The sequence below is a fragment of the Chlorobaculum sp. 24CR genome, assembly GCF_004118635.1.
In the GTDB taxonomy this organism is placed as follows: Bacteria; Bacteroidota; Chlorobiia; order Chlorobiales; family Chlorobiaceae; genus Chlorobaculum.
In genome coordinates this window covers 1-56,015 of sequence record NZ_SDGU01000006.1, presented here as the reverse complement: position 1 = coordinate 56,015, position 56,015 = coordinate 1, and the positions used below count along the sequence as shown (strand labels likewise).

At 56.6% G+C, this 56,015-nt stretch carries 51 protein-coding genes and 6 tRNA genes (1 of these 57 running past the window's edge); 37 read left to right on the top strand and 20 right to left on the bottom strand.

All coding sequences use genetic code 11. The features are described 5' to 3' along the window. The 3 genes from EST62_RS01405 to EST62_RS01395 form a co-directional block, all read left to right on the top strand. Window positions 1-317: the 3' portion of a DUF6088 family protein gene (locus EST62_RS01405; RefSeq protein ID WP_129050318.1), read on the top strand. It extends 97 nt beyond the left edge of the window; the window shows 317 of its 414 coding nt (coding positions 98-414); the start codon falls outside the window, past its left edge; its stop codon occupies window positions 315-317. Then, window positions 301-1,227, top strand: coding sequence for a nucleotidyl transferase AbiEii/AbiGii toxin family protein (locus EST62_RS01400; RefSeq protein WP_129050317.1), 927 nt, complete (start codon window positions 301-303; stop codon window positions 1,225-1,227). The genes EST62_RS01405 and EST62_RS01400 overlap by 17 nt, the downstream gene beginning before the upstream one ends. 329 nt (window positions 1,228-1,556) lie before the next feature. Then, window positions 1,557-2,177 (top strand): hypothetical protein, encoded by a 621-nt coding sequence (locus tag EST62_RS01395; protein ID WP_129050316.1) that lies wholly within the window; start codon window positions 1,557-1,559, stop codon window positions 2,175-2,177. A 405-nt stretch (window positions 2,178-2,582) separates the two neighbouring features. On the opposite strand, the gene EST62_RS01390 is transcribed toward EST62_RS01395, so the two are convergent. Further along, a complete protein-coding gene (locus tag EST62_RS01390) occupies window positions 2,583-3,041 on the bottom strand; it encodes a DUF4395 domain-containing protein (RefSeq protein WP_245153387.1) in 459 nt (152 codons plus the stop codon). 175 nt (window positions 3,042-3,216) lie between these two features. On the opposite strand from EST62_RS01390, the gene EST62_RS01385 reads away from it, so the two are divergent. Together EST62_RS01385 and EST62_RS01380 are read left to right on the top strand one after the other, a co-directional pair. Beyond that, window positions 3,217-4,353, top strand: a complete 1,137-nt coding sequence (locus EST62_RS01385; protein WP_129050315.1) for a PLP-dependent aspartate aminotransferase family protein — start codon at window positions 3,217-3,219, stop codon at window positions 4,351-4,353. Between the two features lie 183 nt (window positions 4,354-4,536). Further along, window positions 4,537-5,286 (top strand): M48 family metallopeptidase, encoded by a 750-nt coding sequence (locus EST62_RS01380; RefSeq protein ID WP_129050314.1) that lies wholly within the window; start codon window positions 4,537-4,539, stop codon window positions 5,284-5,286. A 15-nt stretch (window positions 5,287-5,301) separates the two neighbouring features. Here EST62_RS01380 and EST62_RS01375 read toward each other — a convergent pair whose 3' ends face one another. Next, window positions 5,302-5,583, bottom strand: coding sequence for a hypothetical protein (locus EST62_RS01375; protein WP_129050313.1), 282 nt, complete (start codon window positions 5,581-5,583; stop codon window positions 5,302-5,304). A gap of 140 nt (window positions 5,584-5,723) precedes the next feature. Here EST62_RS01375 and ald point away from each other — a divergent pair, with 140 nt between their 5' ends. Continuing rightward, window positions 5,724-6,827, top strand: a complete 1,104-nt coding sequence (gene ald, locus EST62_RS01370) for an alanine dehydrogenase (protein ID WP_129050312.1) — start codon at window positions 5,724-5,726, stop codon at window positions 6,825-6,827. A gap of 119 nt (window positions 6,828-6,946) precedes the next feature. Here the strand turns inward: ald and EST62_RS01365 are convergent, their stop codons facing one another. From EST62_RS01365 to EST62_RS01355, 3 genes are all read right to left on the bottom strand, one after another. Beyond that, window positions 6,947-7,390: a PPC domain-containing DNA-binding protein gene (locus tag EST62_RS01365; RefSeq protein ID WP_129050311.1), complete on the bottom strand. Its 444-nt coding sequence runs from the start codon at window positions 7,388-7,390 to the stop codon at window positions 6,947-6,949. 90 nt (window positions 7,391-7,480) lie between these two features. Then, window positions 7,481-7,876, bottom strand: a complete 396-nt coding sequence (locus EST62_RS01360) for a TspO/MBR family protein (RefSeq protein ID WP_129050310.1) — start codon at window positions 7,874-7,876, stop codon at window positions 7,481-7,483. 68 nt (window positions 7,877-7,944) lie between these two features. Continuing rightward, a complete protein-coding gene (locus EST62_RS01355) occupies window positions 7,945-8,253 on the bottom strand; it encodes a hypothetical protein (protein ID WP_167599103.1) in 309 nt (102 codons plus the stop codon). Window positions 8,254-8,438: 185 nt separating this feature from the next. Between EST62_RS01355 and EST62_RS01350 the strand changes: the two genes are divergently transcribed. Next, window positions 8,439-8,693, top strand: a complete 255-nt coding sequence (locus EST62_RS01350) for a hypothetical protein (protein ID WP_129050308.1) — start codon at window positions 8,439-8,441, stop codon at window positions 8,691-8,693. 190 nt (window positions 8,694-8,883) lie between these two features. Here the strand turns inward: EST62_RS01350 and EST62_RS01345 are convergent, their stop codons facing one another. The 3 genes from EST62_RS01345 to EST62_RS01330 all read right to left on the bottom strand — a co-directional run bounded on the left by EST62_RS01345 (window position 8,884) and on the right by EST62_RS01330 (window position 13,130). Beyond that, window positions 8,884-10,236 carry an EpsD family peptidyl-prolyl cis-trans isomerase gene (locus tag EST62_RS01345; protein ID WP_129050307.1) on the bottom strand — a complete coding sequence of 451 codons (1,353 nt, stop codon included), beginning with the start codon at window positions 10,234-10,236 and terminating at the stop codon, window positions 8,884-8,886. Window positions 10,237-10,424: 188 nt separating this feature from the next. After that, complete coding sequence (locus EST62_RS13340; RefSeq protein WP_167599102.1) at window positions 10,425-10,907, bottom strand: PEP-CTERM sorting domain-containing protein; 483 nt, start codon at window positions 10,905-10,907, stop codon at window positions 10,425-10,427. A 480-nt stretch (window positions 10,908-11,387) separates the two neighbouring features. After that, window positions 11,388-13,130, bottom strand: coding sequence for a SulP family inorganic anion transporter (locus EST62_RS01330; RefSeq protein ID WP_129050306.1), 1,743 nt, complete (start codon window positions 13,128-13,130; stop codon window positions 11,388-11,390). A gap of 429 nt (window positions 13,131-13,559) precedes the next feature. Here EST62_RS01330 and EST62_RS01320 point away from each other — a divergent pair, with 429 nt between their 5' ends. Both EST62_RS01320 and EST62_RS01315 read left to right on the top strand, forming a co-directional pair. Beyond that, window positions 13,560-15,377: a cation:proton antiporter gene (locus tag EST62_RS01320; RefSeq protein WP_129050305.1), complete on the top strand. Its 1,818-nt coding sequence runs from the start codon at window positions 13,560-13,562 to the stop codon at window positions 15,375-15,377. A 275-nt stretch (window positions 15,378-15,652) separates the two neighbouring features. Further along, entirely contained in the window at window positions 15,653-16,609 is a 957-nt protein-coding gene (locus tag EST62_RS01315; protein WP_129050304.1) for an alpha/beta fold hydrolase, read from the top strand. Here the strand turns inward: EST62_RS01315 and EST62_RS01310 are convergent. Beyond that, window positions 16,593-17,258 carry a phosphoribosylanthranilate isomerase gene (locus EST62_RS01310; RefSeq protein WP_129050303.1) on the bottom strand — a complete coding sequence of 222 codons (666 nt, stop codon included), beginning with the start codon at window positions 17,256-17,258 and terminating at the stop codon, window positions 16,593-16,595. The genes EST62_RS01315 and EST62_RS01310 overlap by 17 nt on opposite strands. Window positions 17,259-17,414: 156 nt before the next feature. Between EST62_RS01310 and EST62_RS01305 the strand changes: the two genes are divergently transcribed. The 5 genes from EST62_RS01305 (at window position 17,415) to EST62_RS01285 (ending at window position 23,290) form a co-directional block, all read left to right on the top strand. After that, window positions 17,415-17,486, top strand: a tRNA-Gln gene (locus tag EST62_RS01305). A gap of 124 nt (window positions 17,487-17,610) precedes the next feature. Beyond that, on the top strand, window positions 17,611-18,501 hold the full coding sequence (locus EST62_RS01300; RefSeq protein ID WP_129050302.1) for a bifunctional methylenetetrahydrofolate dehydrogenase/methenyltetrahydrofolate cyclohydrolase: 891 nt from the start codon (window positions 17,611-17,613) through the stop codon (window positions 18,499-18,501). After that, entirely contained in the window at window positions 18,491-19,114 is a 624-nt protein-coding gene (locus tag EST62_RS01295; protein WP_129050301.1) for a cyclodeaminase/cyclohydrolase family protein, read from the top strand. The genes EST62_RS01300 and EST62_RS01295 overlap by 11 nt, the downstream gene beginning before the upstream one ends. A gap of 151 nt (window positions 19,115-19,265) precedes the next feature. After that, window positions 19,266-22,040 carry a TrlF family AAA-like ATPase gene (locus EST62_RS01290; RefSeq protein ID WP_167599101.1) on the top strand — a complete coding sequence of 925 codons (2,775 nt, stop codon included), beginning with the start codon at window positions 19,266-19,268 and terminating at the stop codon, window positions 22,038-22,040. Window positions 22,041-22,042: 2 nt separating this feature from the next. After that, window positions 22,043-23,290, top strand: coding sequence for an ATP-binding protein (locus EST62_RS01285; RefSeq protein WP_129050299.1), 1,248 nt, complete (start codon window positions 22,043-22,045; stop codon window positions 23,288-23,290). Window positions 23,291-23,379: 89 nt separating this feature from the next. Here the strand turns inward: EST62_RS01285 and ahcY are convergent, their stop codons facing one another. Both ahcY and metK read right to left on the bottom strand, forming a co-directional pair. After that, the gene (gene ahcY, locus EST62_RS01280; RefSeq protein WP_129050298.1) at window positions 23,380-24,795 is read right to left on the bottom strand and encodes an adenosylhomocysteinase; all 1,416 of its coding nucleotides are present in this window, start codon (window positions 24,793-24,795) and stop codon (window positions 23,380-23,382) included. An 85-nt stretch (window positions 24,796-24,880) separates the two neighbouring features. Then, on the bottom strand, window positions 24,881-26,095 hold the full coding sequence (gene metK, locus EST62_RS01275) for a methionine adenosyltransferase (RefSeq protein WP_129050297.1): 1,215 nt from the start codon (window positions 26,093-26,095) through the stop codon (window positions 24,881-24,883). A gap of 394 nt (window positions 26,096-26,489) precedes the next feature. Between metK and EST62_RS01265 the strand changes: the two genes are divergently transcribed. After that, entirely contained in the window at window positions 26,490-28,205 is a 1,716-nt protein-coding gene (locus EST62_RS01265) for a metallophosphoesterase (protein ID WP_129050296.1), read from the top strand. Between the two features lie 97 nt (window positions 28,206-28,302). After that, window positions 28,303-28,815: an HNH endonuclease gene (locus EST62_RS01260; RefSeq protein WP_129050295.1), complete on the top strand. Its 513-nt coding sequence runs from the start codon at window positions 28,303-28,305 to the stop codon at window positions 28,813-28,815. Between the two features lie 37 nt (window positions 28,816-28,852). Here the strand turns inward: EST62_RS01260 and EST62_RS01255 are convergent, their stop codons facing one another. Continuing rightward, entirely contained in the window at window positions 28,853-29,830 is a 978-nt protein-coding gene (locus EST62_RS01255; RefSeq protein ID WP_129050294.1) for a sugar phosphate nucleotidyltransferase, read from the bottom strand. A gap of 298 nt (window positions 29,831-30,128) precedes the next feature. On the opposite strand from EST62_RS01255, the gene EST62_RS01250 reads away from it, so the two are divergent. The 9 genes from EST62_RS01250 (at window position 30,129) to rny (ending at window position 36,149) form a co-directional block, all read left to right on the top strand. Beyond that, window positions 30,129-30,539 (top strand): NUDIX hydrolase, encoded by a 411-nt coding sequence (locus EST62_RS01250; protein WP_129050293.1) that lies wholly within the window; start codon window positions 30,129-30,131, stop codon window positions 30,537-30,539. A 108-nt stretch (window positions 30,540-30,647) separates the two neighbouring features. Continuing rightward, window positions 30,648-30,723 (top strand) — tRNA-Pro (locus tag EST62_RS01245). 22 nt (window positions 30,724-30,745) lie between these two features. Beyond that, a tRNA-Arg gene (locus tag EST62_RS01240) sits at window positions 30,746-30,818 on the top strand. 26 nt (window positions 30,819-30,844) lie between these two features. Further along, window positions 30,845-30,920 (top strand) — tRNA-His (locus EST62_RS01235). 50 nt (window positions 30,921-30,970) lie between these two features. After that, window positions 30,971-31,042 (top strand) — tRNA-Glu (locus EST62_RS01230). Between the two features lie 213 nt (window positions 31,043-31,255). Next, window positions 31,256-33,679 carry a phenylalanine--tRNA ligase subunit beta gene (pheT, locus tag EST62_RS01225; RefSeq protein WP_129050292.1) on the top strand — a complete coding sequence of 808 codons (2,424 nt, stop codon included), beginning with the start codon at window positions 31,256-31,258 and terminating at the stop codon, window positions 33,677-33,679. Window positions 33,680-33,693: 14 nt separating this feature from the next. After that, entirely contained in the window at window positions 33,694-33,999 is a 306-nt protein-coding gene (locus tag EST62_RS01220) for a hypothetical protein (RefSeq protein WP_129050291.1), read from the top strand. Between the two features lie 5 nt (window positions 34,000-34,004). Continuing rightward, window positions 34,005-34,268, top strand: coding sequence for a cell division protein ZapA (locus tag EST62_RS01215; protein WP_167599100.1), 264 nt, complete (start codon window positions 34,005-34,007; stop codon window positions 34,266-34,268). 306 nt (window positions 34,269-34,574) lie between these two features. Continuing rightward, window positions 34,575-36,149: a ribonuclease Y gene (gene rny, locus EST62_RS01210; protein WP_129050289.1), complete on the top strand. Its 1,575-nt coding sequence runs from the start codon at window positions 34,575-34,577 to the stop codon at window positions 36,147-36,149. A gap of 108 nt (window positions 36,150-36,257) precedes the next feature. Here the strand turns inward: rny and hisB are convergent, their stop codons facing one another. Together hisB and EST62_RS01200 are read right to left on the bottom strand one after the other, a co-directional pair. Beyond that, complete coding sequence (gene hisB, locus EST62_RS01205; protein WP_129050332.1) at window positions 36,258-36,842, bottom strand: imidazoleglycerol-phosphate dehydratase HisB; 585 nt, start codon at window positions 36,840-36,842, stop codon at window positions 36,258-36,260. Window positions 36,843-36,869: 27 nt separating this feature from the next. Further along, window positions 36,870-37,091: a DUF2905 domain-containing protein gene (locus EST62_RS01200; protein WP_129050331.1), complete on the bottom strand. Its 222-nt coding sequence runs from the start codon at window positions 37,089-37,091 to the stop codon at window positions 36,870-36,872. A gap of 112 nt (window positions 37,092-37,203) precedes the next feature. On the opposite strand from EST62_RS01200, the gene secG reads away from it, so the two are divergent. Beyond that, window positions 37,204-37,572 (top strand): preprotein translocase subunit SecG, encoded by a 369-nt coding sequence (secG, locus tag EST62_RS01195; RefSeq protein ID WP_129050288.1) that lies wholly within the window; start codon window positions 37,204-37,206, stop codon window positions 37,570-37,572. 6 nt (window positions 37,573-37,578) lie between these two features. Continuing rightward, window positions 37,579-37,654 (top strand) — tRNA-Lys (locus EST62_RS01190). 47 nt (window positions 37,655-37,701) lie between these two features. Here EST62_RS01190 and EST62_RS01185 read toward each other — a convergent pair. The 3 genes from EST62_RS01185 to EST62_RS01180 form a co-directional block, all read right to left on the bottom strand. Beyond that, window positions 37,702-40,011 carry a tetratricopeptide repeat protein gene (locus EST62_RS01185; RefSeq protein WP_167599098.1) on the bottom strand — a complete coding sequence of 770 codons (2,310 nt, stop codon included), beginning with the start codon at window positions 40,009-40,011 and terminating at the stop codon, window positions 37,702-37,704. 303 nt (window positions 40,012-40,314) lie between these two features. Beyond that, a complete protein-coding gene (locus EST62_RS13855; RefSeq protein ID WP_256372342.1) occupies window positions 40,315-40,443 on the bottom strand; it encodes a hypothetical protein in 129 nt (42 codons plus the stop codon). A 19-nt stretch (window positions 40,444-40,462) separates the two neighbouring features. Next, on the bottom strand, window positions 40,463-41,119 hold the full coding sequence (locus tag EST62_RS01180; RefSeq protein WP_167599097.1) for a hypothetical protein: 657 nt from the start codon (window positions 41,117-41,119) through the stop codon (window positions 40,463-40,465). 239 nt (window positions 41,120-41,358) lie between these two features. On the opposite strand from EST62_RS01180, the gene EST62_RS01170 reads away from it, so the two are divergent. Then, window positions 41,359-42,687 carry an LptF/LptG family permease gene (locus EST62_RS01170; protein ID WP_129050286.1) on the top strand — a complete coding sequence of 443 codons (1,329 nt, stop codon included), beginning with the start codon at window positions 41,359-41,361 and terminating at the stop codon, window positions 42,685-42,687. A 368-nt stretch (window positions 42,688-43,055) separates the two neighbouring features. Next, complete coding sequence (locus EST62_RS01165) at window positions 43,056-43,391, top strand: DUF202 domain-containing protein (RefSeq protein WP_129050285.1); 336 nt, start codon at window positions 43,056-43,058, stop codon at window positions 43,389-43,391. A 55-nt stretch (window positions 43,392-43,446) separates the two neighbouring features. On the opposite strand, the gene EST62_RS01160 is transcribed toward EST62_RS01165, so the two are convergent. Together EST62_RS01160 and EST62_RS01155 are read right to left on the bottom strand one after the other, a co-directional pair. Next, window positions 43,447-43,803 carry an acyl-CoA thioesterase gene (locus EST62_RS01160; RefSeq protein WP_129050284.1) on the bottom strand — a complete coding sequence of 119 codons (357 nt, stop codon included), beginning with the start codon at window positions 43,801-43,803 and terminating at the stop codon, window positions 43,447-43,449. Between the two features lie 103 nt (window positions 43,804-43,906). Further along, complete coding sequence (locus EST62_RS01155) at window positions 43,907-45,535, bottom strand: NFACT RNA binding domain-containing protein (RefSeq protein ID WP_129050283.1); 1,629 nt, start codon at window positions 45,533-45,535, stop codon at window positions 43,907-43,909. A 79-nt stretch (window positions 45,536-45,614) separates the two neighbouring features. On the opposite strand from EST62_RS01155, the gene EST62_RS01150 reads away from it, so the two are divergent. The 3 genes from EST62_RS01150 (at window position 45,615) to EST62_RS01140 (ending at window position 47,755) form a co-directional block, all read left to right on the top strand. Then, on the top strand, window positions 45,615-46,133 hold the full coding sequence (locus EST62_RS01150) for a dCMP deaminase family protein (RefSeq protein ID WP_129050282.1): 519 nt from the start codon (window positions 45,615-45,617) through the stop codon (window positions 46,131-46,133). An 18-nt stretch (window positions 46,134-46,151) separates the two neighbouring features. Next, window positions 46,152-47,267: a bifunctional diaminohydroxyphosphoribosylaminopyrimidine deaminase/5-amino-6-(5-phosphoribosylamino)uracil reductase RibD gene (ribD, locus tag EST62_RS01145; protein ID WP_371414666.1), complete on the top strand. Its 1,116-nt coding sequence runs from the start codon at window positions 46,152-46,154 to the stop codon at window positions 47,265-47,267. Between the two features lie 86 nt (window positions 47,268-47,353). Further along, window positions 47,354-47,755 (top strand): DoxX family protein, encoded by a 402-nt coding sequence (locus EST62_RS01140; protein ID WP_129050329.1) that lies wholly within the window; start codon window positions 47,354-47,356, stop codon window positions 47,753-47,755. Window positions 47,756-48,374: 619 nt separating this feature from the next. Here EST62_RS01140 and EST62_RS01135 read toward each other — a convergent pair. Further along, complete coding sequence (locus EST62_RS01135) at window positions 48,375-48,623, bottom strand: hypothetical protein (protein WP_129050280.1); 249 nt, start codon at window positions 48,621-48,623, stop codon at window positions 48,375-48,377. A 1,038-nt stretch (window positions 48,624-49,661) separates the two neighbouring features. On the opposite strand from EST62_RS01135, the gene EST62_RS01130 reads away from it, so the two are divergent. The 5 genes from EST62_RS01130 to EST62_RS01110 all read left to right on the top strand — a co-directional run bounded on the left by EST62_RS01130 (window position 49,662) and on the right by EST62_RS01110 (window position 55,737). Then, a complete protein-coding gene (locus EST62_RS01130; RefSeq protein WP_167599096.1) occupies window positions 49,662-50,456 on the top strand; it encodes an ABC transporter ATP-binding protein in 795 nt (264 codons plus the stop codon). A 117-nt stretch (window positions 50,457-50,573) separates the two neighbouring features. Then, window positions 50,574-51,074 carry a thiol peroxidase gene (tpx, locus tag EST62_RS01125; RefSeq protein WP_129050279.1) on the top strand — a complete coding sequence of 167 codons (501 nt, stop codon included), beginning with the start codon at window positions 50,574-50,576 and terminating at the stop codon, window positions 51,072-51,074. Between the two features lie 310 nt (window positions 51,075-51,384). Continuing rightward, the gene (locus tag EST62_RS01120) at window positions 51,385-53,343 is read left to right on the top strand and encodes an alpha-amylase family glycosyl hydrolase (protein WP_129050278.1); all 1,959 of its coding nucleotides are present in this window, start codon (window positions 51,385-51,387) and stop codon (window positions 53,341-53,343) included. 394 nt (window positions 53,344-53,737) lie between these two features. Then, the gene (locus EST62_RS01115; protein WP_129050277.1) at window positions 53,738-54,388 is read left to right on the top strand and encodes a riboflavin synthase; all 651 of its coding nucleotides are present in this window, start codon (window positions 53,738-53,740) and stop codon (window positions 54,386-54,388) included. Beyond that, the gene (locus EST62_RS01110; protein ID WP_129050327.1) at window positions 54,385-55,737 is read left to right on the top strand and encodes a replication-associated recombination protein A; all 1,353 of its coding nucleotides are present in this window, start codon (window positions 54,385-54,387) and stop codon (window positions 55,735-55,737) included. The genes EST62_RS01115 and EST62_RS01110 overlap by 4 nt, the downstream gene beginning before the upstream one ends. The last annotated feature ends 278 nt before the right edge of the window (window positions 55,738-56,015 follow it).

Below are 56,015 nucleotides of genomic sequence, written 5' to 3'. Positions count from 1 at the left end.
ATTACGATCAGGTGGGCCGGGTACTCAGAATTCTGACAAAAAAAGGGAGCCTTATCCGTTTGGGGTACGGCGTGTATGCCAGGGCGAAAAAATCTCCGATAAACGGCGAGACGGTTCCGGTCGCCCCATTGCCTGTCCTTGCAAAAGAGGCTCTGCAACGTCTCGGCATAGAAACCGCGCCGTCCCGTCTGGAAGAGGCTTACAATGCCGGAAAGACGACCCAGGTTCCCACAGGCCGCCTGATTGGCGTGAAAGGCCGCATAAACCGAAAACTTGGATACCGCGGAGCATTGATCAGCTATGAACGCACGACCTGAGCAAACCGAACTCGAAGAGATTTCGCTTCTCATGGGAATCGATCCTTCGTTTATTGAAAAGGATTGGTTTGTAACGCAGGTTGTGGCGGCTCTGGCCGCGTTCAGATATGAAGGTTTTGAATTGATCTTCACTGGTGGTACAGCTCTGTCTAAGGCTCACAAGCTCATCGAGCGTTTTTCAGAGGATGTGGATTTCAGGGTGATTGCACCGCAAGACCAGCAAAGCCGAAAGGCGCTTTCTGATTTCAAAAAAGTGGTGCTTGCTCATTTGCGCGAGTCCGGATTTGCCATTTCAGACGCGCAAGTGAGAGCAAGAAACGACAATCGTCTTCTTGCTTTCGAGTTCGACTACCCAAGCCATTTCAATCAGCCTGCTGCACTGCGACCCTATGTGCAGATTGAAATTGCCGTTCGAGCACCTCAGTATCCGGGGATTCTTTTGTCTGTTTTTTCTTTTGTGAATGCAGCTTACAACAGGCAGCCCGAGGTTGAGCGTATAGCCTGTATCGATCCCGTTGAAAGTGCTGCTGATAAACTGAGCGCTCTGGCGTGGCGAATTCCGGCCAGAGTAAGGGGAGATGAAAAAGATGATCCATCGCTTGTTCGGCATCTTCATGATCTGGCGTTACTGAAACATCGAGCTTTGGCAGACGAACAATTTCCCGTCCTTGTTGCAAATGCTATGCGGGCGGATGACCGGAGGGCATCGTCACTCTCTGGTTTGTCGATTGGAGAAAAATTCAGGAAGATGATGGAATGTCTGGAAGCCGACCGAGAATATCAAACAGAATACGATACGTTTGTCAGGGGCGTTTCTTACGCCAGAGAAAGAGAATTTCCCGATTTCGTTATGGCCATGCAAGCGATTCGTGATCTTGTGCTGAGAACAGGAATCGGTTTCGAGCGATGAATCATCGCTTGCGCTCTTTGCCGAACGCGCACAGTTTCGGTATCTTCTCCGTAAAGTTGGATGAAGCAGTTATGGGCAACGTCACCGGCATATCGGTGACTCTTCATCCGGTGAAAGGATCGTGATTTGAACTAAGGTGGCGTTTGATAGACTGTTGAGGGATTTGAAGGCGGGTTGATTTTGTCTGATGCTTGTAAAATGTCAGGAATATTTTGTACAATTTAGACAGTAATATTTTGAGTGTTTCCCTTTGCTGTTCGTGGGTGTGTTTCTGTGCTACAGGATGCATACGCACAAATCGATGATTATTATGATAAGGAGGCTTGATAGTGAGTGATGATAAATTGCAGGATATTAATGAACAAAAAGAAATCGAATTTTATTCTGCATGCGTTAATGCATGGTTTAATGCAAAATTAGAGTATGACAAGAGTATTCTTGTTTTGTCATCCAGCGGAATAGGTCTTCTTCTTAGTTTGTTTACAGCTTTTGGTATCCCTGGTTTTTACTCATTGGCGTTTTATATACTTGCTATTATTTTTCTTGGGGTTGCGTCAGTTTCTGTTCTGGCTGTGTTTGTTGTTAATGCTTCTCATATAGAGAAAGTTATTTCTGGAAAAGAAAAAGAAAATTTTATTCTTTCAATGCTTGATAAAGTTATTGTTTGTTCTTTTGCGCTTGGTGTTTTTTTTGTTTCATCGGTTGGTGTGTCAATTGCGATAAATTCATTCAATAAACAGGAGGCTAAAATGAGTCAACAAAAGTCAAATAGGGTGATTGTCGGTGATAGTTTTAATGGCATCAGTAAACTCGATACTTCAGCTACAGCAAAGAAAAGCTTTAATGGCGTGGCTGCTCTTCAGCCAAAGCCAGCCGATACGTCATCGAGTTCTGGCCAGACGAATCAACAGGATACATCTTCTCAATCAGCATCTAATGATAAACAATGATTTAATCTCTAAGGATCTAATTCCCCGAAGCTTGTTTTGTGAAAGTTTCGATAAAAGATGAATGCATACTCTGCAGCTTGCTGTGGGATAGTTGATTATCGGTTCGTTGCTTATCTTGCCTTACAGCCCTCCATCTCGAATAAAAGAAAACCGGCTTTTTCTGCCGGTTTTCTCTCGATGATCCGCTGCCAGATCAGACTACTGATATTTCAATAGAAAAATGACCGAGATTCGTCATCGCGAGTCACGACTTGTCGGGACGTGGCGATCCATGCCTTTTCGCTATCGCGCTGAATCCGTATAGATTGCCGCGCCGCTTCGCGGCTCGCAATGACGCGGAATGTACAAGACTGTTTGGTATTGACTTGACACTACATTTCTTTTCATCGCTCAATGCTCGACCTGCTACGCCTCCGCGCTGGCGGCTTTTTTCCCAAACATTTTGTACCGCTGCATGTTGAACTGGAAGTAGAGGTAGCAGCCGAAGCAGAAGCCGCAGAGCGCTACCAGCGCGGCGAGGGCTACCATGCCGGAGATGATCCAGCCGGCGAGCGTTGCGTCGAGGAGAAACGCGAGCTGCGCCGCGCCGAGCATGATGACGGCTATCGAGTTGTTGAAGCGCATCAGGAGCGGGCTTTCGGTCTCCGCGTTCCGGTTCAGCTTTGCGAACAGGCGCGATCCGGCCAGGTAAATGAGGCTCGCTTTCTGGCCCCAGAGCACCGCCGGGAGCACGACGAGAAACAGCACGGTGGTGACGAGCGGCTGCTGGAAGATGTAACCGAGCGTAATGCCGGTGAGGAGCACGCTCCGGTTGAGCGTGACGATGGGCATCGGAATGCCGTTGCTCGCCGGATGTGGTGACATGGGTATCGAAAGTATGGGTTTCACGGAGCAGCCTCTGAACGATGAGCGTCAAATGCCGTGTTTTCTGTTTTGAAATTAACAATCGTTAATTAGATTTCCAAATGCTCGCCGTTGTCGTCAGAATTGCACGGCGGCGGGACGCGATCGATAATCATCAGGAAAAAAATCCCCTTTTATGAGTTTTCAGACCGACACCATCCACGCCGGAGTGGCTCCGGACAAGGCTTACGGCGCGATCATGACGCCGATCTATCAGAGTTCGACCTTTGTTTTCAAGGACATCGGCAAGACTCGCGGATTCGATTACACCCGCAGCGGCAACCCGACCCGCAAGGCGCTCGAAGACAGCCTCGCCGCGCTCGAAGGGTGCTCGTGCGCGGTCGCCGTGACCACCGGCATGGCGGCGATTGCCACCGTGATGCATCTGTTCGCCGCCGGCGACGAGATCGTCTGCACTGACGACTGCTACGGCGGCACGGCGAGATTGCTCCGCACCTTCGCCGAACATTTCAGTCTCCGCGTCCATTTTGTCAATCTTCGCGACATCGGCGTCGTCGAGGCGCATCTCAACGAAAAGATCCGCGCGATCTGGATCGAAACGCCCTCCAATCCGCTCCTGAACCTCGTCGATATTGCCGCCGTCACCGCCTTCGCAAAAGAGCGGGGATTGCTGTCGATCGTGGACAACACCTTTCTGTCGCCCTATTTGCAGCAGCCGTTCAAACTCGGCGCGGACATCGTCGTGCACTCGACCACCAAATATCTCAATGGCCATTCCGACGTGGTGGGCGGCGCGATTCTCTCCAACCATCCCGATCTCGACGAGAAGCTCAAGTTTCTGGTCAACACGCTCGGCACTTGCGCCCAGCCCTTCGATTGCTGGCTGGTGCTGCGCGGCATCAAGACGCTGGTGCCGCGCATGAAGGAGCACGAGCGCAACGCGCGGATCGTCGCGGAGTTTCTCGACGGCCATCCTCGCGTCAGGCGCGTCTTCTATCCCGGCCTCGAAAGCCATCCGCAGCATGAGCTGGCCAAGCGCCAGCAGCGCGGCTTTGGCGGCATGGTGTCGTTCGAGCTGGCGGGCGGGCAGGCGGAGGTCGAGCGGGTGCTGCGCGGCACGCGGATTTTCGCGCTGGCCGAAAGCCTCGGTGGCGTCGAGTCGCTCATCGAGCATCCGCCGACGATGAGCCACGCTTCGATGTCGAGCGAGCACCGGCTGGCGGCGGGCATCACCGATTCGGTCATTCGCCTCTCGGTCGGCATCGAAGACCCGGACGATCTGGTCGCCGATCTTCGCCAGGCGCTCGCCTGATTTTTCCTGTTTCCCGGATATCCCCGCTTCATCCTTTTCCTGCGCAATGCAGGATTCCCGGTCTTTTCCCTGCCCGACAGGCGCAGGCGGAGCGCCGAAAAGGGGGTATCCGCTTTTTTTATCTGCACTCGCTGGCTATACTTCGGGAGCATTTCGGCAACATTCATCGCATCCCGACCCAGCATGTCCGCTCTATCCTTCCGAGGCAATTCATCCGGCATTGCCTACACCGTCAAGGTCAGTCGCCGGGCGCGGTATGCCCGTTTGAAAATGTCGCCGGAGGAGGGGCTGACGGTGGTCGTGCCGGTCGGGTTCGACCCGAAGCGGGTGTCCGCGCTGGTCGAGAGCAAGATGGAGTGGATTACGAAGGTGCAGGGCAACTTCGACAAGCATCGGCCTGCCGAAACCGCGCAGGCCGAAACGGCGCTGCCGGAGCTGATCGAGCTGGCCGGGATCGGCGAGTCGTGGCGGGTCGAGTACCGGTACGACCCGCTTCGTCCGGGCATTTTCATCAGGGAACTCGATGGCAATGTGCTCGATCTTTCCGGCGGGGTGGACAACCGGGCGTGGTGCTTCGAGGCGCTTGAACAGTGGCTGAAGCATCGCGCGAAGCTGAAACTCGGTTCCCAACTCACGAGGCTTGCCGCGATCAATGGGTTCAAAATTGCGGGAGTTTCGGTCAAAAAGCAGAAAAGCCGGTGGGGGAGTTGCTCGTCGCGGGGCAACATCAATCTCAATCTGAAGCTGATTTTTCTGCCGCCGCTGCTGGTGCGCTACATCATGATTCACGAGCTGTGCCACACGCTGCACATGAATCACTCCGCCCGCTACTGGGAAACGGTCGAGCGGTACGATCCCGATTACGCCGTTCATGATCGCGAGATGAAACATGCGTGGCGCTTCGTGCCTGCGTGGTTTTCGAGCAAAAGCTGAGGCCGCTCGCCAGCGTCAGCGCTCTTCGAAGCGCTGGTTCGGCATCGAGCGGATGCCCGAAAAGATGAGCGACGCGGCCAGCAGAATCACCCCCCAGACAGCAGAGATCAGCGTTGTCGCCAAGCCCGGCAAGAGGCTGGACTGCCAGATGGTGGCGGCGCAGAGGGCGAGCCAGAGCGCCGCGATGGCGACGGCTCGCGCTTTGGTGATTTTGCGCATCAGGGCGGGCAGCGAGGCGACAGAGAGGCAGCCCGCCGACAGGAGCCAGTATGCGGGTTCTTGCGGAATATTCATCATTCAGGCTGTTCCGGAGAGTTTGCCGAAACGTTACATTGAAAAGTGGACTTCTTGAGAACGTATGGTTCCGTCGTGACTTGTCGGGATCATTGGACTTTTGGCGCCACGAAGCGGCGGATAATCCTAATCATTTTTCTGCCATGAATATAGGAATTCCGAGGGAAATCAAGACCCGCGAGACCAGGGTGGCCTGTACTCCGGCGGGGGTGAGGCAGCTTGTCGGCGCGGGGCATCGAGTGGTTGTCGAGCGTGGGGCGGGCGAGTCGAGCGGTTTCGGCGACGAGAAGTACCGGCTGGCCGGGGCGGTGCTCGCCGATTCGGCGGCGGAGGCGTGGAGGTGCGAGCTGGTGGTCAAGGTCAAGGAGCCGCTCGCCGAGGAGTACGCTTTTTTCCGGAAAGAGATGATTCTGTTCACCTATCTGCATCTTGCCGGTGTGCCGGGTCTCGCGCAAGCGCTTTTGGAATCGGGCGTTACGGCCATCGGTTACGAAACGGTCGAGGTCGGCGGGCGCTTGCCGCTGCTCGCGCCGATGAGCGAGGTCGCCGGAAAGATGAGCGTGCTCATGGGCGCTTACTACCTCTCGAAGCATAACGGCGGCGAGGGCAAGTTGCTCTGTGGCGTACCGGGCGTGCTGCCGGGCAGGGTGCTCGTGCTTGGCGGAGGCGTTGCCGGGATGAGCGCCGCGCGGATCGCCGCGGGTCTCGGCGCGGAGGTGACGGTGATGGAGACCGACCACGAGCGGATGCGCGAGCTGGAGGCGCTGCTTCCGGCGGAGGTGCACACGATCTACTCGAACGAGCAGCACCTCGAAGAGCTGCTGCCGGGAACTGACCTTCTCGTCGGCGCGGTGCTGCTCCCCGGCGCGAGTGCGCCGAAGCTGGTCACGCGCGGCATGGTGCAGTCGATGAAGCCGGGGGCGGTGATCGTCGATATCGCCATCGACCAGGGCGGCTGCGTCGAAACCTCGCGCCCGACCTCGCATCTCGATCCGGTCTTTATCGACGCCGGTGTCGTGCATTATTGCGTGACCAACATGCCCGCCGCCTATCCCGCCACCGCCACCGAGGCGCTGACGGGCGTAACGCTGCCCTACGTCCGGCGGCTCGCCGATCTGGGGCTGGAGAGCGCGATGGTGGTGATGCCCGGCCTCGCGGGCGGCCTGAACGTTTGGAACGGCAAAATCACGCAGGCGGCGGTAGCCAGCTCGCTGGGCATGGAGTGCGGGGGGAATCCGTTTGCGTGAGTGTGGGGGGGCAATTTTATAAGTCCTATAGGTCTTATAGGACTTATAGGTCGAATAGGAGAAGAATTGAATTTTTCTTCAATTCATAATTCAGCATTCATAATTCATAACTTTCCCTCTCACGGTACCAGCAACTTGAACCCGGTGGCCTTGTCGGGCATTCTGCGGGCTTCCGAGCCGAGAAGCTCTACCAGTATGACCTCCATGACGTGCCAGACTTTGACGCCGTTGCGGACGCAGCCGGTGACGGTGTTCTCTTCGCGACCGCAGGCCATGTGCAGGTGCACGACCGGCGCGCCGGTGTCGTCGGGGAACAGGGTGCCCGCGCCGACGATTTCATGCGCGTCGTACAGTTCGTGCACCATCGGATTGACCGGGAACGCCCGGCTCTCTTCCGGCCCGACGACCAGTCGGCTCTCCTTGTCGGCTCCGCCGACCACGTTCAGCCAGGCTCGCTCGATTCCTTTTTCCTTCGCAAATCGTTCGATCTGTTCGTGAAAGATGTCGCCATCCTCAAGCCTGATGACGAACACTCTCCCTTGTTTTGCTTCCGAGTATTTCATGGTCTGTGAGTTCAGAAAATTGAGCCTGCTGCCGCCGGTTTTTTGTAAGGTAGCGATTCGGCTGCTCCCGGCAATAGGGCGGCAATCGTCTCATCGCTTGTCGGGATTGAGCCGCCAGATGCCAAAGTTCAGCCAGGTCGCCAGAAGGCTCCAGAGAGCGTAAGGCGCGAGCAGCGCCGCCGCCAGAGGGTTGGTGTTGGCAAACAAGAAGATGATGACGGCAAGCGTCGCGTCCATGAAGAGCAGATCGAAAAGGGCGGCAAGGATTTTCTTTTTCCCGAAAAAAATCGAAGTCCAGGAAAATCCTGCCAGGAAGTGCGTCGCCAGAATGACGAGCACCGTCGTGGAATGGGGTTTGACCGGAGTCCGGAAATAGACGATCAGCGCTACAGCAATGAGCACATAAAGCATTGACCATACCGGCCAGAACACCTTGTTGGGCGGCGTCAGTTTGGGTTTGTTGAGCCCGTCATACCAGCTTTGCATGTCTCATTCTCCTTTTTTCCGGAAGAATGCAATGCAGCAGCTAATGGTTCCGACGCCTGAAGTTACCGTCAGGGATTGAAGGTGATTTGCAGGTTGTCGCCTTCGGTCTCCGTCATGGTGTAGGTGCCTTTGCTGTGGATGACCAATCCCTTTTGAATGCCTTCCGGAATCATGCGCCCGGCGACTTTGTCGGCTTCTGCGGCGTCGCACTCGGTGTTGAAAAACAGGTCGAGCGTGTTGGGATCGACGGCGTCGAATTGCAGCAGAAAGTCGTTGTGGTTGATGAAGATCAGATCTTCGTAGGCGTACGTAACCTCATGGCCGAGCGCTTCGACCAGTTCCATGACGGTGCCCAGCGGGCGTAGTGCGGTATCCATAATTTGACTATCTCCGGTAAGAAGGGACCCCTGCCCTGATCTGGCGGCATTACCTGTATCGTGGACTGACGGATTCCTCGTTGTTGTGAAAACTTGATAATTGTTAAAAAAATAAGTTTAATTTATTCTTAAGCCTAAAATAATAGGTTGATTTTGCAAAAATGTAGAAAATAATGGAGGTTTTTATGGCGAGCAGTGCATTACAGACTTGGGAAAAAGTTCTCGAATACGCATCGGTTCCATTGCATGGCACCATGTCGAGAAAAATCCGAAAGGGGGTCAAGCTTCAGATCAACGAGGGTAAAGTGTTCGAAGATGCCGTTTTGTTTATCAGCGACCTGTTTCTGCGGGTGACTGAAGATTCCGAGGGGCTTTCGGTCAACACCTATTACGACATCGATTCGATCGCGAGCATCAGGACCTACAGCAGCAAGGAGTGAGGCTTGTCAGGTTCCGTCGGAGTTCATGCACGGCAAGTGTGTTCGATCATGACGCCCGAACCGGATACGTATAAACTGACTGAAGCGTTGCAGGCCATGTCGGGGAGGTGAATGCCAGAAGCGCCGCTATCCGGTCACTTCGAGGCAGTCACCTCAACGATTTGTATGGAACCATCGTCGGCTCTGTCCTTTATATAAGAGCACTTAACTTGATGGTTGCTATTATGTCAACAAGGATCAACAGTGCGAGAAGAGAGGCGATGAACATGTATGTTTTTCTTGACCATGCGCGAGCAATACCGGCATTCAGCAACCGGCTGGCAAAAACACCCACGATTATACCGCCAGCGATGTGTGCCAGTAAAACCGGTATGGCCAGCTTGTCCCATACCAGCAGAAGCTCGAAAATTATGACCACCGCTATCAGCAACATCAAGGCAAAAAGGTAAATTTGGCGAGAGAGCGTGGCGGTATGCCGAATATCGTATTTCGCTGTCTGTTCGGCAGAGCTTGTCGATCCAGGCCAGAGTTTCGGGAGCCACAACATGCTGTAAAATGTTCGCATGAAGGCGGTTAGCATCATGACCGCCAGAATGAACGATGCGGACAAGCCAGAGCCGAAGATTATTTTTTTATAGAGATTCCGGGTCACTTTCTCCGTGTCGGGCACGGGAAGCGCCGAGAGCTTGCTGTTGCCATCGGCTGTTTTTGCATACTCGTCATAGTAGGTGATTTTGGCGTTGTCGAGCATCTCACGCATTGCTTTCGACAGACTCTGATTTCTCTGATTGGCTTCAATCATCGCCCCTGCCGCTTTTCTTGCCGGAACGCCGTCAAGGGGGGCTGGAATTGCGTCATGCAATACCAATATCACAGAGATTTTGTCTCCCGATCGTACAACCTGGGGCGTGTTGGGTTGCAGCTTGTTTAAAACCGTGAGAACGGGGGAGGGGAGTTGTTCGGAAGTCAACGCCTTGAGCGTTTTGTTGAACGGTTTCTTTTTCGCCTTCAATTCATCGAGCAGACGGCTGAGCGGCGCTCCATTGTTTGCCATGGCATCGAGCGATTCCAGAAGCGGCATGTTGACGCCGGGAAAGACCACTTCTTCAAATATGTAAAGCTTTCGTCCGGCAAACAGTTGTGGGGCGTTCTGAACAACGGATTCGGCCTGATCTGGAGATGTCGGCGATTGACTACCCGCAAGCTTTTTTTCGGCCAAACCTGCCAGCACGTTTTTCTGGGCGGTATAGAGCGCCATGCTGTAGTCCGGGTTGTTGTCGAGCTTCATCTCTTTGGCTTTGCCGGCAAGGAGCTCAAGACGAATCAGATCGGCAAGAATACGCCTCTTCAGGTTGGCGGACTCCTCTGCGTTCATGTTCGGATTGGCGGAACGCTGATACAGGTATTCTACCTGGCGCTTGGTGATTTCCACGCCGTTGACAACCGCCGCAACACCGCCATTCGGCTCATTGCCAGACTTCTGAGAGCATCCGGCAAGAATGGTGAACAGCAGGACAAAAAACAGAGAGGTGACTTTTTTCACGGTTTTATGAGATTAGTTATGCTCTCATTGAAAATAAAACGACAAAGCAAATATAAAGTGAAGCGGTTTAAATAATGAACATAAATTTCACGTCATTCTTTTTCAGGTTCATTTGACTCAAAGTAACGAAAACCCGGTGCATTCCGGGTTTTCGTCGTTCAGAAATTCAGTAAAAAAGAGACCCGGCGTCATGCCGTCGCGGCCTCTTTTCTGCTCTCATAGAGCTTGCGTCCACCGGCAAGCAGTCCGCCGATGCCAAGCAGCATCACCGTCGCCGGTTCGGGAACCGGGCCGGCGGTTGTGCCTGAACCACCAGTAGTGCTCCATGTAACAATTCCATTGGGGAAAGCTGAGGTGATTGTGAAGTCATCCGCTACTGTGCCACCTGAAATAGCACCTTTTGACGTCCATGTTATGGAATTCGTTCCCTTGCCACTTATATCCCACCAACCTGTACTGGCAGCGCTGGCATCGGTTATTGTAACCCCACTTGGTGAAGTAAGTGTAACGGTTTGACCTGCCGTTACGCCTGCATCAGTCGTAAAAGTGTACTTCCATTCATTGGGACCTATTTGAGTGTTAACAAAACTGATAGCAGCATCTGCCTGAGAAGGCGCGAAGCCGGTCATCAGGGCTACGCCCAAGCCGATTGTCGATAAGAGTTTTTTCATGTTCGTCCTTTTTTTTGTGTTGTCGAAAAGCCAATGACTGACAAAACGTTTTGTGAGCAATGCACAACGTTATCAGTAAGCGCAACGCAAACCACTGTTATTCGGGAAGGGGTAAAAGGACTGCTTAACGATTTACCGTATCCAATACTGCTGAGGGGTTTGCAGTGATTCAAGGGTACTGCTTAATCGGATACTACAAATTGATGTTAAGAAATATGATTCGGTTCTGGAAGAAATATTTTGACTTTTCTGTTGATTCATGCAGGAAGATATTTAAAGGATATGATTTTCTTGTGTTTTTTTTCTATCAAGACGTCATAATGTTATAGTTATTTTATATTCACCGGATATAAAATTGGTATTCTGATTTGCCCTCTTCCCGTTCGCCAAGAGCCATGATTTGCTCTGCTGGCGCGTCACCCTTTCCATGCCAGATTTTCGCTCCGAACGTTGCCGGAGCGGGAATCTGCTTTGAGCGAGTTACTTGCCGGAGCCGTCGCTTTCGATCTTCGCCCGCAACTCCTTCTCACGCTTCACGCTGGCGACGAAACCCGCCGGGCGGCCCTGTACAGGCAGGCCGAGTATCTGCCGGGCGCGGTCGAGGGCGTCGTCGATGTTGCCGAAGATGTTCTCCTCGCCGATCTCGTCCGAAAGTCCGTATTGCTGCATGGCGAAGAGCGGCTGGACGTGAACGCCGGAAAGAATCAGCTTCGTGCCGGTTTTCCGGCTGTCGGAGACCAGCTCCTTCATCATGTTCAGGCCGGTGGCGTCGATGCTCATTACCTTGCGCATCCTGAGAATCCGGATCGCCGGGGCTTTGCCGACCACGTGCATCGCGTCCTTGAACTTCGAGGCCGCGCCGAAAAAGAACGGGCCGCTGACCTCGAATACGTCCACGCCCGCCGGAATGGCGCGGCTGACGATGGCGTTCGGGTCATCCTCGTCCTCGGCATCTTTCAGCTCGCCGGTGATAACGCCGACGTTGCTGATGCTGGCCATGCGCTTCATGAAGAGGATCACCGAGAGCAGCATTCCCACCTCAATGGCGATGGTGAGGTCGAAAATCACCGTCAGGCTGAAGGTGGTGAGCAGCACGGCCACGTCGCTTTTCGGGCTTTTCAGCAACTGCCGGAAGACGTGGTGCTCGCTCATGTTCCAGGCGACGACAATCAGAATCGCGGCCAGCGTCGGCATCGGAATCAGCTTGGCCCACGAGCCGAAAACGAGCATGATCGCCAGGAGCGTGATGGCGTGAACGATGCCGGCGACGGGTGTACGCCCGCCGTTCTTGACGTTGGTCGCCGTGCGGGCGATCGCGCCGGTGACGGGAATGCCGCCGAAGATCGGGGAGACGATATTGGCCACGCCTTGCGCGACCAGCTCCATGTTCGACTTGTGCCGCGAGCCGATCATGCCGTCGGCCACCACCGCCGAGAGCAGCGCCTCGATGGCCCCAAGTATGGCGATGGTGGTGGCGGGCATGATGAGGTGGCGGATGGTCGCAAGATCGAGCGACGGAAAGCTCGGCGCGGGAATCGAGGCCGAAATGTCGCCGAAGCGCGTCTCGATGGTATCGACCGGGAGGCCCAGCATCCGCACGGCCAGCGTGGTGACGATGAGGGCGATCAGCGGGCCGGGAATTTTGGTGGAGACCTTCGGCCAGAGCACGATAATCAGCAAGGCCGCCGCGCCGACCATGATGGTTTCCGGGCTGGCCGTCGGCAGGGCTTTGAAGTAGGCGGCCCACTTTTCGATGAAGTCGGCGGGTACGCTGGCCATTTGCAGGCCGAGGAAATCCTTGACCTCGCTCGAAAAGATGATGATGGCGATGCCGCTGGTGAAGCCGACTACGACCGGGTAGGGGATGAACTTGATGAGCGAGCCGAGTTGCGACAGCCCCATGATGATGAGAATCACGCCCGCCATGATGGTGGCGATCAAGAGGCCGTTGACGCCGTATTGCTGGACGATGCCGTAGAGAATGACGATGAAGGCGCCGGTCGGCCCACCGATCTGCACCCGGCTGCCGCCGAGAAAGGAGATCAAAAACCCGCCGATGACGGCGCTGATGAGCCCCTTTTCGGGCGAGACGCCAGAGGCGATGGCGAAGGCGATGGCAAGCGGCAGGGCCACGATGCCGACCAGAATTCCGGACACGATGTCACGGCCAAGCTGCTCTCTGGTCAGCTCGGAAAGAACGGTAAACAGTTTTGGTTTGAACATTTGCTGGAAATGATCTGATGTGAAGGAACGGCAGTTCTCTGCAATCCGTTACGGCAAATCGATGCATCGCCTGAACGGGTAATGCCCGGAAGGTCTGGACTCTCCGGGGTCGTTCTGGTTGACGATGGTATCGGTCACGGATCCCCCCGTTCAACCCTGAATCTTTTTTCGGATTTGCTCAGGAGTTTTCCGGCAAGCATTGCCATGCTGGCGCAGGAACTGTCAACTGGTTGACAATGTATGATTTTAACCGGATTCTCAATGGGTCAGACCATAATATTTCAAAGGCATTTGCGCCTTTTCTCTTGCTATCTTACACTGTTATGTTATAGTTCTCTCTGGCCGACGCAACGCATTGCCGCTGCGTGGCGAGTCTTTCACGTCGAAATGATTCTCTTCTCTGTTTTCCGGTTCTGAACAAGGTATTGCATGCATCAGTTTGAATTTCTTGGGCAATTGGTCCTGATCGGGGCGCTTGCCATCGTCAACATTCTCGTGTTCCAGAAGATCCGGATTCCTCCGGTAATCGGCTTGATCTTCACGGGTGTCATGCTCGGGCCGACGGGGTTCCATATCATCAGGGACAGCGGGTTGATTTCGACGCTTGCCGAAATGGGTGTCGTGCTGCTGCTCTTCACCATCGGGTTGGAGTTTTCGGTCGATGACCTCAAAAAGCTCCGGAAGATCGTTGTGTTCGGCGGGACGGCGCAGATTCTTCTGACCGGTCTGGTTATCGCTTTTTTTTCGTACTGGCTGATGGATGCGATTGGCGCGTCGGTTGGCAGCAAGGAGGCGCTCGTGCTCGGTTTTTCGTTTTCGGTGAGCAGTACGGCGTTGTGCCTGAAAATTCTCTCCGACCGGGGTGAACTCGGTTTTGATCACGGCAGGATCGCCCTCGGAATCCTGATTTTTCAGGACATGGCCATCGTGCCGATGATGTTCGGTTTCAGTTTTCTGACCCGTGGCAGCACGATGCCGCTCGAATCTTCGTTCGAGGAGATCGCGCTCGTGCTGCTTTTTGCCATCGGCATGTTCGGCGGATTCCGGCTTTTGATGCCGAAAGCCGTCCGGGTGATTACCGAGCTGCATGCAGGCGAGGTGCTGGTGCTTGGTGCGCTGGTGCTCTGCTTCGGCGCGGCGTGGCTCGCCTCGCTTATCGGCCTGTCGCTGGCGCTCGGCGCGTTCATGGCGGGCATGGTGATCGCCAGCACCGACGGGAGTCATCGGATCAGCCGCACCATCGACCCCTTCCGCGAGGCGATGACCAGCATCTTTTTCGTCTCCGTCGGCCTCTTGCTCGACGTGAACATGATCGAGCTGCCGTGGCTCGTCGCCATCGCTCTGGTGGTGCTGGTGGTCAAAGCGATAATGATGACCGGCATTTCGATGGCGCTCGGCTTTTCGTTGCGGGTCAGCCTGATGTCGGGCATGGTGCTGGCGCAGATCGGCGAGTTTTCCTTTGTGCTCGCCGGTACAGCCAAAGACGCCGGGCTGCTCGACCAGCACATGTTTCAGTCGATGCTGGCCATCATTGTCGTGACGATGATGGTCACTCCGGCGCTGATCTCCGCCGCTCCCAGGTTCGCCGCCCAGATGGCTCCGGTGCTCGGCTTCATGCCGCTCGCCTCCAAACCAGAGCCGAAACAACCCGTGCGCGCCGCCGCCGGGCCTATCGTGTGCAAGGGTGAAATTCACGCCGCCATCATCGGCTTCGGTTTGATCGGCAGGAATGTCGCCGCCGTGATGAACGCCACGAACCTGGCCTACACGGTGCTCGATACCGACCGCAAAACGGTCAAAACGATGCGTCGCAATGGCGAGCCGCTTTTTTACGGCGACTGCACGGAGCGCAAGTCGCTTCTGCGTATCGGCGTCGATCACTCCCGCTCCGTGGTGATCTGCATTCCGGAGATCGACGCCGCCGTTCAGTGCATTCGCCTGGTGCGGGAGATCAATCCTGGCGCGTTCATCATCGTGCGCTCCCGCTCGCTTGAATCGGCAAACCGGTTTTATCGCGCCGGAGCCGATGCCGTCGTGACCGAAATCTTCGAGACCTCGATCCAGATGTTCTCCGAGTTGCTCAAGCATTTCCGGGTCGCGCCCGAAACGATTCTCGAACAGCAGGAGATCATCCGGCGTGAAGGCGGTAATATTTTCCGTGAACCGGCAAGTGATGCGGAGGCTTCCGGCAGCGAGCCAGCCGGGAGGTCAGAGGAGAGCACGGACTCCGTCACTGGCGGGAAGTGATGGAAAAATGGCGTGCAACCGTGATTTTTTCAAACATTTAACCGGATGCCGTCGTTAAAAAACTGACTGAGGCTGCCTCAAGAGGACAAAGCGCTCTTTGCATTTTGATTCTTCGTTTTTTGTGTGTCATTCTGAGTCCGGCAAGGTCGGTCGAAGAGTGACAATCGAATGCAGACTCAGCTTATCGTGTTTGAATGCCTGTTGATACCGTCTCGATGGCGGCATCAACAGGCATCGCCCCGAAGTTTTCCTTTGAATCTTCATTATCGAAAGTCATGGATAACTTGCCGGAACCCTCGTCCGAAAAATTCAGAGCTTACCGCCTGAAGCTTCTCGACCAGCTTGAAACCTCGACCCAGGGTGAACGGCACCGGGCGCAATACGAACTGGAGCTGATGCGCAACAGTCACTTCGTCAAAGTCGGCGGTCTCTTGCATCACTATTATGATTCATCGCCTGAAAATCCGCGTGGCACCGTCTTGCTCATTCACGGCTGGGATTGCTGGTGGATGTGGTGGCACCGCATCATCCGAGAGCTGAACGCGGCGGGCTACCGCACGGTGGCTTACGACATGAAGGGGCATGGGTGGTCGGAAAACGATCCGCAAAACCGCTACCATATCGCCGATTTCGCGCGCGACCTCGACGAGCTGATCCGGATGATCGGGCTGAAAGAGCTGCACATCGCCGCCTTTTCGTTCGGTCCGTTCGTGGCGCTCGACTACGTCAACAACTACCCGAACAGCGTCAGGTCGATGGTGTTCTTCAACTTCGGCTATCTGCCGAACAACGAGTTCATCTCAAAGGCCGCGCCCGCCACGCTCAATTTCGTCTTCAACATCATGATGCGGAAGCTCACCTGGTGGCTTCCCGCCTACATGTTCGCGCGGCTCGTGCTGTCAAGGAATTCGGTCATGATGCACGACATCAAGGTCGGTTTCGAGAGCCTCGGCTTCTGCGCTTCGGAGGCCATCGAGCAGACGACCGCGCAGATTACCGATATGCACACGACGACAATACTTCCCGAGATGGTTCGTTCGGTCAACTTGCCGATCCACTTTGTGGCGGGTGACGGGGATGTTATCATGACACCCGACAATACCCGGAAACTTCAGGAAATGGCCGCTTCAGGGACTTTTGAATGCGTACCGGATTGCGGCCATCTCATCACGCTCGAATTGCCGCAAACGGCGGCGGAGATCGTGCTGCGGCACATCAGCAGCAATTCGTGAGCGAGCGGTCGGCCTCGCGCACTGCCTCGATGAACCGCCGGATCTTCAGCGCATCCTTGACGCCCGGCGACGACTCGACGCCGCTTGCCGTATCGACCCCCCAGGGGCGCACGAGCCGCACGGCGTCGGCGACGTTCTCCGGCTTCAGCCCGCCCGCAAGCAGCGCCCAGCCAGCATCGCGCGTCTCGTCAAACAGCATGGAAGCCGTCGAAGATTCGATGGTTTTGCCCGTGCCGCCAGCCATCGCCGGGCTGAACGCATCGAACAGAAATCCCCGGCAACCCGTCTGTTCCGCGTAACTCCTGACCTCCTCGACGCTGAAACCGGGGCCGGGCCGGAAGACCCGGATCACCCGCACGCCTTCGATCCGCAACGTCTTATCAGCGTCGTACTCGTCCGAATGGAGCTGCGCCGCCTGAAGGTTGCAGAAGCGGCAGAGATCGGCGACCTCTTCGGGCGGCTGCTCGACGAAGACCCCCACGGCGCTGACGAGCGGCGGAAGCCGGGCGACGATGGCGCGGGCCGTGTCGGCATCGATGCGGCGGGGGCTTTTGCGGCTGAAGTTGAAGCCGAGCGCGTCCGCGCCCCAGAGCGAGGCTTCGAGGGCGTCTTCGGGGCGGGTGATGCCGCAGATCTTGATTTTCGTCATGGGCGAGGCTGATGGTTCGTTCATGAAAGTGAAAGTTTCAATACGAAGGTAAAAAAGCCCGCGCGGTTTTTCACGCATCATTCCGGCTTGGTTTTGTGTTTTAAGCTATTTATCCGTATCATTCAAGCCGTTTTCAGAACGATCTCTTCCGAACGATGGGGCGTCGCCAAGTGGTAAGGCATCGGCCTTTGGAGCCGACATCCGCAGGTTCGAATCCTGCCGCCCCAGCAAAACAGCCGGATTTCGTAACGTTTGATCCGGCAAGAAGATAGCCCGCCATCTCCTTGAAATTCCATTCTCAATACTCGTGCCCTGTCAGAAAATCAGTGAACAGAACCGGCATTATTGAACCATGAAAGTGCTTGAACCGAACCCTGTCGCCGCCTCGTTTCGTGACGCCGTTCGTCGGCAGATCAGCGAGGAGCAGCTCACGATCAACATCGTCGGCATTCTCGCCTCAAGCGATCCCGCCTCGATCACCTACGCCGACTACACCCGCGCCGGATGCGAAGATGTCGGCATTCATTTCGATCTCAAAACGTGCGAGCCGGAGTCGGTCAGAGCTGTGCTCGAAGAGGCCAATCGCGACAGCGCCGTTCACGGCATTTTCGTTTATTACCCGATCTGGGGCGACGAGCGGGACGCGGAGCTGCGGGATTTGATTTCGCCGCACAAGGATGTCGAGGGGCTGTCGCCGCACTGGATCGGCAAGCTCTACGCCAACGAGCGCTTCGACGCCGCCGGGCGGAGGTTCAAGGCGATCCTGCCCTGCACGCCGCTGGCGATCATCAAGCTGCTCGAAGCGACCGATGCGTATCAACCTTACGGCCTGCCGTTCGGCGCTCAGCAGATCACCATCTTCAACCGCTCGGAGGTGGTCGGTCGCCCGCTCGCCTACATGCTCTCCAACGACGGCGCGCGGGTCTATTCATTCGACATCAATGGCGGTTTCGTCGTTGACGTCAACAGCTCCGATCACGAAGCGCGTCCCGTCTCGCGCCAGGAGGCGCTCCGTCAGTCCGATGTCGTCATTACCGGCGTGCCGTCGCCGCACTTTGAAAAAGTGAGGGCGGGGGAGCTGAAGCCGGGCGCGATCTGCCTGAACTTCTCTTATATCCAGAACTTCGAGCCGGAGGCCAAAGAGGCCGCGTCGCTCTACATTCCGAGGGTTGGCCCCATGACGGTGGCCATGTGCATGAGAAACGCCCTGCAACTCTATCGCAACTACCACCATGAAGCCTGACGGTACGCTCGGCTGGAGTGCAATCTCTGCCTATCTCGACACGCTCGCCAGCGCCGATCCCACGCCGGGCGGCGGCGCGGCGGCGGCGGTGACGGCGGCAGAGGGCGCGGCGCTCCTCTCGATGGTCTGCAACCTGACCATCGGCAAGAAGAAGTTTGCCGATGTCGAAGATGAAGTTCACTCGATTCTCGAACAGTGCGAAACCGCCCGCCGCCAGATGCTCAACCTCGGCGACCGCGACATGGAGGTGTTCGGCACGATCATGGAGGTCTATAAAATGCCGAAAACGACGCCGGAGGAGGCCGAAGCCCGCCGCACGGCGATCCAGCTCGCGCTGAAGGCCAGCTCCGAAGCGCCGTTCGAGCTGTTCAAGCGCTGCCTCGCCACGCTGCCCCACGCCGACCGACTCGAACAGATCGCCAATCCCTCCGTCCTCAGTGACGTCATCGTTGGCCGCTACCTGCTCGTCGCCGGGCTGATGAGCGCCATGGCCAACGTCGAGGCGAACCTCGCCACCATCGACGACGCCGAATTCTGCAAAGCCAAGCGAGAGGTCATGCTTCCGGCGATTGGAAGCCTCGGTGCGGGCTGGCGGGGGTTGACGGGCGTTTAATCTGATCCGTCCGATCTGTCTAATCAACCAGACAAGGGCGATCTCGACAAGTCGGGGTCGCCCTTTTTGCGTATATTTGTTAGATTTACGTTAATGGCAGACAGGTGTCAGACTTGCTTTGTATTCACGCAATGCAATGGAGACAGGTACGATGAATGAAGCATGGGATTTCCCTGGGAGCAGATGGTGGAAATTCGATTTCCATACGCACACTCCCAGATCAAATGATTATGGGCGGGGAGATGAGTCCCTCAAGAATATCGATGCGACGGACTGGTTGCGTTCAGCGATGGAGGCGGGGCTGGATTGTGTTGTCATCAGTGACCACAATAATGGGGCTGGTATAGATGTATTAAAGGAAGCGTATGAAAGTCTCCGAACTTCCGAAAGCCAACCTGACTGGTTTCGTGAGTTGACTCTTTTTTCGGGGGTTGAAATAACCGTTGCTGACAGCAGCAGCCGGGTGCATCTGCTTGCTGTTTTCGATCCGGATTGCGACAGCAAGAAAGTGACCGGAGTTCTGGGGGCTTGCGGGATAACTGAAGGTTATGGCGATGACAATTACACCTCCACGACGACCGGTTTTATCGATACGGTTCGGAACATCAGAGAAGTGAAAGGAATCGCCATTCCCGCTCATGTCGATGGCTCCAAAGGTTTGCTTCAGAATGTGAATTCATTGACCCCTGAGCTGGCAAAAAGTTTGAAGGAGGTTTTTGCTGCTGAATTTTGTGATCTTCATCGGTTCGATGATGCGGAACCGTTATTGAAAAAAGCGGTGAAGCGACTTGCCAAAGTGGCCGGATCGGATGCGCACACGCCCGATGAAATCGGCAGGTACTATACCTGGGTGAAGATGAGTCGTCCTTCCATCGAAGGACTGAGTCTGGCGTTACAGGATCATGAATACTGCGTGAAGAATCAGGTGGAAAACCCCAACGTTCTGCCCGATATTTTCCTGTCGAAACTCACCATAACCGCCATGCGTCATTGCGGGCGCATCAGTGGTAAACCGTTTGAACTCAGCTTCCATCCCCATTTCAACGCTGTCATAGGAGGGCGGGGAACCGGCAAGTCCACCGTGCTTGAATCGATTCGTATCGTCACGCGGCGAGACCGCGAACTGGAGGTTGGAGCGTCAAGAGTAAAAGCGGAACTCGACAGGTTCATGAAGTTGTCGCAGGACAAAGGCGTGATGGAGAGCAATACTGAAATTCTGCTTGAAATACATCGACGCAGCATGAACTACCGATTGCGCTGGAGGTATGATGGCCAAGGCACTGTTCTTGAGGAAGAGGCCGGTTCTGATTGGCCGGAGGTCGAGAGCGGCGATTTGCAAGAGCGTTTTCCGTTGAGCATCTACAGCCAGAAACAGATCAATGAACTTGCCTCCAATCCCAAGGGGCTTCTCGACATCATCGACCGCTCTCCGGAGGTCGGGCGTCGGGAATGGGATTCCCGCTGGGAAAGCCATAAAAGCCTTTTTCTGCAATTGAGAGAGCGCAAGCGGCAGTTATTGCGGCAGCTTTCTGACGAACCGAATCTCCGTACGAAATTTCGCGATGTCAGCAACGATCTGCAACAGTACGAACAGAAAGGACATGGTGAAGTGCTCAGGCAGTATCAGCAGCGCAGTTCGCAATTGAACGGCATTCCGCACAACCGGATATTCGATGAGCTTGCACGTGGAATTCAGGAACTTGCGGATGGCTCAATATGGCCGGATTTCCCTGTGCATCTGTTTGACAAGCAGGATGCGTTAACCGCCGAACTCAAAGCCATTCACGCAGAGACTGCCGAAGGCTTCGAGCAGATTGCCATATCGCTTCGCACTCTGGCCGAAGCCGTTGATCGCCTGAAAAATGAGCGATCGGAAAAGCTGTTATCCAGCGAGTGGTATAAGGCAGTGCAGGCCAGTAAAAAAGCTTATGAGAGTCTGGAAAAGGAGTATGCCGAAAAACACAGTCATTTGAGTCTTTCGCTTTATGGAGATTGGGTGCGGCAACGGAATCAGTTGCAGCAGCAATTGAACAATCTCGAAGCCCTTCGCAGGGAGTGTAATGCAGTCGAACAACAGATCGAGGTTTCTCTCAATGATTTTCAGGCATTGCGTCAGGAGCTGTTTGAAAAAAGAAAAAGATTTCTTGAAACCGTGATCGGATCGAATACATTGGTTCGCATGGAGCTGGTTCCTTATGGCGATGTGAGTGATCTGGAAAGTGATTATCGTTCAATACTCAATCTCGGACAAAACAATTTTATCAGTTCGATATGTGACAAGGAGAGCAATCAGGGTATTCTTTGGGATTTCTGCAATTGGGAAGAACTCAGAGTGCCTGAAGACAACTTGTCCGAGATTGTTTCGGCAATTAAACAAAAGACGCTGGAGATTGCGCAAGGCCGGAATTCAGGTAATCACGGAGCTTTCGATAACCGGCTGAAAAAACTGCTCGAAGTTCAGCCAGCGGTTTTCGACCAGCTCGATGCCTGGTGGCCGGAAGATTTGTTGCGTGTCAGGTATTCAAGGGATCCGCGTTCAGGCAGGTTCGATGATCTCGAAAAAGGGTCTGCGGGACAAAAAGCAGCGGCGATCCTCGCTTTTCTGCTCAGTCATGGAACTGATCCACTGATTATCGATCAACCGGAAGATGATCTGGATAATGCGCTGATCTACGATCTTGTCGTTCGGCAGATTCATGAGAACAAACAACAGAGACAATTGATTATCGTCACGCACAACCCGAATATTGTCGTGAATGGTGATGCTGAACTGATTCATGTCCTGAAATTCGAGGGTGGCCAGGTTAATATCGGCCAGCAAGGCGGGCTTGAAGAATCGAATATCCGTCAATCGATTTGTGATATAATGGAAGGCGGAAAGGACGCATTTGATAAACGCTACAGGCGAATAACGCTGGAGGTATAGAGATGTTTGATACCGTCGATGAATTGCTGCAACATATCAGGCTGGGTGAAGATTCGTCGCTTGAATTGAAGAACCTCGAATTCAGTGGCTCAAAAATTACCGGTCCGCACCGTAGCAGCATGGCTGATGAGCTTGCCGCCATGGCCAATACGGCGAACGGAGTTATCGTTCTGGGAGTAGATGACAAATCCAGAACGATTTTTGGCATCCCGGAGGACAAGCTGGATGATGTCGAAAAATGGGTCAGAGATATTTGCAATGATCGGATTACTCCACCACTTGTTTGCGGTATCAGGAAAATTCCTTTGTTCACGGATGAAGGGAAAGAGCGAATCATTATCAGAGTCGATGTGCCCAGAAGCCTGTATGTTCATCAAAGTCCCGGAGGATACTTTCAAAGAATCGGCAGTTCGAAACGCCCGATGACGCCGGATATTCTTGCAAGGCTTTTCCAGCAACGCAGCCAGACCAGAATCATCCGTTTCGATGAGCAGCCGGTAAGCAGCGTTTCTCGTGATTGCCTTGAAAAAGCGTTGTGGAAAAAATTCAGAACTCCATTGTCGCCAGATAATGATGAAGAGTTTCTGATGAAGCTCAAGTTAGTGTGTTCAGACGAGGATGGAAATCTCTATCCGACGGTCAGCGGCGTTCTGATGGCCTGCAGGCAGCCGGAGGACTATCTCGTCAACGCATTCATTCAGTGTGTCGCTTATCGTGGTACAGAACGCAATGCCGCCTATCAGTTGGACGCAAAGGATATTACTGGCCCACTGGATGAACAGATTGCTGGCGCATATAAGTTTGTTGAGCGGAATATGAGCGTTTCAGCGGAAAAAGATCCTGCAAGGCATGACAGGCCACAATATGCGATGCAGGCTGTCTTTGAAGCTGTAGTCAATGCGGTTGCACACCGGGACTATTCGATTCAGGGATCAAAGATACGACTTCATATGTTTTCTGATCGTCTTGAAATTTATTCACCGGGAGCTATTCCCAATACCATGACAATCGACAGCCTTCCCCTTCGGCAATCAGCACGCAACGAACTGCTGACCAGTCTGCTCGCCCGCTGTCCTGTGCCCGATGAAAATCTGTCTGGTGATCGAAGGTATATCATGGATAAACGCGGCGAAGGGGTTCCGATTATTCTTTCTGAAAGCGAAAAACTTTCAGGAAAACGTCCTGCTTACCGTTTGATCGATGATTCCGAGTTGATGCTGACCATTTATGCCGTACAAGGCAATATCTGACAGAACCCGTCCGATCAGTCAGCAAAAACAAAAAAGCCGCCCTTTTCAAGGCGGCTTTTTTTCACGTCGATCCGGCGCTAAATCGCAGATCAGTAGCGGTAGTGATCGGGCTTGTAGGGGCCTTCGACCGGGACGCTGATGTAGTCGGCCTGCTCCTGGGTGAGCGTGGTCAGCTTGACGCCGATCTGGCCGAGGTGCAGGCGGGCCACCTCTTCGTCGAGCTGCTTGGGCAGGCGATAGACGTCAACCGCGTAGTCGTTGATCCAGAGTTCGATCTGGGCGAGCGTCTGGTTGGTGAACGAGTTGCTCATCACGAACGACGGGTGGCCGGTGGCGCAGCCGAGGTTCACCAGACGGCCTTCGGCCAGCAGGTACATGCAGTTACCATTTTCGAAGACATACTTGTCAACCTGCGGCTTGATGTTGATCCGGGTCGCGCCCTTGAAGTTGTTGAGCGCATCGACCTGGATTTCGTTGTCGAAGTGGCCGATGTTGCAGACGATCGCTTCGTCGCGCATCTGCTTCATGTGTTCGAGGGTGATAACATCCTTGTTACCGGTGGTGGTGACGTAGATGTTGCCCTCTTTGATGGCCTCTTCCATGGTGGTGACTTCAAAGCCCTCCATCGCCGCCTGCAAGGCGCAGATCGGGTCGATTTCGGTCACGATCACGCGAGCGCCGTAGGTGCGCATCGAGTGGGCGCAGCCCTTGCCGACGTCGCCATAGCCAAGCACGACCACCACTTTACCGGCGATCATGACGTCGGTGGCGCGCTTGATGCCGTCGGCCAGCGATTCGCGGCAGCCGTAGAGGTTGTCGAACTTCGACTTGGTCACCGAGTCGTTGACGTTGATGGCCGGAAAGAGCAACTCGCCTTTGTCCATCATCTGGTACAAGCGGTGCACACCGGTGGTGGTCTCCTCGGAGACGCCCTTCATGTCGGCGGCCACCTTGTGCCAGCGCTGATTGTCTTCGGCGAAGACCGCCTTGAGCTGGCCGAAAAGCGCTTTTTCTTCGGCGTTGCCCGGAGTTTTGTCGAGCATCGACGGATCGTTCTCGATCTTGTAGCCGAGGTGGATCATCAGGGTGGCGTCGCCGCCGTCATCGACGATGAGGTTCGGGCCGAGGCCGCCTTCAAATTCGAGAATCTGGCGGGTGCACCACCAGTACTCGTCGAGGGTCTCGCCCTTCCAGGCATAAACCGGCACACCGGCGGCGGCGATAGCTGCTGCGGCGTGATCCTGCGTCGAGAAGATGTTGCAGCTCGCCCAGCGCACGTCGGCGCCAAGTTCGACGAGCGTCTCGATCAAAACGGCGGTCTGGATGGTCATGTGCAGGGAGCCGGCGATGCGCGCGCCCTTGAGCGGTTTCAAGCCTTCGTATTTCTTGCGCGTGGCCATCAGGCCCGGCATCTCTTTTTCAGCGATTTCGATCTCTTTGCGGCCCCATTCGGCGAGCGAAATATCGGCCACCTTGTAGTCGAGCACTGCTGCTTCTGTTGTCATGATATCAGCGTGTTTTTCAGTTTTTATCGGAATAGAGGAAAGCCTCCGCGGACAAGCGTCCCGGAGGCTTTCGGAGGGTTATGGATCAGAGGCCCAGAGCGGCTTTCAGCTCGGCGGCCTGCTCGGTTTTTTCCCACGGGAACATGTCGCGGCCAAAGTGACCGTAGGCGGCGGTGTCGCGGTAGCACCAGCCGTGCGGGCGGTCGAGGTTGAAGCGGCGGATGATGGCCAGCGGGCGAAGGTCGAAGATCGCCTCGGCTTTCTCCTGGATCTGCGAGTCGGAGAGGCCGTGCTTGCCGGTGCCGTGGGTGTTGATGTAGATCGAGACCGGACGGGCCACGCCGATGGCGTAAGAGACCTGCACGGTGCACTTGTCGGCCAGACCGGCAGCCACGATGTTCTTGGCCACGTGGCGGGCTGCGTAAGCCGCGCTGCGGTCAACCTTCGACGGGTCTTTGCCGCTGAACGCGCCACCGCCGTGCGGAGCTGCGCCGCCGTAGGTGTCAACGATGATCTTGCGGCCAGTCAAGCCGGTATCGCCGTGAGGGCCACCGATTTCAAAACGGCCGGTCGGGTTGATGTGGAACTTGGTGTTCTCGTCGATCAGCTCGGCGGGGATCACCTTTCTGACGACGTTCTCGATGATGTCGTTCTTGATGACCTCCTGGAACTCGGCCTCGCTCATGCCTGCCGGTTCGGGGTCGTGCTGGGTGGAGACGACCACAGCGTCAACGCGGAGCACGTTGTCGTTCTCGTCGTACTCGAGCGTCACCTGGCTTTTGGAGTCGGGGCGGAGGTAGGTCATGATCTTGCCCTCCTTGCGGATTTCGGCAAGCAGTCTGACCAGCTCCTGGGCGAACTGGATGGCGGCGGGCATCAGCTCGGGGGTGTCGTTGCAGGCGTAACCGAACATCATGCCCTGGTCGCCGGCGCCAACGCGGTCGAACTCGTCGGCGATCTCTTCCTTGCGGTCAACGCCACGGTTGATGTCGGGCGACTGCGAGTGCAGGGCCGAGAGGATACCGCAGGAGTTGGCTTCAAACATGTATTCACCCTTGGTGTAACCGATGTCGGTGATAACCTTGCGGGCGATGGTCTGCACATCGACGATGCCTTTGGTGGTCACTTCGCCGCCGACGATCACCTGGCCGGTGGTGACGAAGGTTTCGCAGGCGACGCGGGAGTTGGGGTCTTGCTTGATGAACTCATCCAGCACGGCATCGGAAATCTGATCGGCTACCTTGTCCGGATGGCCTTCTGAAACTGATTCCGAGGTAAAGTAATACCTTGAATGTGACATAGTTTCCCTTTCGGTTTTTTGTTAATCGAACGACAAGAACGGCAGGCGTCCGGCGGATTTGCCAAAGAGGGAATTCTCGTGAAGGTGAATGTCGTTGGGGACATGACGGGACACGGGAAGCCTTTCGGCAAGCTCCGGGGACGAAATCCCGCGAGAGAGCTTTTGGCACCGTGTCCATAGGTAATGGGGATGCCGGAAAATCAACGACAAATGTACGAATTGGCGTGATGCCATGCAAAACTTTTGTGCTTGCAGGGAGTGAATTTTATGGACGTTGTGGAGGGATGAGAAGTGGATTGTTAGCATGGAGTTTACATTTTGAGAGGGGGGAATGGTTTATTTTCACGGGTGAATTTGGGGGTTCGCGGAAAACTTTATTGCACAGGAAATTGCCATGAGTGTCAGGCGTTTGTTCGGGAAAACGGGTGCGCTCTTTGCGCTCTTCGTGCTGCTCCACGCTCCGGCGGCGGCGTGGGCCGAGCCGTGGAAGTTCGGGGTGATGGGCGACACGCAGTGGACGTGCGCCGATCCGTCGGGGCGAAATCCGAACACCGTGCCGGTCTCGATCATCGAGCAGGTGAACCGGCAGTTCATCGACGCTGGCGTGAAGTTCGTCATCCAGGTCGGCGACCTGAGCGACGACGGCAAGGAGGTTTCCGAGGAGGAGCGGGCGGCGGCGGCCCGGCCGCTCCTCGATGCCGGGATCGGATTCTTCGCCTTCCGGGGCAACCACGAGGCTCAGAAAAAAAATGAGAACGGCTACGGCGCGCCCGGCTTCCGTCAGCGCTACCGGCAGACTCGCGATGGCGGCTTTACGAAATCGGATGGTGGCTCCTTTACCGTTGGCTCGAATTTCAGCAGCCCGGTCAAGGTCAGCCGCGATCTTGACGGTTTGAGCTACTCGTTCGATTGCGGTGAAGGCGAGGAGCGGGCGCGCTTCGTCATCATCGACAACTGGCCGCTACCGGGTCGGGTCTTCGCCAATTCCACGCACTACCCCTCCGGCTACACCATCGCCGACCAGCAGCCGTGGATCGGCGAGCGGCTCGACCGGCGCAAGCGGGCGGCGCCTCACGCCTTCGTCCTGTCGCATCAGCCGCTGATCGCCGAGGGGCATCAGGACACGCTCTTCAGCGGCTTCGCCAACGAGCATCCTGACTGGCAGAACGCATTTTTCGCAAGTTTGCAGCAGAACGGCGTCCAGCTCTTCATCTGCGGCCACGACCACATTCACCAGCGCTCGATCATTTCGAGTCCCGACGGCAAGTCGAAGGTCGAGCAGCTCATCGCACAGTCATGCAGCAGCAAATTCTACACGCCGAAATCGCTCGACGACTCCAGATGGTTCGGTCAGAAGAGTCGCGAGATTTCGGTTTCGCAGGAGCATGAGGCGGTTGGCTATTATATCTTTACCATCGACGGCCCGACGGTGACGGTCGATTACTGGGCCGACGACCACGGTCACTGGCAATCCGACGCCAGCTATCCGCAAGGCGCGGGCCGGTCGGACACCGGCGTGACGCCGCAGTTTCACTTCGCCAAAAAAGAGCGCTGGAGCTACAGCCTGAACGGCAAGCAGTTTCTCGTTCCGCAGGGGGCGAGCTACGCGGTGGTGCGGGATCGGTTCAATGGCGCCGAGGCGCGGATTCTGGATGGCCTGAACGCGAGCGAGTCCAGAGACGCCAGCCCCGCGACCGGCGGTGGCAGGGGGCGGGTGCTGACCAAAGTGGTCGGCACCGGCTGGATTGCCGCCAAACCATCGAAGCATCGCGGCAACAACCTGGCGAGCGCCGTCTTGCTGCTCGGCGGACTCGGCGAGCTTGGCGGCCAGCACACCGATACCTATGTTTTGTCGATGAGTTACGATACGGCGAAGGTTCGTCCGAAAATGATTTCCAGCGACGGGTTTGGCCTTGTAACCAAAGATGCCGCCGGACGATGGATCAACGCGGTCGAGGCCAACAGTGGTGGGGCTGCAACCTTTATCGACGGGCCGTGGAAGCGAGGCTACGCTCTCGGTTCGTACGGCATCGACCGCAAGCATCATCGCGCCTGGGCGGTGATGAATCACGAGGGCGCTTTTGCCGTGGCGAATTTTTCTGCACATTGAAGCTCAAGCCCCGACCGTCAACTTGGCCGTCAATTCAAGAGAGAATAACTGAAAGGGAGGTCTGAAAACCGGCAATGTCCGGCATACGGAAACAACCATGCTTCTGCAAACAGCCAAAGTTCTGGTGCTCAATGCGAGTTACGAACCGCTGAGCATCTGTGACGCCCGCAACGCCGTGCTGCTGCTTTTTTGCGGCAAGGCGATGATGGTCGCCAGCCATCCGGAACACCGCATCCGCACGGTGACGGAGAGCTATCCGCTGCCGAGCATCGTGCGCCTGACCGTGTTCGTGCGGGTCGAGTACCGCAGCGCCATCCTGAGCCGGAAAAATATCTTCAGGCGCGACGGGTTCCGGTGCCAGTACTGCGGACGCAAGGAGAGCGATCTCACCATCGATCACGTGATTCCGAAGTCGCGCGGAGGCGAGGAGAGTTGGGAGAACCTCACCACAGCCTGCAAGCCTTGCAATACGAAAAAGGGCAACCGCACGCCACCCGAAGCGGGCATGGGCATACTGAACAAGCCGGGCAGACCGAGCCACATCACCCTCATGCGCCAGCACTACCTCTCGATATCCGATGAGTGGAAGCCCTACCTTTTCATGAGCTGACCGGCCAGCCCTCGCCAGCCGGTCGCGAACCATCCGTTCAGCCCATCCGGATTTCCGAATAGTCGCCAATGTTCAGCTCGTGGCCCATCGCCGAAACAAAGGCGTTGTTGCCGACGATCGACCGGTCGAGCATGATGTCGCTGACCTGCGACTTCTGCCCGATAATGGAGTTCATGATAATGGAGTCCCTGACGACGGCGTTCTCGGCAATGGTGGCGTTCGGGCCGATGATGGAGTTGGTGACGGTGGCGCTGTCGGCGATGAAGACCGGTGGATTGATAATGCAGCCGGGCAGCGATTTCTCCTGATGGCTCTGCTGCAAGAGCACCTCGTTGGTCGAGAGCAGCGTTTCGGACTTGCCGCAGTCGTACCACCCCTGCACCGGAAAGGTCGAGAAGGGTTCGCCGAGATCGATCATGTGCTGCAAGGCGTCGGTAAGCTGGAATTCGCCTTTGGTTCTGATGTCATTGGTGATGACGTGTTCGATGCTGCTGAACAGCGATTCAGCCCGTTTCAGAAAGTAGAGACCGACGAGCGCCAGATTGCTGACCGGCTCTTCCGGTTTTTCGACGAGCCTTACGATACGCTCGCCCTCGGTGACAGCCACACCGAAGCGGCGCGGGTCTTCGACCTCCTTGACGCCGAGCGTCGAAACGGCGCTGCCGAGCACCGGCTTGAGATCGACATCGAAAATGGTGTCGCCAAGGATGATGAAGAGCGGCTCCTCATCCAGAATATGCGGCCTGCACATGTTGACCGCATGGGCCAGCCCGAGCTGATTGGCCTGCGTGACGAAGGTCAGCTTGATCGAGTAGTGCGAGGTGAGATACTCCTCGATCTTGCTTCCCAGATACCCGACGATGATGATCGCTTCGTCAATGCCCGATTCGATCAGCTTGTCCATGATGTGGCCGATGATCGGCTTGCCTGCGACGTTGAGCAAAACTTTCGGCTGGGAAAAGGTATGAGGACGAAGCCTGCTGCCGACACCGGCGACGGGAATGATAGCTTTCATGTCAGGGGCGATTTTGGTTGACGGTATATGCGAGGCAATTTACTTTAATCAACGGAATTTATCAGCATCCGGACCCCGGAGAAATGCCTCTTCATCTGGTGATCCGCACAAAATCGTACTCATCGGGAGCGGCGAAGTTTGTTGGCTTTTTTCGCAGGAAAAGATCATTGTCACATCATGGTGAAATAGACATTGAAAAAAGCTGAAATGCTTTATCTTTCGCACACCCCGGCCTCATTCTTCTGCAATTGTTATGAAAAGCCGGTTCACGTAATGCTTTATCTTCATTTCAGGCACTATGGCCAACGGAACGGTAAAGATTTCAGAGCAGTCAGGCGTGTTGCCGATTGTCGGCGACATGATTGTGCTGATTACCGCCCGCAGTTCCGGGCGCTGGATCATTCCCAAAGGGTATATAGAAAAGGGTATGTCGCCCGCTGAATCCGCCGCCAAGGAGGCGTGGGAGGAGGCCGGGGTCATCGGCAACGTTCGCCACGAAGAGATTGGCGCCTACTCGTACCGTCGCCCGTCCGGCATCTTTTCGGTGACGGTTTATCCGCTTGAAGTCGAATCGGTGCTCGATCGATGGGACGAGATGCGCGTGCGCCAGCGTCGGCTGGTTACGCCCTCGGAAGCCCTCGAATTGATTGGCCACAAGGAGCTGAAGAGTCTGGTAACCGATTATATTGTCAATCGTTTCGATCTTTGATCCACGGCATCCCGCTCTTTTTGCCCCTTTTTTATCTGAACGGGATTTCTGAAAAATTTGTTTGGTGATTTCAGCTTCTGACTGTATATTATGAGCCTTCCGTTAAGACGGGGCATGGCGCAGCTGGTAGCGTGCCTGCTTTGGGAGCAGGAGGTCCCGAGTTCGAGTCTCGGTGCCCCGACCATGGAGAGCTGCGACAGGATTATGTGCCCGTAGCTCAATGGATAGAGCATCAGCCTTCTAAGCTGAGGGTTACAGGTTCGAGTCCTGTCGGGCATACAGGAAGAGGATTTTTCGCTTTTCATGGTGATTGTAGCTCAGGTGGTTAGAGCGCCAGGTTGTGGCCCTGGAGGTCGGGGGTTCGAGTCCCCTCATTCACCCCGGTTCTGAATGAGCTTCCGCGATTTTCGGGAAGCGTTCTTTGATTGATTGGCCCCATCGACTAGTGGTTAGGTCATCACCCTTTCAAGGTGGTAGCACGGGTTCGAATCCCGTTGGGGTCACACTACAGCTTCGGTAGCCTTTCCGGTTTTGAAGCAGTTCGATATAACGATGGTTATCAAGCTCTGTGCTCTTGCAGGTTCAGAGCTTTTTTTATTAGGTTGGGGCATCCCTGAACATTGTCGAACGAATCGATGGCGCGGTTTCACCTCCACGGCGCTCCTGACGATTTTCACCGATGCTTTTCATGAATGCATTGCTACTAATACCCGCCCATGAAAATCTCCGTCAACTGGCTCAAAGAGTTTATTCCTTCTTTTTCATCCGAAACAGCAGAACTTGTCGATTACCTGACCTTTGTCGGTCTTGAAGTCGAAGAGGTCTTCGAGCAGAAATTGCCTGACGAGAAGGTGGTCGTCGGCAAGGTTGCCGAGGTGCGCCCGCATCCCAACGCCGACCGCTTGCGCATCTGCATGGTCGATACCGGTGCAGGTGAGCTTCAGCAGATCGTCTGTGGCGCGCCGAACGTCGAGGCCGGCATGACGGTGCCGGTCGCCACCATCGGCGCGGTGCTGACTTCGGGTGACGAGAGCTTCACTATCAAACCGGCGAAGATTCGCGGAGAGCGCTCATCCGGCATGATTTGCGCCGCCGATGAACTTGGTCTGTCCGACGACCACGACGGCGTGATGGCGCTCGACGAAGGGTGCGAGGTTGGCAAGCCGCTTGGCGATTATCTGGAAGCCGATACGGTGCTCGACATCGCTGTGACGCCGAACCGCCCCGACGCGCTCTCGCATCTCGGCGTGGCCCGCGAGTTGGCCGACTGCCACGAGATCGTCTATCCGCAAGCGCCGGTGATCGAGTTCACCCGTGGCGGCGGACTCGTGGAGGTGCAGGACGAGGAGGCGTGCCCCTACTACACGGCTACGGTCATCAAGGGGGTGACGGTCGCGCCGTCGCCGCGCTGGCTCGCCCGGCGGCTGGAGCAGATCGGCCTGCGTCCGAAGAACAATATCGTCGATATCACCAACTACATCCTGCACTCGTTCGGCCAGCCGTTGCACGCCTTCGACCTGCATATGCTCGCCGGAAGCCGGATTGTCGTGCGCGGCGACGCCAGCAGCTCCTTCATGGCGCTCAACAACGAACAGTACCAGCTCCAGCTTGGCATGGCGGCGATCTGCGACGTGCGCGAGCCAGTGGCCATCGGCGGCGTGATGGGTGGTTTGTACTCCGCCGTCACCGACAAGACTACCGACATCCTGCTCGAAGCCGCGTACTTCAACCCGGCATCGATCCGCAAAACCTCCAAGCAGCTCCAGCTCTCCACCGACTCCTCCTACCGCTTCGAGCGCGGCGTCGATCCGCGCAACGTCAAGCGGGCCGCCGAATATGCCATCGCCATGATTCTCGAAATCGCCGGCGGCAAGATCGATTCCGCCGAGGCGTGGGGCGCCATGCCTGAATCGCCGAGAATCGTTTCGCTCCGGCCCAAGCGGGCCAACGCGGTGCTTGGCAGTTCGATCGCCGCTTCCGATATGGTGCGACTGCTCGAAAAAATCTGCATCAAGGCGGTCTCGCAGGGGGCCGTCTCGTCCGACGCCGACCAGATCGCCTTCTCGGTGCCATCGTTCCGGGTCGATATCGAACAGGAGATCGACCTGATCGAGGAGGTTGCTCGCCTGTACGGATACAACAATCTGGAGCCGGCATCCGCGATGGTTTCGAGCTATCCGGTCAGCCGCAAGACGCCCGAATATTTTCCCGACTACCTGCGCAACATCATGATTGGCCTGGACTTCCGGGAGGCGCTCACCAACCCCCTGATCCGCAAGTCCGAGGCGGAGCGCTTCAGCCAGATGGCGGTCAGCGCGCTCAATCCGATCAGCGAAGAACTCGAAGTGCTGCGCCCGAACCTCGCGCCGTCATTGCTCAAGGTCGCCGCGCACAACATCCGGCACGGCAATCGCGATTTGCGACTGTTCGAGGTGGGTCGTGGATTCGGGAAGCAGCCGGAGAGCGAACGCCGGAGCGGGGAGCCGCTGTCGGCATTCACGGAAAAGGAGCTGCTCTCGATGGTGCTGACGGGCCGCCGCGAACCCCGAAGCTGGAACCGCAAAGATGAGAATGTCGATTTTTACGATCTCAGGGGCGCGGTGGAGATGATGCTTGAAAAACTGAATTTACTTGAAAAATCAGCATTCAATATTTATAATGGTCACACGATTGGTATTGAAATCACCTCGACGGAAAACGGGAAAAGTTCCGTTCTGAAGGCGGGTACGGTTCAAGAGGTCAGCAAGGATGTGCTCGATGCTTTTGGTCTCGATCAGGATGTGTATCTGGCCGAACTCGATGTTACGGTGCTGGAGCGATGTTTTGAGCCGGGCGTGGTCTATGAACCGCCGTCAAAGTTTCCCATGGTCGAAAGAGACCTTTCATTCGTGCTTCCCCGTCATATTTCGGCGCAGCGTTTGATCGATCTCGCCAAAGCGAGCGATCAACTGGTCAGGTCGGTGCGGGTTTTTGACGTGTTTGACCGGGCCGAGGGAGAACCCTCAACGAGAAGCGTGGCGCTGTCGCTCGAACTTGTGGACAGGTCGGGAACCATGAACGAGGAGGCGATCAACGCCGTCATCTCGAAGGTGAGTGACAGTGCCAGAAGTGAACTTGGTGCGGTAATTCGGCAAGTTTGATTCAATCCTGATTTATGGATGCAGCAAACGAGCATAACGATCATCAGTTGCTTGCGGGCCTCGAACAGAATGTGGGGCGGCTCGTGGAGCAACTCGCCGAATGCCGGAAAGAGAATGAGTTGTTGAAATCCGAGGTTTCAAGCCTCCAGAACATATTGCGGTCATTCAAGTTGCCGGGCACCGAAGGGGCAGAGGTCACGGCGCCGGGCGCTTCAGGCGAGGGATTCTCCTACGCCGACAGGCTCCAGATCAAACAGAAACTGGTGATGATTCTGCAAAAAATCGAGAGAGAACTGAGAGGAGAGAAAGCCGGATTTTAATGTCCATGGAAAAGATCAACGTCAATGTTTACGGCGACAACTACCCTTTGCGGGTAGAGAACAGCGAACTGACCGGAAAAGCGGCAAAAGAGGTTGATGGCGTCATGAGGCGCTTCGCCGCCAAGGCTCCGGATCTGGAGTCGAAAAAACTGGCCGTGCTGGCCGCGGTGCAGTTTGCTGAAAAAAAGAACGAACTGGAGGAGGAGTTGTCGCAGCTCAGGCAGAAAATGGCTCATATCAATGAATTTATCGAGCAGAATTTGCGCTAAAGCGTTACATTGAAAGCAGACGAAATATCCGCACCACAGCAAGAGGTGTTTTGTAAGTAAAAGAACTAACAGGACAGAACAGGGAGCCCAACTCTTCATTTTGATTGCAGGCCTTGCTGCCTGTCGGTGACGAACCGCTGGCATTGGCGCTTTCCGGAGCGCCGCGTTGGAAGCAAAAAACCTGAAGGAGGCGCCCACCGTGATTGAACGGGTTCTTGAATCTTACACATCTCTTGAGGGTGCGGGTTTTTTTTGTTCAATTTTGAAGGATCGGCCCTGTCTGGCCGGTCAAAAGGAGGTTTTTTAATGGGGATCGTAATAAATCTGTTTCTCATTATTGCGGCATCCGTGCTCTTTTTCGGGGTCGGTTTTTACATCGGCCGTTTTTTTCTGGAGCGTATCGGCACCACCAAGGTGCTTGAAGCCGAGGAGCGCGCCGTGCAGGTCGTGCAGGAGGCCCAGAAAGAGGCTAACGACTACAAGGAGCTGAAGGTTAACGAGGTGAATCAGGAGTGGAAAAAGCGCAAGCGGGAGTTTGACGGCGAGGTAACGATCAAGAACAACAAGTTCGTCCAGCTCCAGAAGCAGATCCGCCAGAAAGAGGGGATGCTGAACAATCAGCAGCGCGAGGTCAAGGAGACCGAAAAGAAGCTTCAGGAGCAGAAGGCTGAGCTGAAGCATTTGACCGAGAATGTGCAGAATCGCTCCACCGAGCTTGAAAAGGTGATCTTCGATCAGAACCAGCGGCTTGAGAGCATCTCGAACCTGACCGCCGAAGAGGCCCGCCAGATGCTCATCGACAACATGATCGCCAAAGCCAGGGCGGAGGCGACCGAGACGGTTCACCAGATTCACGAAGAGGCTTCGCAGAAGGCCGACCGGATCGCCGAAAAGATCATGCTCACGGCCATCCAGCGCATCTCCTTCGAGCAGGCTACCGAGAGCGCTCTTTCGGTGGTGCACATCCAGAGCGACGAATTGAAAGGGCGCATTATCGGGCGCGAGGGACGCAACATCAAGGCCTTCGAAAACGCGACGGGCGTTGACATCATCGTTGACGATACTCCGGAGGTGGTCATTCTCTCCTGCTTCGATCCGCTCCGACGCGAAATGGCCAAGCTCACTCTGCAAAAGCTCCTCGTTGACGGCATCATCCATCCGGTGGCCATCGAAAAAGCCTATCAGGACGCGAAGAAAGAGATCGAGGATGTCATCATGTCCTCCGGCGAAGAGGCGATTTCGTCGCTTCAGATTCCCGACATGCCAGCCGAGATCGTCAACCTCATCGGCAGGATGCGCTTCCACGCCGTTTATGGCCAGAACCTCTTGCAGCACAGTCGCGAAGTGGCCATGCTGGCCGGTTTGATGGCTGCCGAGCTGAAGCTCGACGCCAGGCAGGCCAAGCGCGCCGGCTTGTTGCACGACATCGGTCTGGTGCTGCCCGAAACCGAAATGCCGCACGCTCTGGCCGGCATGGAGTTCCTGAAAAAATTCAACATGTCGCCGGTGGTGCTCAATGCAATCGCCGCCCATCACGGCGAGGTCGAGAAGGAGTCGCCCATTGCCGACCTGGTCGATGCGGCTAACGTGATTTCGCTTTCAAGGCCGGGCGCTCGCGGCGCGGTGACTGCCGAGGGCAACGTCAAGCGGCTCGAAAGCCTCGAAGAGATCGCCAAAACCTTCCCCGGCGTCATCAAGACCTACGCCCTGCAAGCGGGCCGCGAAATCAGGGTGATCGTCGAAGGCGACAACGTTAGCGACTCACAGGCCGACGTGCTCGCGCACGACATCGCCAGCAAGATCGAGTCCGAGGCGCAGTACCCCGGCCAGATCAAGGTGACCATTTTGCGCGAAAAACGCTCCGTCGCCTTCGCGAAGTAGAAGATCGGTCGGATTGGACGGATCAGTCGAGTCTGACCGATCTTGAAAAAGAAAGGCTGCCTGGAAATACCGGGCAGCCTTTCTTTTTTTTGTTATTGGTGCTCTCGCTTAAATCACGCCTTTGGTCGATTTGATCTCCGCGCCTTCGATTTTCACCGCCTGTTTCATCGCGTAGGCGAGTGACTTGAAGAGCGCCTCGATGATGTGGTGCGTGTTTTTGCCCTCCAGCACCGCGAGGTGCAGGTTCGCGTTCATCGTCCGCGAGAGCGACACGAAAAAGTGCTCCACCATTTCGGTCGAAAGTCCCTGAATCACCGGTCGCGAAAACTCCGCCCGGAAAACGCAGTAGCTCCGGCCTCCGAGGTCGAGCGAGCACTGCGCCAGCGCCTCGTCCATCGGAATGATCGCCCAGCCGTAGCGCCCGACGCCTCTCTTTTCGCCCAGCGCCTCCACGATGGCCTTGCCGAGCACCAGCGCCACATCCTCGACGGTGTGGTGGTCGTCAACCTCCAGGTCGCCGCTGCACCGGAGCTGCACGTCGATGCCGGAGTGGCGGCTGAAGCTGGTGAGCATATGGTCGAGAAAGGCTACGCCGGTGTCGATGGACGAGGCTCCCGATCCATCGAGATTGACGGTGGCGGAGATGTCTGTTTCAGCGGTCTTGCGGCTGTGCGAGGCGATGCGCGGGTTCATTGAGGTCGTGTCTGTCATGGATGAGTGCTATCTGAAAAATTTGTTGATAAAGCCAATGACGAGGCTCAGGATGATCGAGAGTACAATCGAGCTGCCGAGCGGAAAATAGAGGCGGAAATTCTCCTTTTCGATGCGGATGTCGAGCGGCAGGTTGCCGAACCATCCGAACCAACCGTTTCCACCCGATTTCTGGACGAGCATTACCAGCAAGCCGAGGGCGGCGATGGATGCTCCGAGAAAAATGAGCATTTTGCCCATGGATGAAAACGGGTCTTGCATATTGTGAAAAAGTTGCTAAATTGTGGCCACAATAATGAAAGATACGATAGTTAACAGGAATTTCATCAGATAGCCGCCGGACATGCTCAACGGTTTCATCGTCATCCTCGCTTTGATTGCATCGCTCCTCTTGATGGTATCGGTGCTGCTTCAAAGCCCCAAGGCCGGAAGCGGTCTGACCGGCGGGATTTCGAGCCTCGGCACTGTGCAGACGCTCGGCGTGAGGCGAACCGGTGATTTCCTGAGCAAGACTTCGGCGATTCTGGCTGGCATCATGATGGTGCTTTGCTTCATTGCTCAATTCACGCTTCCGTCCCGTAATCAGGGGGATACAGGTAGCAGCATCCTTCAGAAGAGCGCCCCGGCGTCGCTTCCCGCAGGCAACCTGCCGCAGTCGCTCCCGACCGGCAACATTCAGCCGTCGGAACAACCAGTAGTACCGGCAAAATAAGATTCTGCACTCGTAGCTCAGTTGGTAGAGCAACTGACTCTTAATCAGTGGGTCCAAGGTTCGAGTCCTTGCGAGTGCACCAGACAACAAAAGCCCTGTAAGACAACAACTTACAGGGCTTTTTGCGTTTTATGCCTTTCCGGGTGGTGTTGTGGCTTCGCGCAGGCGGTTGACCAGACGCCGACTTATTTCAACATCTTTTTGCCACATGACGTTGCTCTTGTCGAGCGCAGACAACCGTTCGTCGATCGAGAGGCTCTGTTCGGCCAGCGGCAGGGCCAATGCAGGCTCGCCTTGCTGTTCGTGGAATTGAGCCAGCAGCGTGAGACTGAACGATAGATCGCGCTGCCATGTGGCGTTGGAGGGATCGGCAGCCGCCAGTCGTATCCTCACGGCGAGCGCCTCACGGAAAGCGTTGAGAGCGCCGTCGAGATCGCCCTGGTCGCGGAGCACGTCGCCGATTTTTTCCTGGCTGACGCTGAGATCGCGCTGCCATGTGGCGTTGGAGGGATCGGCAGCCGCCAGTCGTATCCTCACGGCGAGCGCCTCACGGAAAGCGTTGAGAGCGCCGTCGAGATCGCCCTGGTCGCGGAGCACGTCGCCTTTTCGGTTGACGAGAACAGTGTACTCTCTGAGCCAAATTGGATCTGTTCTGTTTTCAGAAGGAAGTGTTTCAAGCCAGTCGGCTACGGAACTCAAAGCGCCGGATACAAGGTCAAGCTGCCCCAACTCCTCCAGCCGGTCGGCGATAGCGTAGAGGAGCGGGTTCGCCAGCACCTCCCAATGGTTGTGCTGGCGGTCGGCGCGGAGCAGCGCTCCGGCATGGTTCAGGAGAGCGGTGGCGTCACTGAGTTTGCTGTTGTTTTCGGAGGGGTTCAGCGCTTCGGCAAGCGCATCGCGCAGCCAGTGAGCGAGCCGGTCGCCCAGCGCGGCTTCAGGGCTTTGAGCGTCGCGAACGAAACGGTAGGCCAGCACATGGGTGAAGCGCCAGTGGCCGCTCTCCGCAAGGCGGAAGAGGCCACGCTGGACAAGCTTTCGGAGGTGTTCGCGAAGGCGGTTTCTGCCGGCATCGCCGGATTCGGCAAGGCCGGTCGCCGCCGCCATCGCTTCGAGCGAAAAGGGGGTGGGGGCCAGCAGGCCCGCCGCGGCGAGCATGATCTGGCCGGTCTCGTCGAGGCCGCGAATGCTGCGCTCGTAGAGCCAGCGGAGCGTTCGTTCGGCTTGCCGGGGGTCACTGAGCAGCGGCAGCCCTTCCGTCTTCCAGCCGCGAATCAGTTCGGCAGGCTCTTCGTCATCGCGCACGAGGAGGTTGCCCGCCCAGTTGAGGGCAAGCGGGTGGCCTTCGAGCAGCTCCAGTACGCTTTGCCGGATTGCCGGGTCAAGAGGCCGACTCGCCGTGAGCGCGTCGAAGAGGCGGGCCGCCTCTTCGGGTTGGAGCGCCTCCCTGAGTTCGATGCTCTCCGCCGCCGCCGACTGGGTGCTCAGGCGGGTAAGCAGCAGGTGGCGGCACTCGCCGGAGAGAACGCCGAGCAGCTCCGGCATGGTCGTGCGCTCCTCCTTGCCGTCCGCCTCTTCGCCCCCTTCGATGACGAGCAGCACCCGGCTTGCGCGGAAGGCTTCGGTGGCCCGGTTACGCGCCGGAGCGTTGTTCATGAAATCGTAGCCTTGCAGACGGTTGGCAAGGGCGTTCCATGCCGGTTCGGCACGACCGTGAAGGGCGTAGAGGTCGAGATAGAGAATGCCGTCAGGAAAGGGCGTTGCGTCGAGCGAAGCACGATTGGCGCCGACAATTTCCGCGAGAGCGCTCGCCGCAAGGGCGGTCTTGCCGAGGCCCGCAGGTCCGACAACGGCGGTGTTCAGCCCGGCGCGCAGGCGAAGGGTGAGCTGCTTCAGCTCTTTGTTGCGCCCCGTGAAGTGCTCAGCCAGGGGCGGCAGTTCGCAGGGAATACGCCTCTCCTGCTGCGCTCCGAACGAGCTGCGATCGATTCTGATGACGGTTTCATGCACAACCGGCAACGCTGCGGGAGTGTTCGATGTTTCGCTCGTCAGCGCAGTTGAAGCTGGAGCACGGGCTGCGAGCACGTTGTTTATCAGGAGATTCCTTGCCGAATCACATACCTGCGCATCAGGCTTGCGTGGTTTTGAGATAGAAAGGTGATCTTCATCGAGTCCAATCGGGTCAACTCCGACGCCGGGGTGCGAAGAGGTGGGATTGACGATGGTCAGCACTCCTCTGACGCCAAGCCGCTCGTAATAGGTTGCAGTTTCGATACCGAGCCTCGGGGCATGGTTTCGATACCAGTTGTAAAGATTTCTAAGATGTGCATCGTGCTCGCGAAGCTCTTCGATGGTGACGGTGCTTCCGAAAATATCTCGAAAAGCGTCCACAAAGGTAGCCAGTTCTGCTCCGCTATGTGGCGTGGCGAGAAAGAGCACCACCTTCGTTTGGTTTACAACGCCGTTCTTGTGTAAATCCGTATTGTCACTGGATTGGCGAAGCAACTGTTTTACCAGCAATCCGCCAAGGCTGTGGCAAATGAACATGAGAGGCCGCTGACCGAGACCTTTCAGTGTAAATAGATCGAGCATCTGGTCTGCTCGGTCGGGAAGGGCTATTGTCTGACCGTCTTTTGGGGATCCGAAGCCAAAGAGGCGTTTGAACCATAATAATTTCGACGGACTGGCTGCATAATCGAGCGACCAGACGCCAACTTGCGGAAACTCGTTACCCAGCCAGTGCGGTCACGAGGTCGAATCGTCCGTGCCGTGCCGCCACGTTCCGAGGGCGTTGCCGCCGAGGCCGTGGACGAAGAGCACATCCGCCTTTCGGTCGGCATGGCCACAGCCGGAAATTGGAATCAGCTCACTCATGGTTTATTATACTGAATATTCACCACTCCGCCGAATGCAGTCCCACGATCTCCTTGTAGGCAATCGCGGCGGCGCAGGCGGTTACGGGGGCTGAGACCAGCAGGCCGACGCCGAGAGCGAGGATGCCGAGTACGTTGATGAGGAAGAGCACGATCGCGAAGACGAAAAAGGCGAACCAGTTTTTCGTGACGATTTTGCGGCTCGTCTCCATCGCCTGCCAGAACTCCATGCCGTGATCGATCACCAGGAAGGTCGCCAGCATGTAGCCGATGGCGAGGTAAATGCCGGGAATGATGAGCAACGCCAGCCCGACGGTTACAAGGATGCCGCTTGCCAGACCGGCCAAAAAGAGCGGCAGGAAGTAGTTGAATCCTTTGAAAAAGTCGCTGAACTGGAGCTGCTGGCCGGTCATGATTCTGAACGCCGCGATGGCGAAACCGGCGTAAAGTGGGGCTGCCACCGCCGAAAAGAGCAGCGAGCCGAAACCGCCCATTTTCGAACTCACGAGCGAGGCCGCAAAGCAGATCAAGGTGAAGCCGATGAATTCTCCGATGTTCCCCTTGAACATCTCCCAGCCTTTCTGTACATAGTCGGAAGCGTTGACCTGGTAGCCCTCCTCAATGAGCTTGTTAAAATGCGCCGGATCGACCTTCTGTCCAAAATCAAATGGTGCCATGGTTTCTCTCCTGTTTTTTGTTCAATTCTGTCGATGATCGCAATCAAGAAAAACGGTATGCGGGCCGTGTCCTTTTGTACGTAATTTACTCAAGCCTTGCCACGGCGCAAAGTTTCGTCCCGTATTCCGGCGGGCGGTACGTGGAAGCCACTATTGCAGAAAACGTGTTCTGCTGTATATTGTGAGCAGCCAGCTCTCCGAAAAAGGGGCGGCGACAAGTAAAGGTTAACAGACATGTAATGAAAATCTTCGATCGATACATTCTCAAGGAGCATCTTGGCGCCTTCTTTTTTGCGTTTGTAACGATTATGTTCGTGTTCATTCTCTCCTTCCTGACCACGTTTCTTGAGCGGTTGATCGGCAAAGGTCTCGATTTCGGCATCCTCTTCGAGGTGGTTGCGTTGCAGTCGGCGTGGATGGTTGGGCTGGCAGTGCCGATGGCGGTGCTGGTTTCGACGGTCATGTCGTTCAGCTCCCTGACCAACAGCTCCGAGCTTACGGTGATGCGCTCCGGCGGCATCTCGATCTACCGGCTCGTGGCCCCGGTGCTGCTCGCCGCGCTCGCCTTGTCGCTTCTGATGGAGCGTTTCAACAACGTTTTGATGCCCGAAGCCAACCACAAGGCCAACGCTCTCTTTGCCGACATTACCCGCATGAAGCCGGGTCTCGGTATCGACAAGAACGCTTTTTCCGACCTCATCAACGGCTATTCCATTATGGTGAAGGATGTCGATAACCAGACCGGAGAGCTTCAGGACATCGTGCTGTACGACCGCAGCCGATCCGATGTGCGGACGGTGATTATGGCAAAAAAGGGACGGATTCAGTTTTCCGGCGATTACCACCACCTCATTCTGACGCTCGATGACGGTCAGATTCACGAACTCGCTTTGCCGCAGATGGATCGGTACCGGAAGATGGTTTTTTCGAGGAACCGTTACGTTTTCGATGCGAACGGCTATGGATTCGAGCGCACCGATGAGGGCAATCGACGCCGGGGTGGCAAGGAGCTTTCGGCAGCCGAGCTGCTGTCGATGGCCAAAGAGTTTCACCTGAAAGGCCGCATGGCCGAGAGTTCGATCGACAAGGGGATCGAGCAGTTCAGAACGGAGATCGCCACGATTCGCAAGCGGAGTGGTGCTGCTCCAGCCGCCTGGCCCGCGCCGCTGCCGCCCGCTGTGACTGGACGCGCCATCGAATCGGTCGATGCGATGATCGACAACGTCTCGGCGCGCATCGGGCAGATGCGGGAAAACCGTGAATCGTTCAACAATTACATGATCGAGTATCACAAGAAATATTCGCTCGCCTTTGCCTGCGTGGTGTTTGCCGTGGTCGGCGCGCCGCTTGGCGTCATGGCCCGGCGTGGCGGATTCGGCGCGGGCGCGGCCTTGTCGCTTCTTTTTTTCGTGCTCTACTGGGTGCTGTTGATCGGCGGGGAGAAGATCGCCGAGAGAGGCCTGCTTTTGCCGTCGATTTCGGTTTGGCTGCCCAACGCCGTGCTGACCACGATCGGTCTGTTCATGTTGTACCGCCTGAGCCACACGGCAAGCGGGTCGGGCCGGTGAACTGAGCGAAGCGCTGTTCGGGCCGTAATTGTGAAGCGAACGGGGGCAAGTCATTGCCGGACTTCGTGACCGGCGATGGTCATAATTTTTTCTTTGTTTTTTGACTCTGATTCTTGTATGAAAAAAGAATAAAAATATATTGCTGAACGATTGAATGTCAGAAGCGTGTGCTTTAAAAATCAGGTTTTAGATAATGCCCGACATACCTGACGCCGTCAAATCTCCATCCGTCCTCTTTGTTTCTCCATCGCTCATTGCTCCCGCTTCTCACGTTGTTTGTTCGTCACCCCTTGTTTTTCATCCGGCAGGTCAGGACGACATCCGTTTTATTGCTTGTATTATACTTTGTTAACTTTGTTATTGTGCTCATGATAAAGAAGTACCTTTACGGCTCGAAAGACACCGGGCCGACGATTTCACCTTATGACCGTTTTGAATCCGAGGAGTTGATCCTGCGTGACGAACTCGCCATCGACCGAACTCTGCTTGCCAATGAACGCACCCTGCTTTCTTATCTGCGATCCGGGGTGGCCATGATGATTACCGGACTGACGATCGTTCACTACGCCACGAAGATGTGGTTTATGTGGGCTGGCGTGGCGTGTATTCCGCTCGGCATCGTTACCGGCATATTCGGTATCTGGCGGTTCCGCAAAATGCAGGGCGCTATTTCGCGTACGCTCAGATGGACGCACAACGCATAAATATTCCGTCGCATCACGCTCCGAGGCCGCTTCAATGCGGCCCGCTTCATTTTTATCAGGCCGAAATCGCCTTTTTCCTGCCGTTCTCATCCACGCTGACGAAGGTTATCCGCGTCGTGAAGACCAGCTCCTTGCTGCCGGTGGTGATCTCCTCGCGGGTGACATCCACGATATATTCAACCGAGGTGGTGCCGATCCGGTTCTGCTTCGACTCGAAGCAGAGAATGGTGCCCTGCCGGATGCTTTTCTTGAACTTGATGTTGTCCATGCCGACCGTGACGAAGTTGCAGCCGGGGTAGTCGAGGGTCACGGCGATGTAGCTGACCTCGTCGATCCATTTGAGCAGATTGCCGCCGAACAGAAACCCGAAGTGGTTGAGGTGTTCCGGCATCACGAGCTTGTGTGTTTCCATGGGAGGGTGGTGGGTTAAAATTTGAGTGGGACTTACAGGACTTATAGGTCGTATAAGTCCTATAAGAATTAAAGAGCGATTTTTCCGGAGCTTTTTCAATTCATCATTCTCTTAAGGGTTTGACCATCAGCACTTGCTCTCGTTCGATGATGACGTTGCCGGGGGTTTTGCGGTCTTTTTTGATGTATTTCTTTTGGGTGCAGATCACCGGCGCGAGTTCGGAGTGCTTGGCCGAGGAGTGCCAGGCGGCGATTTCGGCGGCGCGGCGGATCTCCGAGGCGTTGTGCATTCCCGCGCCCTTGAGCACACAGTGCGAGCCTGATGCGCCTCTCGTGTGAAGCCAGATGTCGTCGGGTTTTGCGAAGCCGAAGGTGAGCTTTTCGTTGTTCGCCGAGTTTCTGCCGATGTAGAGCGTGATTCGGTCGCTGATCGGGATCGTCCGGAATTGCGGCGTTTTCTCCTTTTTGCTCCTGTCCTTGCCGGATGACCTGCCTCCGGGGGGCGATCCGGATTCGAGCGCTTGTTGCAAGCGGTCGGGGGAGTCGGCCTCGTCGAGCTTGGCGAGTTTCAGGCGGAGCGTGTCGAGTTCCGCCCGGAGTTCGGCGTGGCGGAGCTTTTGCGCTGCGGCCTTTTTGCGGTTTTTCGTCGCCTGCGTGAAGTACCATGCAGCATTTTCCTGAAGGTTGAGTCTCGTCTTGACCGGAATTGTCACGTCGGGCGAACCGGGTGCGAAGAGGTTCGGCACCGTCACCGTGCCGCCCGATGGCTCGATTGCGCCGATGGCTCCGGTAAGCAGGTGTCCGTAGCGCTCGTTGCGCCGCGAAACTTCCTCCGGATCGTGCCCGGCGCTGGCGTTCAGCTCCTTTTCGAGCTTGCCGATTTTCGCCGTCAGCTCCCGCCGCATCTCGACGGCGCGTTCCCGCAAATGCAGGTGGCGGTACATCTTGCGGCTGTAGTGGTTCAGCGCGTCGATGACGCTCTCAAACGTGACGGCCTCGTCGCCCGCCTCCGGAGCGAAGAGCGAGAAGGCTGGCGGCTGGCCGGGCTTTTCGATGACGCACGGCGTTGGCGAGGCGAGATCGTAGAAGATGGCGACGAACGCTTGGTGGAGCTGTTCGGGCGACTCACCCTCGGCAATCGCGAGGAGCCGCCGGACGAGCTTGCGGTCGAAGCCGGGCAGCATCGCGAGCAGTCGCCGGTCGAGTGGCTCTGTGTTGTCGCTCTCTTCGAGCTTTTGCCGTAACAGCGCCGGGTCGGAGGCGAGCTGGTCGAGCGACCGGAAATATGGTACGTCAGTCTCCGTCTCGTCGAACGGCGTGTTTTCGAGCTTCCGTGCATCCTTGAAGGCATCGACGATCCGCCCGTCGCGCACGAGCAGCATGTTGGTTTCGGCGCTGAACATCCGCAGCACGAGGGTGTGGCCGTCGTCGAGCGAGAAGCCGATCTGCCGGTCGGCGGGCGAGATCACGACGCCGGTGATCTGTCGCTCGTAGATCCGGCTCATGATGCCCGCCGTGTTGCGGCTCTTGCGGTTCAGCCCCTCGCGCGTGTAGAGCGAAAAGTGCGGGGAGCGCACGGTGACGACGAGTTGCAGATGCTCGCCCTCCGGCGTGACGAAGGCGAGGGTGATTTCGTTTTTCTGCTGCGAATGGATTTCAAAAAGGTAGCCCCCCGCAAGACGCTGGTGCAGCTCGGCGGCTGCGTGGTAAAGCGTGAAGTAGTTGCGGAGCATGGGCGTGAGTGGTTGCGCGGGCGCTTTCTTTCCTCTATTTTCCTGAAGCGATCAGACTCAATGTATCAATTCTACGGTTATGCATGAAGAAGGCAATAGCGGGTGCTGCTGCGGCGCATCGGGCGCAAGCGGTCAGCCGGAGCAGCGGCTTGGGTGGCACGAATATTTCATGAGCGTGGCGCACCTCATTTCGCGCCGGGCCACCTGCACGCGGGGGCACATCGGCGCGGTGATCGTGCGCGACAACAACATCCTCTCGACCGGCTACAACGGCGCGCCCTCCGGCCTGCCGCACTGCAACGAGACCAACTGCAAGATTTACCGCAGCACACACCCTGACGGAACGGTCGAGGAGAACTGCGTCAACACGATCCACGCCGAGATCAACGCCATCGGGCAGGCGGCTAAGCACGGCGTATCGATCAAGGATGCCGACATTTACATCACCGCCAGTCCCTGCATCCACTGTCTGAAGGTGCTCATCAACGTGGGCATCAAAACGATTTACTACGACAAGCCCTACAAGATCGAGCACATCGCCGAGCTGCTGCGCCTGTCGGGCATCAGGCTGGTGCAGGTGCACGCCGAACACTGCTGAAGGGGGAGGACAATGACGATGAATCCGGAAACTCCGGCGCGTCCGGAGGACGAAGCCTCCATGCGGCGATGCCTCGAACTGGCCGGGCGCGGCGCGGGGAGCGTGAGTCCGAACCCGATGGTCGGCTCGGTGATCGTCTGCGACGGGCGGGTCATCGGCGAGGGGTGGCACCGGCAGTACGGCGGCCCGCACGCCGAGGTCAACGCCATCGCGTCGGTCGAAGATGCGGCGCTGCTCCCGCGCTCGACGCTGTACGTCAATCTGGAGCCGTGTTCCCACTACGGCAAGACGCCGCCGTGCGCCGACCTGATCGTCGAGAAGCGCATCCCGAAGGTGGTCGTCGGCTGCCTCGATCCGCACGAAAAGGTGGCGGGCAAAGGGATCGCCAGGCTCCGCGACGCCGGAATCGAGGTGACGGTTGGCGTGCTCGAAGCGGAGTCGGAGCGGCTCAACGAGGCGTTCATGACCTCGCACCGCAAGGGCCGCCCGTTCGTGGCGCTCAAGACCGCCGAGACGCTCGACGGGCGGATCGCCACCTCGCTCGGCGCGTCGAAGTGGATCACCGGCGAAGAGTCGCGGCGCGAAGTGCACCGCCTGCGGTGCGTCTATGACGCCGTCATGTGCGGCGCTTCGACGGTGATGTCGGACAACGCCGAGCTGACCGTCCGCCATTGCGCCGGGCGTCAGCCGTTGCGCGTACTGCTCGACCGTCGGCTCCAGACGCCGGTCGAGGCGCGGATTTTCAACGGCGAAGCGAAAACGCTCGTCTTCGCGTTGCGCGACGAGGCTGAAGATTTTCTGGTCAGCCAGCTCGAAGCGCGGGGCATCGAGGTGGCGACGGTCGGCGAGTCCGGCGGCGGACTCGATCTCGCCGAGGTGTTCGCGGAGCTGCACCGGCGGCGTGTGCTCTCGGTGATGGTCGAGGGTGGAAGCCGGTTGTCCGCCTCGATGGTCAGGTCGGGACTTGTTGATAAATATTACGTCTTCATTGCGCCGAAACTTTTCGGTGGCGACGGCCTGGCGAGCTTCGGCCCACTCGACGTGACGCATCCCGATTACGCCATCAAACTCAGCTTCGCCGGTATCGAGAGGTTCGGCGAAGACCTTTTACTCGAAGCATATCCAAAACACTGATGGCGGGATTTTTCAAAAGCGGCGACAAGAAGAAAAGCAAAGGCGGCAACAATCGCGGCAGAGTCAACACTTCATCCGGAGGGTTCATGAACAACAACGATCTTGGCAAACTCCTGATCCGCCTGTGCGTTGGCGGCCTCATGCTGTTTCACGGCGTGCACAAGCTGATTCACGGCTATGGCTTTATCGCGGGCAAGCTGAAGGCTGCCGGACTGCCCGCGCTGCTTGTTGCGGGCGTACCGATTGGCGAGGTGGTGGCCCCGCTGCTGATCGTGCTTGGCCTCTACACCCGGCCCGCCGCGCTTGTCGAGGCAGTGCTGATGGGCATGGCGGTCTGGCTCGTCCACATGGGCCAGCTCACCGCGCTCGACCAGCACGGCGGCTACGCCCTCGAACTGCAAGCGTTCTACTTTTTCGGCTCCATCGCCATCTTCTTTCTCGGCGCGGGCCGTTACAGCATCTCGAAAGGCGCGGGGGAGTGGAACTGAGGATGCTGCCAGATTGGCCGAAAGGGCGAAGCGCTGATCGGTGGATAATTGAGTGGATAACTCTTGATGTGAGAAAACAAGCAAAGCCTTCTTCTTTTGACATGTAGCGCTTAAGCGTTGTTGGGGCGCAAGCAAGTCAAAGAGATCAGGTAAAAGGCAGCGCATTGCGTGAGTCTGTGACGAGTGTCCATAGCTTTGCATTGCTGGGCGATGAAAAAATCATGTTTGGATGCTGCCAGTTTGATCATGATACGTACGTTATAGCCGTACCATAGGGGGAAAAAATAGCCATAAGAATATCATTCCTGCTCGTTGACGCCGACAAAAAGACAGGAAGCGGAGCATATAAAAAAGCGTTAAAATATATCCGCTTTTTCTTGGAGACAGATTGAAATTGCAAAGTTACCATCAAAGGTCTCTCGATGAATCCTGTCCGGTTATCTCTCGGCAACGATAACAGGACAGGATTCATTGGGCAATAAGAAGCACAAAGAAACAGTTCACCAAAAATTCCGATAAACTATCGCTTGACGAATACCGCGAAGATATAAATTCCCGGTCAATACATGCTTATTGACGATTGGATGGAGAGTACGTGCATTTTCCGCTTTACAGAGGGTCAGGCTGCGCTTACTTTCTGGAGCTTGAGGATAGCCGCTTTTTTTGCCCTGCGCCCCTCATCCCAGTCGCTGCCGAACATGGCGGCTTCACTGATCTTGTCCATGATGGCCGTCAGACTCCTGATTTTTCGTCTGTCTGCACCGGTTACTTCGATTTCCAGAATCGCATTCTGCAAGCACTGGATTGCATCGAGAAATTTATCATTCTCGATATGCTGAATAGCGATTTTCGCTACATTTACTGCCATAGCTACACAATGGATATGATTGATGTTTGCGCAAGGGGTACAATTATGGCTCATGCCATAACTTGTCGTTTGAAAAAAGAATTTAATGAAACTTGCATCAAGCCCGGATGTTCAGTCACCCTGAACTTTTATGGGGCCTGCATGACGCGAATATATGTGATGCAAACATAATTTGCTAATCGTTTTTTCTGGCCCCGACAGAACTGCTTTTAAAGTGGTCTCGCAGTTCCGATTATTTGCATACCAACCCCGATTCAGGCGATAGCGTTCACTTTCTCGTACTCTTCGGTACTAATACCGTTCGAGATGCCGCGCCGCATAACTTTTTCATGTCGCGCAATCCGATACAGAGTCTCCCCGTCGTCATGGAGCTTGACTTGTCAATTCTCTACAACTGATTGCTTTACAATCAATTACGTTGTGTGCTCGTGTCAGGCGGCCGTTATCAATCCAGCGCATTGTCTGCTTGCCGGAGAGCTGTGACTTTCGTATGCCTGAGATACTTTCGGGCGGTGGGGATTTCGGTAAAAGCTTTACACCCGACGGCTCTGGCTGCTTTGATGGCTCTTGACTGGCTGAACTCAGCGCGCAGGTCATGAAGATTGCCTGGAAAACAGCAGGTCAATATCCGAATCCGGTATGTCAGCAGCAATGAAAAACTCCGGAAAATCGAAAAATGAAGCTCGGATGAAACATACTATTTTCAACCAATACAAGCAAAACAGTATTTCATGCTGAAAGATGACAATTGAAAAATTATCGTGATAACATTGTTTATGTACCGTAGCAATACTCTCTGTTTCGGGAAAAAGATAAAATAACCGATCAAACACGGCAATGACTTTTCGATAGTCATCGGGAAACCAATGCTTGACTCGATCCAAGGTTGATGCCGATACTTCTTTCAGTATCCCAACCGGCGGTCAGGCTCTTTTTGACAATCCGGTGCTTGCGCGGTACCTTGTTTCACGGCCCAAACGCGGAGCTGTTCAAGATTTCGCGATCGCGCCGAAAGGAAAAAACACTATCAGTACGATCGTGAATCACGTTTTTGAATTCAGCAATGTCAGCGCTTACCGAAACGATACGCTGGTGTTTGACGGGCTTGACCTGAGTATCCGGAAAGGTGAAAATACGGCGATTCTCGGGCCGAACGGGTCGGGGAAGACAACGCTGATGAAGCTGATTTCGCGGGAAATTTATCCCGTCTGGTCGGAGCGGAGCCGGATGCTGGTCTATGGCCGCGAGCAGTGGAACGTCGAGGAGCTGCGCTCGCGGCTTGGCATCGTATCGCATGACCTGCAACAGAATTACGGTACTTACGCCAAAGGACGCGACGTGATTCTGTCGGGCTACTATTCGAGCATCGACACCTGGCCGCATCAACTTTTCGGCGCTGCTGAGATCGGGCAGGCCGAGGAGCTGATGCGGCAGCTCGGCGTCGGGGAGCTGGCCGACCGCCCCTTCGGCAAAATGTCCACCGGCCAGCAGCGCCGCTTTCTGCTTGGCCGTGCGCTGGTGCACCGGCCCGAAGCGCTCTTGCTCGACGAGCCGACCAGCGGCCTCGACATCACGGCCTCATTCCTCTACCTCGACAAGGCGCGGCGGCTGATGCAGGCGGGTATGCAGTTCATTCTCGTTACCCACCACCTGCACGAAATACCGCCGGAGATTACGCGGGTCATCTTCATGCGAAAAGGGCGCGTCGTGGCCGATGGCGACAAGCGGGAGCTGCTGACCTCAGCCTCGGTGTCGGAGCTGTTCGGATGCGGGGTTGAGGTGGTCGAGCGGAGCGGTTTTTTTCAGGCGATGCCGGGAGAACAGTTCTTATAAGTCATATACGACCCGTTAAACCTGTTCTTTTCTTTTGAAGGAACGGAACGCGGGCGCTGCCGGTTAATCATGCAGGCTCTTTTAGCGTAACCCACCAATGCTTAAACCTTACCCATTATGGCATCCATCACCCTGAAAGGTAATACCATCAACACTGCTGGCGAGCTTCCGGCGGTTGGCAGTCAGCTTCCGGCTTTTTGCCTTGTGAAAAGCGATCTTTCGGAAGTTTCTCCGGCTGACTTCGCTGGCAAGAAGGTCGTGCTGAATATTTTTCCGAGCCTCGACACCGCCGTTTGCGCGGCGTCCGTACGGCGCTTCAACAAGGAGGCGGGCGAGCGGGGCGACGCTGCCGTGCTGTGCATCTCCGCCGATTTGCCGTTCGCCCAGGGCCGCTTCTGCACCACCGAAGGGCTCGAAAATGTGGTGTCGCTCTCGGTGTTCCGCTCGCCGGAGTTCGGCGCGGAGTACGGCCTCACCATCACCGATGGGCCGCTCAAAGGCTTGCTCTCCCGCGCGGTCATCGTCGCCGATGCTTCCGGCAAGGTGCTCTACGCCGAGCAGGTGTCCGAGATCGTGCAGGAGCCTGATTACGACAAGGCGCTCGCGGCGCTGGCGTGATGACGCGAAGGGTACTGCATTGGGTAGTGCTCCCAATCTGCTCCCCGGCTTGAAAGCCGGGGCAATGTGAATATAAGAGTCTTGAATGTCAGCAGGGTTAACACCCTGCTGAATATGTTCAGTTTTGTATTTCCGCAGCCACGTCGTCAGCAAGCGGCGTGGCTTTTTTATTTCTTCCCGAATTTTCATTTCAGCAACAGAATAGTGGTGGCGTTTTCATCGGAATTACGTCTGTATTGTCTATCTTTTTCTGACATTCTTCCCGTTTGATTTCCGGCGTGCAACTTCTCATAACGCAACTCTGAAATCCATGCAACCCAACGCCTCTCCTCCAGCTTCTCCGGTTGAACGCAGCCTTGAAGAGATCGATCTCAAAGCGCTTGCCGCAGGCAAAACCTGTTTTCCATCCCCTGCCGCGTGGGATGACGAAATCCTCTATTTCCTCATGCTCGACCGCTTTTCGGACGGCAGGGAGCGAGGCGGTTTCAATGATGCCGACGGAAATCCCGTCGCCGAGTCCGCCGAGCGTGAAACCCCGCTCTTCCGCATCGAAGCCGACGCGAACAATGCCGAGTGGCAACAGTGGTTCGAGGCTGGCCGGGGGTGGTGCGGCGGCACCATCGCGGGGATGCGCGACAAGCTCGGCTACCTGAAGCGGCTCGGCGTGACGGCGATCTGGGTCAGTCCGGTGTTCCGGCAGGTGACCGGCAGCGATTCGTACCACGGCTACGGCATCCAGAACTTCCTTGATGTCGATCCCCACTACGGCACGCGCGAGGAGCTGCGCGACTTCGTGGCCGACGCGCACCGGCTCGGCATCCGGGTGATTCTCGATATTATCCTCAATCACGCCGGTGACGTGTTTTCCTATCAGGACAATCAGCAGTATTTCTACTACGAAGGGTGGCAGTGGCCGGTGAAGGGGTACCGGATGCATCAGCACGATTCCGGCTCGATTCCGTTCGGCGGCAATGGCGAGGCTCATCCGGACATCCCGATGGAGGCGGCGATCTGGCCGACGGAGTTCCAGAGCGCGACGACCTGGACGATGAAGGGCGAAATCCGCAACTGGGACGCTTTTCCGGAGTTTCTCGAAGGAGATTTCTGCTCGCTGAAAGAGATTTATCTGGGGCATGGCCTCCAGGATCCCGCGCAGAGCTGGGACCTCGAACGGCGCATCAGCCTGTTCCGCCCCTCGGTGGCGCTCGATCACCTCATCAAGGTTTATCGCTTCTGGATGGCGTACGCCGACATCGACGGCTTCCGGCTCGACACGGTCAAGCACATGGAGCCGGGCGCGGTGCGCTACTTCGCTTCGTCGATCCACGAGTTCGCCCAGACGCTCGGCAAGGAGAACTTCCCGATCATCGGCGAAATCACCGGCGGGCGCTCCTACGCCATGCAGATTCTCGACGTGACCGGCCTCGACGCGGCGCTCGGCATCGGCGATCTGCCCGACAAGCTCGAATTTCTCGCCAAGGGGTGGCGCAGCCCCGGCAACCCGGAGACCGGCGAGCAGGAGGGGTACTTCGACCTGTTCCGCAACAGCCTGCTCGACGGCAAGAGCGGCCACCAGTGGTACTCGAAGCACATCGTCACCATGATCGACGACCACGACCAGGTGGGCGAGCAGCGCAAATACCGCTTCTGCGGCGACTCAACCGAAAGCTGGAAGCTGCTGAAAGCCGCGCTGGGGCTGAACCTCGCCACGGAGGGGATCAGTTGCATCTACTACGGCACCGAGCAGGCGTTCAACGGCGCCGATCCGCGCACGGGCGACAACTCGTACGGCGACGTGTTCCTGCGCGAGTGCATGTTCGGCGGGCCGTTCGGCTCGCTGCAAAGCACGGGTCGGCACTTCTTCAACGAGGAGCACGAGGTGTTCCGCTTCGTGGGCAGGCTCGCGGAGTTCCGCAAAGGCGAGATCGCCCTGCGCCGTGGACGGCAGTATCTGCGCAAGGTGTCGGCGACGGGCAACGAGGGTGAGTTCTTCTATCCCCAGCCGGTCAACGGAGAGATGCGCTGGGTGGTCGCCTGGTCGCGCAACTTCGCCGAGACGGAGTGCCTCTGCGCCATCAACACCAGCCTCGAAAAAGAGTTGACGGTGTGGGCGGTGGTCGATCACCAGCTCAATCCGCCCGGAAAAACGATGCAGTGCGTCTTTTCATCGTCGCCGGAAGAGGAGGGCGAAGAGACCGAGGTCGTGCCGGTGTGCGGCTCGGCGGTAAAGATCACCGTGCCGCCCGGCGGTTTCGTCGTCTATCGCTGAGGCGCGGCGTTTGTCGCGACAATCGCGCAAAGTGGCGGAGTCGGGAGTTTTCCGGCTCCGCCTTTTTTGTTAGTATATTCATGGCGGATTGGTTGGGGTTTCGGGATGATCGGCGTCGGTATCGAAATCGAATCCGATTGCGATTTTGGGGAGAGAGGCTGACACATAGGGGGTTGCCTTAAAATCCTGGGAGCGCCGAGCGCCTGCTCGGCAATGGAGCCGAAGGCTCCACATTATTCAGTGTGCAGTATTTTTGCGGGATGCTGGTTTATTATTATGTAAGAAATCAAAAGAATAAAAACCATCGAGAAGATGCCGAGCAGGCGCTCGGCGCTCCCAGGGTTAAGATTTTCGCGGCACTATCATTTTTTATCATCGAGGATCGTAAAGAAATATGTTCACAGGAATTGTCAAGGATGTGGGAGCGGTCGAGAGCGCCGCGCGGCAGGGGAGCGGAGTGCGGCTGAAGGTTCGCTACACTTCGGCGGCGGAGTTTGGTGATCTGGCGATTGACGAGAGCGTGAGCATCGGTGGCGCTTGCCAGACGGCGGTGGCCGTCGGGCCGGGGTGGTTCGAGGTCGATACGGTGTCGGAGACGCTGAAAAAGACGACGCTCGGCTCGTTCCGTCCGGGCACGCCGGTCAATCTCGAACGCGCCGTGCGCCCGATGGATCGGCTCGGCGGACACTTCGTCTTGGGCCACGTCGATGGCGTCGGGCGCGTCACGCGCATCGAGGAGGTCGGTGGCAGCCGCATGATTTCGGTGGCGTTCGACTCGCGCTTCGACCAGTGGATCGTCTCCGCCGGTTCCATCGCCATCGACGGCGTGAGCCTCACGGTGGCTTCGGTCGAGCCGGGGCAGTTCACGGTGGCGATCATCCCTTACACCTTCGCCAACACCACCATCACCGGCCTCGGCAACGGGAGCGAAGTGAACCTCGAATTCGACATTCTCGGCAAGTATGTCGCCCGCCAGAAGAGCGTCAGTTCACCGGCGGAGAGCCGCATCACCGAATCGTGGCTGAGCGGCCAGGGGTTTGCATGAAGCCCGATGAGCCTGAACAGCCCGACCTGTTCGGATTTCCGTCCGGCAAGTCCGCCTCGGCGAAGCTTTTCCAGCCGCTCGCCGAGCGGGTGCGTCCACGCCAGATCGACGAGCTGTTCGGCCAGGAGCACCTCGTCGGCGCGGCGGGGCCGATCCGGCGCTACATCGAGGAGGGGCGGATTCCCTCCATGATCTTCTGGGGGCCGCCCGGCTCCGGCAAAACCACGCTCGCCGAAATCTGCGCCGGGTCGCTGAACTACCGCTTCGAGCAGCTCTCCGCCACCGACGCGGGGGTCAAGGATGTGCGCCGCGTACTCGAACTCGCCCAGAAGAGCCGCTCCATCGACGGGCGGCAGATGCTGCTTTTCATCGACGAAATCCACCGCTTCAACAAGGCGCAGCAGGACACGCTGCTCCATGCCATCGAGCAGGGGCTCATCGTCCTGATTGGCGCGACCACCGAGAACCCGTCGTTCGAGGTCAACCGGGCGCTCCTCTCGCGGATGCAGGTCTATATTCTCCAGCCGCTCGGCGACGACGAGGTGCGGCGGGTGGTCGAACGCGCCATCGCGGACGATCCGGCGATGCAGGCCGCCGGAGTCGAGGTGCGCGACATGGAGTTCCTGCTCGCCTACGCCGCCGGTGACGCCCGCAAGGCGCTCAACGCGCTCGAAGCCGCCCTGTCGCTCGCGCCGCGTGGAACCGCGCCCGCGGTGATCGACCGCAAGCTTTTCGAGCGAGCGCTCCAGCACCGCGCCCCGGCCTACGACAAGGGGGGCGAGGCGCATTACGACACGGTGTCGGCCTTCATCAAATCGATGCGCGGCTCCGACCCCGACGCGGCGCTTTTCTGGATGGCGCGGATGATCGACGGCGGCGAGGATCCGAAGTTCATCGCCCGGCGAATGGTGATCTTCGCCAGCGAGGACATCGGTAACGCCGATCCCTATGCGCTGACGCTTGCCGTGGCGGTGTTTCACGCCGTCGAGCTGATCGGCCTGCCCGAAGCGCGGATCAACCTCGCGCAGGGGGCGACCTATCTCGCCTCGTGCCCGAAGTCGAACGCGAGCTACGCGGGGATCGGCGAGGCGTTGGCTGACGTCAAGAGCGCGGGCGCGTCCGCCGTGCCGCCGCTCCACCTGCGCAACGCACCGACCGACCTGATGAAGGAGATCGGCTACGGCAAAGGCTACCGCTACCCGCACAGCTTTCCGGGCCATTTCGTCGATGAGCACTACTTCCCCGAACAGATGGAGCCAAAAGCCTACTACCGCCCGACCGGCGAAGGCCGCGAAAAGTTCATCCGCGAACGGCTGGAGGGGTTGTGGAAGGATCGGTACAAGGAGTGATTGCGATGGAGTGGGCAGGATGGTATCTTTGAAGAGTTCTCGAACAAACATCTGCTTCAGGAATCTGAATACCACAGGATGAGCGAGACGGAAAAAAGAAAAATGAGGGGCGGATGAGAACACAAAACCCCAGTAGTTAGCTGGGGTTATCAGTATTAAAATAAAAATGCAATTTTTATAGACTAGTGTCAAGTCAATTCCAAAGTGTCTTGTACTTTCCCCGTCATTGCGAGGCGCATAGCGACGCGGCAATCCATGCTGAAGCAGCGAAATCAACA

Bases quoted from the DNA above. Each gene is read 5' to 3' on its own strand.
- EST62_RS01400 (WP_129050317.1), top strand. From the start codon at position 301: ATGAACGCACGACCTGAGCAAACCGAACTCGAAGAGATTTCGCTTCTC.
- EST62_RS01390 (WP_245153387.1), bottom strand. From the start codon at position 3,041: ATGTCACCACATCCGGCGAGCAACGGCATTCCGATGCCCATCGTCACG.
- EST62_RS01385 (WP_129050315.1), top strand. From the start codon at position 3,217: ATGAGTTTTCAGACCGACACCATCCACGCCGGAGTGGCTCCGGACAAG.
- EST62_RS01380 (WP_129050314.1), top strand. From the start codon at position 4,537: ATGTCCGCTCTATCCTTCCGAGGCAATTCATCCGGCATTGCCTACACC.
- EST62_RS01375 (WP_129050313.1), bottom strand. From the start codon at position 5,583: ATGATGAATATTCCGCAAGAACCCGCATACTGGCTCCTGTCGGCGGGC.
- ald (WP_129050312.1), top strand. From the start codon at position 5,724: ATGAATATAGGAATTCCGAGGGAAATCAAGACCCGCGAGACCAGGGTG.
- EST62_RS01365 (WP_129050311.1), bottom strand. From the start codon at position 7,390: ATGAAATACTCGGAAGCAAAACAAGGGAGAGTGTTCGTCATCAGGCTT.
- EST62_RS01360 (WP_129050310.1), bottom strand. From the start codon at position 7,876: ATGCAAAGCTGGTATGACGGGCTCAACAAACCCAAACTGACGCCGCCC.
- EST62_RS01355 (WP_167599103.1), bottom strand. From the start codon at position 8,253: ATGGATACCGCACTACGCCCGCTGGGCACCGTCATGGAACTGGTCGAA.
- EST62_RS01350 (WP_129050308.1), top strand. From the start codon at position 8,439: ATGGCGAGCAGTGCATTACAGACTTGGGAAAAAGTTCTCGAATACGCA.
- EST62_RS13340 (WP_167599102.1), bottom strand. From the start codon at position 10,907: ATGAAAAAACTCTTATCGACAATCGGCTTGGGCGTAGCCCTGATGACC.
- EST62_RS01330 (WP_129050306.1), bottom strand. From the start codon at position 13,130: ATGTTCAAACCAAAACTGTTTACCGTTCTTTCCGAGCTGACCAGAGAG.
- EST62_RS01320 (WP_129050305.1), top strand. From the start codon at position 13,560: ATGCATCAGTTTGAATTTCTTGGGCAATTGGTCCTGATCGGGGCGCTT.
- EST62_RS01315 (WP_129050304.1), top strand. From the start codon at position 15,653: ATGGATAACTTGCCGGAACCCTCGTCCGAAAAATTCAGAGCTTACCGC.
- EST62_RS01310 (WP_129050303.1), bottom strand. From the start codon at position 17,258: ATGACGAAAATCAAGATCTGCGGCATCACCCGCCCCGAAGACGCCCTC.
- EST62_RS01300 (WP_129050302.1), top strand. From the start codon at position 17,611: ATGAAAGTGCTTGAACCGAACCCTGTCGCCGCCTCGTTTCGTGACGCC.
- EST62_RS01295 (WP_129050301.1), top strand. From the start codon at position 18,491: ATGAAGCCTGACGGTACGCTCGGCTGGAGTGCAATCTCTGCCTATCTC.
- EST62_RS01290 (WP_167599101.1), top strand. From the start codon at position 19,266: ATGAATGAAGCATGGGATTTCCCTGGGAGCAGATGGTGGAAATTCGAT.
- EST62_RS01285 (WP_129050299.1), top strand. From the start codon at position 22,043: ATGTTTGATACCGTCGATGAATTGCTGCAACATATCAGGCTGGGTGAA.
- ahcY (WP_129050298.1), bottom strand. From the start codon at position 24,795: ATGACAACAGAAGCAGCAGTGCTCGACTACAAGGTGGCCGATATTTCG.
- metK (WP_129050297.1), bottom strand. From the start codon at position 26,095: ATGTCACATTCAAGGTATTACTTTACCTCGGAATCAGTTTCAGAAGGC.
- EST62_RS01265 (WP_129050296.1), top strand. From the start codon at position 26,490: ATGAGTGTCAGGCGTTTGTTCGGGAAAACGGGTGCGCTCTTTGCGCTC.
- EST62_RS01260 (WP_129050295.1), top strand. From the start codon at position 28,303: ATGCTTCTGCAAACAGCCAAAGTTCTGGTGCTCAATGCGAGTTACGAA.
- EST62_RS01255 (WP_129050294.1), bottom strand. From the start codon at position 29,830: ATGAAAGCTATCATTCCCGTCGCCGGTGTCGGCAGCAGGCTTCGTCCT.
- EST62_RS01250 (WP_129050293.1), top strand. From the start codon at position 30,129: ATGGCCAACGGAACGGTAAAGATTTCAGAGCAGTCAGGCGTGTTGCCG.
- pheT (WP_129050292.1), top strand. From the start codon at position 31,256: ATGAAAATCTCCGTCAACTGGCTCAAAGAGTTTATTCCTTCTTTTTCA.
- EST62_RS01220 (WP_129050291.1), top strand. From the start codon at position 33,694: ATGGATGCAGCAAACGAGCATAACGATCATCAGTTGCTTGCGGGCCTC.
- EST62_RS01215 (WP_167599100.1), top strand. From the start codon at position 34,005: ATGGAAAAGATCAACGTCAATGTTTACGGCGACAACTACCCTTTGCGG.
- rny (WP_129050289.1), top strand. From the start codon at position 34,575: ATGGGGATCGTAATAAATCTGTTTCTCATTATTGCGGCATCCGTGCTC.
- hisB (WP_129050332.1), bottom strand. From the start codon at position 36,842: ATGAACCCGCGCATCGCCTCGCACAGCCGCAAGACCGCTGAAACAGAC.
- EST62_RS01200 (WP_129050331.1), bottom strand. From the start codon at position 37,091: ATGCTCATTTTTCTCGGAGCATCCATCGCCGCCCTCGGCTTGCTGGTA.
- secG (WP_129050288.1), top strand. From the start codon at position 37,204: ATGCTCAACGGTTTCATCGTCATCCTCGCTTTGATTGCATCGCTCCTC.
- EST62_RS13855 (WP_256372342.1), bottom strand. From the start codon at position 40,443: ATGAGTGAGCTGATTCCAATTTCCGGCTGTGGCCATGCCGACCGAAAG.
- EST62_RS01180 (WP_167599097.1), bottom strand. From the start codon at position 41,119: ATGGCACCATTTGATTTTGGACAGAAGGTCGATCCGGCGCATTTTAAC.
- EST62_RS01170 (WP_129050286.1), top strand. From the start codon at position 41,359: ATGAAAATCTTCGATCGATACATTCTCAAGGAGCATCTTGGCGCCTTC.
- EST62_RS01165 (WP_129050285.1), top strand. From the start codon at position 43,056: ATGATAAAGAAGTACCTTTACGGCTCGAAAGACACCGGGCCGACGATT.
- EST62_RS01160 (WP_129050284.1), bottom strand. From the start codon at position 43,803: ATGGAAACACACAAGCTCGTGATGCCGGAACACCTCAACCACTTCGGG.
- EST62_RS01155 (WP_129050283.1), bottom strand. From the start codon at position 45,535: ATGCTCCGCAACTACTTCACGCTTTACCACGCAGCCGCCGAGCTGCAC.
- EST62_RS01150 (WP_129050282.1), top strand. From the start codon at position 45,615: ATGCATGAAGAAGGCAATAGCGGGTGCTGCTGCGGCGCATCGGGCGCA.
- ribD (WP_371414666.1), top strand. From the start codon at position 46,152: ATGAATCCGGAAACTCCGGCGCGTCCGGAGGACGAAGCCTCCATGCGG.
- EST62_RS01140 (WP_129050329.1), top strand. From the start codon at position 47,354: ATGAACAACAACGATCTTGGCAAACTCCTGATCCGCCTGTGCGTTGGC.
- EST62_RS01135 (WP_129050280.1), bottom strand. From the start codon at position 48,623: ATGGCAGTAAATGTAGCGAAAATCGCTATTCAGCATATCGAGAATGAT.
- tpx (WP_129050279.1), top strand. From the start codon at position 50,574: ATGGCATCCATCACCCTGAAAGGTAATACCATCAACACTGCTGGCGAG.
- EST62_RS01120 (WP_129050278.1), top strand. From the start codon at position 51,385: ATGCAACCCAACGCCTCTCCTCCAGCTTCTCCGGTTGAACGCAGCCTT.
- EST62_RS01115 (WP_129050277.1), top strand. From the start codon at position 53,738: ATGTTCACAGGAATTGTCAAGGATGTGGGAGCGGTCGAGAGCGCCGCG.
- EST62_RS01110 (WP_129050327.1), top strand. From the start codon at position 54,385: ATGAAGCCCGATGAGCCTGAACAGCCCGACCTGTTCGGATTTCCGTCC.